The 57380-nt window shown below is 40.4% G+C and carries 47 protein-coding genes (1 of these 47 cut by a window edge); 18 read left to right on the forward strand and 29 right to left on the reverse strand.

Going from position 1 to position 57380, the window contains the following annotated elements; genetic code table 11:
• Positions 1 to 1832, forward strand: partial view of a S46 family peptidase gene (locus tag H5163_RS02090; protein WP_182734170.1) — the 3' portion only. The gene continues 328 nt to the left of window position 1, outside the view; 1832 of the gene's 2160 nt are visible here — the last part of the coding sequence; its start codon lies off the left edge, out of view; the stop codon is at positions 1830 to 1832.
• A 150-nt stretch (positions 1833 to 1982) separates the two neighbouring features.
• Here the strand turns inward: H5163_RS02090 and H5163_RS02095 are convergent, their stop codons facing one another.
• Complete coding sequence (locus H5163_RS02095; protein WP_182734172.1) at positions 1983 to 4400, reverse strand: PAS domain S-box protein; 2418 nt, start codon at positions 4398 to 4400, stop codon at positions 1983 to 1985.
• 506 nt (positions 4401 to 4906) lie between these two features.
• On the opposite strand from H5163_RS02095, the gene H5163_RS02100 reads away from it, so the two are divergent.
• Both H5163_RS02100 and H5163_RS02105 read left to right on the forward strand, forming a co-directional pair.
• Positions 4907 to 6178, forward strand: a complete 1272-nt coding sequence (locus H5163_RS02100) for an O-acetylhomoserine aminocarboxypropyltransferase/cysteine synthase family protein (protein ID WP_182731605.1) — start codon at positions 4907 to 4909, stop codon at positions 6176 to 6178.
• A 151-nt stretch (positions 6179 to 6329) separates the two neighbouring features.
• A complete protein-coding gene (locus tag H5163_RS02105; RefSeq protein WP_182731606.1) occupies positions 6330 to 6989 on the forward strand; it encodes an NADPH-dependent FMN reductase in 660 nt (219 codons plus the stop codon).
• A gap of 4 nt (positions 6990 to 6993) precedes the next feature.
• Here the strand turns inward: H5163_RS02105 and H5163_RS02110 are convergent, their stop codons facing one another.
• The 13 genes from H5163_RS02110 to hisG all read right to left on the reverse strand — a co-directional run bounded on the left by H5163_RS02110 (position 6994) and on the right by hisG (position 19508).
• Entirely contained in the window at positions 6994 to 7182 is a 189-nt protein-coding gene (locus H5163_RS02110; protein WP_149980198.1) for a DUF1289 domain-containing protein, read from the reverse strand.
• Between the two features lie 53 nt (positions 7183 to 7235).
• Entirely contained in the window at positions 7236 to 7748 is a 513-nt protein-coding gene (locus H5163_RS02115) for a hypothetical protein (protein ID WP_145235753.1), read from the reverse strand.
• A gap of 184 nt (positions 7749 to 7932) precedes the next feature.
• Positions 7933 to 8670, reverse strand: a complete 738-nt coding sequence (locus tag H5163_RS02120) for a hypothetical protein (RefSeq protein WP_182731608.1) — start codon at positions 8668 to 8670, stop codon at positions 7933 to 7935.
• 319 nt (positions 8671 to 8989) lie between these two features.
• The gene (locus H5163_RS02125) at positions 8990 to 10447 is read right to left on the reverse strand and encodes an aerolysin family beta-barrel pore-forming toxin (protein ID WP_182731609.1); all 1458 of its coding nucleotides are present in this window, start codon (positions 10445 to 10447) and stop codon (positions 8990 to 8992) included.
• 201 nt (positions 10448 to 10648) lie between these two features.
• Positions 10649 to 11530 (reverse strand): LysR family transcriptional regulator, encoded by an 882-nt coding sequence (locus tag H5163_RS02130; RefSeq protein WP_182734173.1) that lies wholly within the window; start codon positions 11528 to 11530, stop codon positions 10649 to 10651.
• Between the two features lie 913 nt (positions 11531 to 12443).
• Positions 12444 to 13058, reverse strand: a complete 615-nt coding sequence (gene hisIE / locus H5163_RS02135) for a bifunctional phosphoribosyl-AMP cyclohydrolase/phosphoribosyl-ATP diphosphatase HisIE (protein WP_182734175.1) — start codon at positions 13056 to 13058, stop codon at positions 12444 to 12446.
• Positions 13049 to 13828 carry an imidazole glycerol phosphate synthase subunit HisF gene (gene hisF / locus H5163_RS02140; protein WP_182732287.1) on the reverse strand — a complete coding sequence of 260 codons (780 nt, stop codon included), beginning with the start codon at positions 13826 to 13828 and terminating at the stop codon, positions 13049 to 13051. The genes hisIE and hisF overlap by 10 nt, the downstream gene beginning before the upstream one ends.
• A complete protein-coding gene (locus H5163_RS02145; protein WP_182734177.1) occupies positions 13810 to 14544 on the reverse strand; it encodes a 1-(5-phosphoribosyl)-5-[(5-phosphoribosylamino)methylideneamino] imidazole-4-carboxamide isomerase in 735 nt (244 codons plus the stop codon). The genes hisF and H5163_RS02145 overlap by 19 nt, the downstream gene beginning before the upstream one ends.
• Before the next feature lie 38 nt (positions 14545 to 14582).
• Positions 14583 to 15173: an imidazole glycerol phosphate synthase subunit HisH gene (hisH, locus tag H5163_RS02150; protein WP_149980203.1), complete on the reverse strand. Its 591-nt coding sequence runs from the start codon at positions 15171 to 15173 to the stop codon at positions 14583 to 14585.
• A complete protein-coding gene (hisB, locus tag H5163_RS02155) occupies positions 15170 to 16231 on the reverse strand; it encodes a bifunctional histidinol-phosphatase/imidazoleglycerol-phosphate dehydratase HisB (protein ID WP_145235732.1) in 1062 nt (353 codons plus the stop codon). The genes hisH and hisB overlap by 4 nt, the downstream gene beginning before the upstream one ends.
• Positions 16228 to 17313 carry a histidinol-phosphate transaminase gene (gene hisC / locus H5163_RS02160; protein WP_182734178.1) on the reverse strand — a complete coding sequence of 362 codons (1086 nt, stop codon included), beginning with the start codon at positions 17311 to 17313 and terminating at the stop codon, positions 16228 to 16230. Before hisC ends, hisB begins: the two co-directional genes overlap by 4 nt.
• Positions 17303 to 18604, reverse strand: a complete 1302-nt coding sequence (hisD, locus tag H5163_RS02165; protein WP_145235726.1) for a histidinol dehydrogenase — start codon at positions 18602 to 18604, stop codon at positions 17303 to 17305. Before hisD ends, hisC begins: the two co-directional genes overlap by 11 nt.
• A 4-nt stretch (positions 18605 to 18608) precedes the next feature.
• The gene (gene hisG, locus H5163_RS02170) at positions 18609 to 19508 is read right to left on the reverse strand and encodes an ATP phosphoribosyltransferase (protein WP_145235723.1); all 900 of its coding nucleotides are present in this window, start codon (positions 19506 to 19508) and stop codon (positions 18609 to 18611) included.
• 361 nt (positions 19509 to 19869) lie between these two features.
• Here hisG and H5163_RS02175 point away from each other — a divergent pair, with 361 nt between their 5' ends.
• A complete protein-coding gene (locus tag H5163_RS02175; protein ID WP_149980207.1) occupies positions 19870 to 20103 on the forward strand; it encodes a hypothetical protein in 234 nt (77 codons plus the stop codon).
• Between the two features lie 87 nt (positions 20104 to 20190).
• On the opposite strand, the gene H5163_RS02180 is transcribed toward H5163_RS02175, so the two are convergent.
• Positions 20191 to 21471: a sodium:proton antiporter gene (locus tag H5163_RS02180; RefSeq protein WP_145235717.1), complete on the reverse strand. Its 1281-nt coding sequence runs from the start codon at positions 21469 to 21471 to the stop codon at positions 20191 to 20193.
• A gap of 585 nt (positions 21472 to 22056) precedes the next feature.
• On the opposite strand from H5163_RS02180, the gene H5163_RS02185 reads away from it, so the two are divergent.
• The 5 genes from H5163_RS02185 (at position 22057) to H5163_RS02205 (ending at position 29346) form a co-directional block, all read left to right on the forward strand.
• Positions 22057 to 24243, forward strand: coding sequence for a pre-peptidase C-terminal domain-containing protein (locus tag H5163_RS02185; RefSeq protein ID WP_182734180.1), 2187 nt, complete (start codon positions 22057 to 22059; stop codon positions 24241 to 24243).
• 90 nt (positions 24244 to 24333) lie between these two features.
• Entirely contained in the window at positions 24334 to 26199 is a 1866-nt protein-coding gene (locus tag H5163_RS02190) for a M28 family metallopeptidase (RefSeq protein WP_182734182.1), read from the forward strand.
• Between the two features lie 191 nt (positions 26200 to 26390).
• Positions 26391 to 28217 carry an ATP-dependent DNA helicase gene (locus tag H5163_RS02195; protein WP_220491309.1) on the forward strand — a complete coding sequence of 609 codons (1827 nt, stop codon included), beginning with the start codon at positions 26391 to 26393 and terminating at the stop codon, positions 28215 to 28217.
• Positions 28218 to 28230: 13 nt separating this feature from the next.
• Positions 28231 to 28941, forward strand: coding sequence for a tRNA (adenosine(37)-N6)-threonylcarbamoyltransferase complex dimerization subunit type 1 TsaB (tsaB, locus tag H5163_RS02200; protein ID WP_182732282.1), 711 nt, complete (start codon positions 28231 to 28233; stop codon positions 28939 to 28941).
• A 75-nt stretch (positions 28942 to 29016) separates the two neighbouring features.
• Complete coding sequence (locus tag H5163_RS02205; protein WP_149980212.1) at positions 29017 to 29346, forward strand: hypothetical protein; 330 nt, start codon at positions 29017 to 29019, stop codon at positions 29344 to 29346.
• A 168-nt stretch (positions 29347 to 29514) separates the two neighbouring features.
• Here the strand turns inward: H5163_RS02205 and H5163_RS02210 are convergent, their stop codons facing one another.
• On the reverse strand, positions 29515 to 30804 hold the full coding sequence (locus H5163_RS02210) for an alkaline phosphatase (RefSeq protein ID WP_182734183.1): 1290 nt from the start codon (positions 30802 to 30804) through the stop codon (positions 29515 to 29517).
• Between the two features lie 100 nt (positions 30805 to 30904).
• Between H5163_RS02210 and H5163_RS02215 the strand changes: the two genes are divergently transcribed.
• The 3 genes from H5163_RS02215 to rnd all read left to right on the forward strand — a co-directional run bounded on the left by H5163_RS02215 (position 30905) and on the right by rnd (position 34709).
• Entirely contained in the window at positions 30905 to 31756 is an 852-nt protein-coding gene (locus tag H5163_RS02215) for an alpha/beta fold hydrolase (RefSeq protein ID WP_182732280.1), read from the forward strand.
• Positions 31757 to 31876: 120 nt separating this feature from the next.
• Positions 31877 to 33529 (forward strand): long-chain-fatty-acid--CoA ligase FadD, encoded by a 1653-nt coding sequence (gene fadD / locus H5163_RS02220; protein WP_145235691.1) that lies wholly within the window; start codon positions 31877 to 31879, stop codon positions 33527 to 33529.
• A 49-nt stretch (positions 33530 to 33578) separates the two neighbouring features.
• Positions 33579 to 34709 carry a ribonuclease D gene (rnd, locus tag H5163_RS02225; RefSeq protein WP_145235687.1) on the forward strand — a complete coding sequence of 377 codons (1131 nt, stop codon included), beginning with the start codon at positions 33579 to 33581 and terminating at the stop codon, positions 34707 to 34709.
• 269 nt (positions 34710 to 34978) lie between these two features.
• Here rnd and H5163_RS02230 read toward each other — a convergent pair whose 3' ends face one another.
• The 7 genes from H5163_RS02230 to H5163_RS02260 all read right to left on the reverse strand — a co-directional run bounded on the left by H5163_RS02230 (position 34979) and on the right by H5163_RS02260 (position 42549).
• On the reverse strand, positions 34979 to 35851 hold the full coding sequence (locus H5163_RS02230) for a sugar phosphate isomerase/epimerase (RefSeq protein ID WP_145235683.1): 873 nt from the start codon (positions 35849 to 35851) through the stop codon (positions 34979 to 34981).
• A 73-nt stretch (positions 35852 to 35924) separates the two neighbouring features.
• On the reverse strand, positions 35925 to 36686 hold the full coding sequence (locus H5163_RS02235) for a gluconate 2-dehydrogenase subunit 3 family protein (protein ID WP_145235681.1): 762 nt from the start codon (positions 36684 to 36686) through the stop codon (positions 35925 to 35927).
• A 1-nt stretch (position 36687) separates the two neighbouring features.
• Positions 36688 to 38367, reverse strand: a complete 1680-nt coding sequence (locus H5163_RS02240; protein ID WP_182734185.1) for a GMC family oxidoreductase — start codon at positions 38365 to 38367, stop codon at positions 36688 to 36690.
• 2 nt (positions 38368 to 38369) lie between these two features.
• The gene (locus H5163_RS02245; RefSeq protein ID WP_182734187.1) at positions 38370 to 39062 is read right to left on the reverse strand and encodes a DUF1080 domain-containing protein; all 693 of its coding nucleotides are present in this window, start codon (positions 39060 to 39062) and stop codon (positions 38370 to 38372) included.
• A gap of 37 nt (positions 39063 to 39099) precedes the next feature.
• On the reverse strand, positions 39100 to 40314 hold the full coding sequence (locus H5163_RS02250; RefSeq protein ID WP_182734189.1) for a sugar MFS transporter: 1215 nt from the start codon (positions 40312 to 40314) through the stop codon (positions 39100 to 39102).
• Between the two features lie 18 nt (positions 40315 to 40332).
• Entirely contained in the window at positions 40333 to 41385 is a 1053-nt protein-coding gene (locus H5163_RS02255) for a sugar phosphate isomerase/epimerase (RefSeq protein ID WP_182732278.1), read from the reverse strand.
• Between the two features lie 3 nt (positions 41386 to 41388).
• Positions 41389 to 42549 carry a Gfo/Idh/MocA family protein gene (locus tag H5163_RS02260; RefSeq protein WP_182732277.1) on the reverse strand — a complete coding sequence of 387 codons (1161 nt, stop codon included), beginning with the start codon at positions 42547 to 42549 and terminating at the stop codon, positions 41389 to 41391.
• 162 nt (positions 42550 to 42711) lie between these two features.
• Here H5163_RS02260 and H5163_RS02265 point away from each other — a divergent pair, with 162 nt between their 5' ends.
• Positions 42712 to 43437 (forward strand): AraC family transcriptional regulator, encoded by a 726-nt coding sequence (locus tag H5163_RS02265; RefSeq protein ID WP_145236298.1) that lies wholly within the window; start codon positions 42712 to 42714, stop codon positions 43435 to 43437.
• Here H5163_RS02265 and H5163_RS02270 read toward each other — a convergent pair.
• Positions 43434 to 44309, reverse strand: a complete 876-nt coding sequence (locus H5163_RS02270) for a BadF/BadG/BcrA/BcrD ATPase family protein (protein WP_182734191.1) — start codon at positions 44307 to 44309, stop codon at positions 43434 to 43436. The two genes, H5163_RS02265 and H5163_RS02270, sit on opposite strands and share 4 nt — an antisense overlap.
• On the reverse strand, positions 44302 to 45042 hold the full coding sequence (locus H5163_RS02275; protein WP_182734193.1) for a copper homeostasis protein CutC: 741 nt from the start codon (positions 45040 to 45042) through the stop codon (positions 44302 to 44304). Before H5163_RS02275 ends, H5163_RS02270 begins: the two co-directional genes overlap by 8 nt.
• 399 nt (positions 45043 to 45441) lie before the next feature.
• On the opposite strand from H5163_RS02275, the gene H5163_RS02280 reads away from it, so the two are divergent.
• The 3 genes from H5163_RS02280 (at position 45442) to H5163_RS02290 (ending at position 52549) form a co-directional block, all read left to right on the forward strand.
• Complete coding sequence (locus tag H5163_RS02280) at positions 45442 to 48426, forward strand: TonB-dependent receptor (protein WP_145235654.1); 2985 nt, start codon at positions 45442 to 45444, stop codon at positions 48424 to 48426.
• A 158-nt stretch (positions 48427 to 48584) separates the two neighbouring features.
• Positions 48585 to 51434 (forward strand): discoidin domain-containing protein, encoded by a 2850-nt coding sequence (locus tag H5163_RS02285; RefSeq protein ID WP_182734195.1) that lies wholly within the window; start codon positions 48585 to 48587, stop codon positions 51432 to 51434.
• A gap of 116 nt (positions 51435 to 51550) precedes the next feature.
• On the forward strand, positions 51551 to 52549 hold the full coding sequence (locus H5163_RS02290; protein ID WP_182734197.1) for an isoaspartyl peptidase/L-asparaginase family protein: 999 nt from the start codon (positions 51551 to 51553) through the stop codon (positions 52547 to 52549).
• 222 nt (positions 52550 to 52771) lie between these two features.
• Here the strand turns inward: H5163_RS02290 and minE are convergent, their stop codons facing one another.
• The 3 genes from minE to minC are packed head-to-tail and all read right to left on the reverse strand — an operon-like array spanning position 52772 to position 54562.
• A complete protein-coding gene (minE, locus tag H5163_RS02295) occupies positions 52772 to 53041 on the reverse strand; it encodes a cell division topological specificity factor MinE (protein WP_145235646.1) in 270 nt (89 codons plus the stop codon).
• Between the two features lies 1 nt (position 53042).
• Positions 53043 to 53852 (reverse strand): septum site-determining protein MinD, encoded by an 810-nt coding sequence (minD, locus tag H5163_RS02300; protein ID WP_145235643.1) that lies wholly within the window; start codon positions 53850 to 53852, stop codon positions 53043 to 53045.
• A 5-nt stretch (positions 53853 to 53857) separates the two neighbouring features.
• Complete coding sequence (gene minC / locus H5163_RS02305) at positions 53858 to 54562, reverse strand: septum site-determining protein MinC (protein ID WP_145235640.1); 705 nt, start codon at positions 54560 to 54562, stop codon at positions 53858 to 53860.
• A gap of 169 nt (positions 54563 to 54731) precedes the next feature.
• On the opposite strand from minC, the gene H5163_RS02310 reads away from it, so the two are divergent.
• Both H5163_RS02310 and H5163_RS02315 read left to right on the forward strand, forming a co-directional pair.
• Positions 54732 to 55013 (forward strand): YcgL domain-containing protein, encoded by a 282-nt coding sequence (locus H5163_RS02310; RefSeq protein ID WP_145235637.1) that lies wholly within the window; start codon positions 54732 to 54734, stop codon positions 55011 to 55013.
• Positions 55014 to 55017: 4 nt separating this feature from the next.
• Positions 55018 to 56034 (forward strand): lytic transglycosylase domain-containing protein, encoded by a 1017-nt coding sequence (locus tag H5163_RS02315; protein WP_149980391.1) that lies wholly within the window; start codon positions 55018 to 55020, stop codon positions 56032 to 56034.
• Positions 56035 to 56304: 270 nt separating this feature from the next.
• On the opposite strand, the gene H5163_RS02320 is transcribed toward H5163_RS02315, so the two are convergent.
• The gene (locus tag H5163_RS02320; protein WP_310736637.1) at positions 56305 to 56700 is read right to left on the reverse strand and encodes a hypothetical protein; all 396 of its coding nucleotides are present in this window, start codon (positions 56698 to 56700) and stop codon (positions 56305 to 56307) included.
• Between the last annotated feature and the right edge of the window lie 680 nt (positions 56701 to 57380).

The following is a 57380-nucleotide window of genomic DNA, read 5'->3' on the forward strand; positions in this document are numbered from 1 at the left end:
AAGACTTACCAGCGGCACCCGGCTCTAGAGTGTATGTAACTGAAACAGTTACCGATGTGACCAAAAAAGTAATAAAAGGCACTGAAAAACTCAGCGCAAAAGCGCGCTACGACGCGCTAGAAAAAAATGAAAAAGCGTTAGTGTCAGCATGTGAAGCTGACGACAATTATCGCTGTAATGTGTATTCATTCCACGGTGGTTTAGAGTTTTATTTGATCAAATCACTAGAAATTAAAGATGTACGCTTAGCATATGCGCCTGCTATGGGCGTAGGTAAGTATGGTGGCGATATCGATAACTGGATGTGGCCGCGCCATACCGGCGACTTTTCATTTTATCGTGCATATGTAGGTAAAGACGGCAAACCGGCTGAATTTAGCGAAGACAATGTACCTTATGTGCCTGACTCATATCTAAGTGTCAGCGCCAAAGGGGTCCAAGATGGCGACTTTGTTATGGTAGCAGGCTATCCTGGGCGCACTAACCGTTACCGCATTGCTGCTGAAGTTGATTATGTATTTAATACCAGCTATCCAAAATCACGCGAGCATAATTCAAAATATGTCGCTTTGATTGAAGAAAATTCAGAAGATGGCAGCAAAGCGCGCATCGCCTACGAAAGTACTATAGCGGGCTACAACAACTATATTAAAAACTACGGTTCAATGATCGAAAGCTTTAATAAAGGCACGATGTATGAACGTAAAAAGCAATTTGAACAAGATCTAACCGCGTGGATAAACAGTGACCGTAAGCGTAAAAAACAATACGGTAAAGTGTTAAATGAATTGTCGGCGTTAGTCGCTCAATCGCAACAGCACAATGAGCGTGATCGTATGCTTGGCTATGTGCACCGCTCACAAATGATCAGTACCGCACGTAGCTTATATCGCCTAGCTTATGAGCAACAAAAACCTGATAGCGAACGTGAATCTGGCTATCAAGAACGCGATTTACCACGCTTTGAAGCCGGTTTAAAGCGCATGAGTCGCCGTTTTGATGCAAACGTTGATAAAGCCATTTTATTACATTTTTTAGAGCTGTATGCCGCGTTACCTAAAGAAGAGCGTTTTGCAGAAGTAGATAAAGTTTTTGAATTAGAAAATGGCTTTGATAAAACCAAGCACAGTGCACTATTAGCAAAAATGTATGCTAATTCAACACTTAATAATGAAGAGGTGCGCATTGCATTATCTCAGCAATCATTTGCTGAACTTGAACAAAATCAAGACCCATTCATTCAATATGCGAAGGCCATCTTTGCCGTAATGAAAGCTGAAGAAGACAAAGATAAAGCACTTGCAGGTAAACTACAAGCGGCGCGTCCACAGCTAATGAGTGCCATCATAGCGTTTAATGAAGCACAAAATAAACCTGTGTATGCAGATGCGAATAGCACATTACGTGTAACGTATGGAACTGTTGGAGGCTATTCACCGCAAGACGGTTTGATAGCAACACCGTTTACATCACTTGAAGGGCTACTTGCAAAAAACACCGATGTTGATCCATTTAACGCGCCTGAAAAACTGCAACAGCAAATCAAGGCTAAAATATTTGGTGATTACACCGGTGGCATGAATACCGTACCAGTTAACTTTTTATCAAACGTAGACACGACTGGAGGTAACTCAGGTTCACCAACACTTAACGGTAAAGCCGAACTGGTAGGTTTACTGTTTGATGGTGTGTACGAAAGTATTATTGGCGATTGGGATTATAACCCAGCACTTAATCGTTCAATCCACGTTGATTCACGTTACATGCTGTGGGTGATGGATAAAGTAGATAACGCACAAAACCTATTAGACGAAATGAAAATCGTAAAATAAGTAATGAGTAAAATAGTAGGGCGCTTACCATAACGGTAAGCGCCTTTTTTAATAAGTATAATTTGTAATGACTTATGTCTACTTTTTGCTATGAGCGGAAGTTGATTTGCCGAAGCCGAACTGGCAATAAAGCACAAACAAAGCAAGTACTTACTTTATAAATGAGCTCAGAACACCGTATAGGGTAGCAATATCAATTGGTTTTGCTATATGTGCATCAAATCCTTGGCTTAAATAATCAGCAACGTCATCAATCATTACATTTGCGGTTAGTGCAATTATCGGTATATGCTTATTGAAATTAATGATATTTTTCATTGCTTCAACACCATCCATTTCAGGCATTTGTATATCCATAAGTATCAAATCAAAGTCCTTTTCTTTAGCTGCTTCTACTGCCTGTTTACCGTTATCTACAATAGTTAATGATGCATTAGTGCCTTCGAGCATTGACTGAATGACAATTTGATTGATTTCGTTATCCTCAGCAATTAGTATTTTCTTTCCCCTCAACGGCGGCGGAGTCATAGATTTTTGTACGAAAGAGCTGACACTCTTATTGGTTATAGTTAATGGTAATATGACTCTTATAGTGGTGCCTCTACCCACATTGCTTTTTACATCGATAGTGCCTCTCATCATAAGAATAAGACTGAGGGTAATCGACATACCCAGCCCAGTTCCACCAAATTTACGTGTTGTTGAGTTGTCTGCCTGTGAAAAACGATCAAATATACGAGCTTGAGCTTCCTCACTCATTCCAACTCCTGTATCAGCCACTTCAAGACTAATAGCCTGCTTTTCTTGGTAAAGAGTTTCGCTCAAGTGAATGTTTACGCTACCCTTTTCAGTAAACTTAACAGCATTCGACACAAGATTGAGTAATATTTGCTTAACACGGACAATGTCTCCTAACCAGTGATCATTAAAATTTTCATCAATATTACTGACAAGTTTAATACCCTTATTACTGACTATGCTGTCCACTTCAAATTTCACAGATTTAATTATATCGCTAATCGAGAAAGGCTCTTGCTCTAGGCTTAGTTTATTGCTCTCTATCTTTGAGTAATCCAAAATATCGTTGATAATGGTTAACAGCGATTTAGAAGACGATACTGCATTTTTAAGCATTACTTTGGACTTGGCATCGAGATACTCAGTATTGACCATCTGCAGTCCGCCTAAAATTGCATTCATGGGCGTACGTATCTCATGGCTCATATTTGACAAAAATTCACTTTTCGTTTGGGTTGCCTGCTCAGCTTTTTGCTTAGCTACTTCTAGCTCATTTATCGCATTTATTTTATCTGTAATGTCGTAATTTACACCGATGACTTTTAGAGCGTTGCCATCATTATCTCTAATAACTTCTGCGCTAGCTTTGATTGTTCTTACCTGCCCGTTTGGATGTACTACTCTAAACTCTGGATTAAAAGCACCTAAACCTGATACGGCATCCTCTAATTGTTTGTTAGACTCTTCCATATCATCAGGGTGAAGACTATGAGTCCAAGCTTCATAAGCACCAGAAAAACAATTCTCTGTAATGCCATACAGCTTGTACATCCATTCATCCCAGATTAATTCTCCCGAAATGACATCCCACTCCCACACACCAATTTGAGCTGATTCATTTGCCAATTTCATTCTCAGAGAACTGGTTTCAGCTTGGTTTTTTGCTATTTGTAATTCGGTTTCTATCTGTTTCTGATGGGAAGTATCTTGGATGACAGAGCAAATCAGCTCATCGCCATTTGCACTCTTAATTATAACGCCCGACAATTGTACGGGGTATTCATAACCCTTTTTATGAATATATTCTTTATAGTAAGGTCCGTAACGGCCTGTTTCTGAAAGGGATTTTAGTTGTTCTTTTTCTTGTTCTTCGTACTTTTTTGGTGTCAACTTCCAATAGTCCATTTGATTTAGTTCGTCTTTGTCATAACCACTAAAACGACTCAGTTCCTTGTTAACATACTCAAATAAACCATTATCTAACCTATTAATTGCAATGCCTACCGGCGCTAAGCTAAAAAACTGTTCAAATTTTTCTTTTTCCTCATTGAAAGCGTAGCTAATTCGTTCTATGTCTGTTGAAGCACTATGCAATTTGTTTTGCGTCTCAACTAATTCACTAATGTCTCTACCTATGGCTAAAATAAAAGCATCACCATCCACATTTAATACAGTCAGAGATACAAGGCATGGAAAAGATGAGCCGTCTAATCGAGAGTGAACCCACTGAAACAGCTGTGGCCCTTTAGTCAGAGTATTTTCAATGTGTTCTGCGGCTATTTCCTCTGAACGTCTGCCACATGGTTGATACTCAGGTGAGATATCAGAAGGCTTTAAATTAATAAAGTTGTCTTTACTTTCGACGCCGTGCATATTGATTGCAGCTTGGTTACATTCTGTGAATTTACCAGATTTCAGGTCGATTATTGATAGTGCGTCCCCAGATACTTCAAACAACTTCTTATACTTTATATTTTCAGCTCTAGCGTTTGCAAGCTGAACTTTAAGCTGGTCAATCTCCGCTTCGAGATCGTTTGTGGGATTACTCATAAGAACTCACTGTTAATTGTGTTTTTTCTTTTGCTATATATAACAATAGCTATAGTCCATTTTTTGTAAAAACAGAAGTTTTAAATAGAGAGTATTGAGTGGCTATTTCCTTATAGTACCGTTTGACGAGAATCAATATTTTTTCAAATAGCTACAAACTACGAGAAGATAATTATAGTTGGCTGTAATGATAAGTGAAAAATACAACAGATTATTGTTCTTTTTATTTTTTATAGTTAATGAGTCCAGAGGACGCTCTGGAGTTAAGATACGTTCAATCAGTCTACGCACGCTTCACAGCCTTAGCAGACTAAACCATAATAAACAGCTATGTCCACTTTCTTAAGAAAAACAGGTGTTCGTTTAAGATGGAACGAACTAACATAATTCGCTCTTAGCAGAATTTAACTTAAATCTAATTACTTCAACATCCTTTAATATATTTCATGTGCACTTTGTGAGCGATAAATGCTAGCTTAAGGGTAACCCTATTGAAGGAAATAATTATGAAACTTGAGTCTTTAGCGCTGCATCACGGTTATGAATCTGAACCTACAACTAAATCGGCGGCGGTGCCGATTTATAATACCTCATCGTATACGTTTGATAGTACTCAACATGGTGCTGATTTATTCGATTTAAAAGTACCTGGGAATATTTATACCCGCATTATGAATCCGACCAATGCGGTGCTTGAACAGCGTATTGCGGCCATGGAAGGGGGCATTGGTGCGCTTGCTGTGGCCTCTGGTATGGCGGCCATCACTTACGCAATTCAATGTTTGTGTGAAGTGGGCACTAATATTGTCAGTACCAGCCAAGTGTATGGTGGTACTTATAACTTATTTGCCCATAGTCTACCTCGCCAAGGTATTGAAGCGCGGATGATTAAAGCGGATGACTTTGCCGGTTTTGAAAACGCGATTGATGAGAATACCCGCGCGGTTTTTTGTGAGTCGATTGGTAACCCTGCAGGGAATATTGTTGATATCGCTCGATTAGCTAAAATAGCCCATAGCAAAGGCGTGCCGCTGATTGTAGATAACACAGTGGCAACGCCCTATTTATGCCGGCCATTTGAGTTGGGTGCCGATATTGTGGTGCATTCGCTTACTAAATATATTAACGGTCATGGTACTGCTATAGGCGGCATGATTGTTGATTCGGGTAAGTTTGACTGGAAAGCCAATGCCACTCGTTTTGCGATGATGAATGAGCCTGATCCGTCGTATCATAATGTGGTTTATACCGATGCTTTTGCTGAAGCGGCGTTTATTGGTCGCTGCCGCGTTGTTCCACTTAGAAATACCGGTGCGGCACTTGCGCCTAAAAACGCCTCTGACATTTTAATTGGTCTTGAAACTTTAGGGCTAAGAATGCAGCGCCACTGTGAAAACGCGCAACAGCTTGCTGAATACCTAGATAATCACCCTAAGGTGCTTTGGGTTAATTACGCGGGGTTAGCGTCAAGTCCCTATAACGCAATGAGTAAAACAACCACTAGTGGCAAAGCGTCTGGTATTTTAAGCTTTGGGATAGCGGGTGGTCTTGAAGCTGGCACTCGCTTTATTGATGCGCTGAATATGATTTTACGTTTAGTAAATATCGGTGATGCAAAGTCATTGGCTTGCCACCCAGCATCAACCACGCATCGACAATTAAATGATGAAGAATTGGCGAACGCAGGGGTTAGCCGCGATTTAATTCGTTTATCAGTGGGTATTGAAAACATCGACGATATCATTGCTGATGTAAGCCAAGCGCTCGATAAAGCTTAGTAATGTTAGCTACAGGGGTAAAGCGTGATCCACATTAATGTTTAAACATGCATTTTATGTTTTGCTTGTAAGGTAGGTTTTATTTATGACCTACCGCACAAATTTACGTTTATATTCGTATATTGATTTAAATAAAATGGAGTGCCAGTACATGAAACTATTAATTTTTTTAGGTTCAGTTCGAAAAAGTTCGCCACCTAAGCCGGCACGTCTCGGTGAAAGAGTTGCCAAGGCATGCCAACGCTGTTTGCTTGAGCAGTACAATGATCACGATATTGAACTGATAGATCCGCTAGACTATGAGCTGGACCCTATATTCAAACCGCACTTTGCTTATTCACAAGCCGAGGTGCCTAAAAAACTCGATGACCTAGCGGAAAAAATTAAAGCCTGTGATGGTTTTATTATGGTCAGCCCTGAGTACAATCATTCAATGAGTCCAGCATTGGCTAATCTATTAAACCATTTTGGTAGCTCTTTATTTGCTTACAAACCCAGCGTTATTGTTACGTATTCTGCGGGGCAGTGGGGTGGCGTTCGTGCCGCTGTTGGGATGCGCAGTTTTTTAAGTGAACTTGGGTGTTTGCCGGTGTCGGCTATGATCCATGTGCCAAAAGCACAGGATGTATTTATTGAAAGTGGTGAAACAAACAATGAGGCAGAGCAAGCATCATGGCGCGAATATTTTTCGCGGTCGTTTAATCAGTTACTGTGGTGGGCTGAGGCAGCAAGTAAGCAACGCGAGCAGGTTGACCCTAAGCAATTAATTAAAGACTTTAAACGCGACCCGTCGCAACGCAATGCACCTTAATAAGCTATGGGGTATTAGCATCCTCTCTAGGAGTATCTAAAATAGCTTGTTTCTCTTGGTCTGATAAAATGATCCAATCAAATATTTCGTCGCTAGTTCGGCCGCAGCCGCTGCAATAGCCTTTGAGGCGGTGGCATTTCCCAATGCAGTCGGTTTTTAATAGCGATGAACTTTTTTGGGGTGTTGAATTCATAAATCCTTAGCCAAGCAGGCCAACATTTGCTGACCTGTTTTATGGTTTTAATGCTATTTATTTGCTACCGATTTACCTACTTCAAATGAGGTAGACCAAGGCGTCGAGCGAGATAATGTTTTTCCGGTATGAATTGAAATAGCTGGGTTTTTTTCATCAAGTACAAAGGTAGTGCGTAATGAATCAGCAGATTCTTTTTGTTGTTCGTGCCAGTTATTTTGCGCTAAACAAGCTCGGGTGAAATCAACAGCCTTTTGATGAATGGCCACCGCTTGCGTTTGTTCTTGGTAATTATCTTGGCAACGATAAGTCACTGTATCGGCATCCAAAGCACTGATTTGGCATGCTTCACCAACGAGATTGTATTTAGCTGTCCAAGTTTCTGCGTACTTTGTATTCACGCGGGTGCGCTTTAACACTTCAAAACGTGAGTCGTAGGCGGCTAATAAACCATTGATTTTTTCACAAGGCGTGAGGTTATCAATACTTGCTTTTTGCTCTGTTGTTAAGCTGCTACAACCCGATAAAATAAGGCCTGTTAATAATACCGATAAATACTTTTTCATAGTGGACTATCCTTTTATGATAGCTAATCCTTCGTAGTTGCTTAAAGGATACCTAAGGGCTTGAAAAAATGCCATTAAAGACGTGAAAATAAAATTATTGCATGACTTATATCAAACGTTTTAGCGCAATTTTTTAAATTTTTTTGCCCCAAAACTAAGTATTTCTTTAAGCAAACGCAGCCACTTATAGATTTTGAATAGGCACATTTTTTATTGTAACGCTACCTGAACCATCAGCAAGTAAAGTAAAATCGCCTGCTTTGTTAACATAAATACCACCAGATCCATCGGTTACTGTTACTTTGCCGACAATGTTTTGCACATCGATATTACCCGACCCATCATGAATGATTACATCACCTTGAGTGTTTGCCAGTTCAATACTGCCAGAGCCGTCATGGATGTTTACACTGTCAGTAATATTGCTCGCAGTGATTGCGCCTGAGCCATCTTCAATGGTTAATTGACCCGAAATATTATTGATTATAATTGCGCCAGAACCATCATGAATGCTAGTAGCAGCTGCATTTTCAATCGAGATCTCGCCTGATCCATCGGTAATATCAAGTAAGAATGTTGCTGGTAGCGACACCGTTAGATCTATGCGCGTATGATCTTCACTGTGGTTATCACAATTATTCGCAGTTAATTTTGCTGTGTTGCCACTATTATCTAAAGTAAGGCAGTAGTTGTCATGCGCTTCATATTGATAAATTTCAGCCTTTACCGTCACAGTGTCGGTATTACTGCCTACGATATGTAAAAAACCCGAACCGGCTTCAACATTTAATGCTGATAGTGATTGAGCATCAAGGGTAAGCTTTTTTGTGTCTTGTAGCGTCATCTCGTTATTCCAAGCCAAAGCTTGAGCTGATAGCAGTGCAGCGCCAATCAGAGTCACTCGTGTGAATGCGTTAATCATTATTATTCCCTTTCATTTTTTTGCTGTTTTAAGTTTAGTCGCATAGAGCGACTAAAAAGGTTTAAAGAGGGGGAATTATTTTTAGTCGCTAAAAATAATAAGACAATAATAAATGTTTTTGTAAACCCAACCCACTGTTATTGTATGATTTTATGGTGATTCACTTTTCATGACGAGAGCAAAAAAATGCCTGGTTTGACTAGGTATTAACCTCTTACTATCACTTAAATGCTCAGTGCTTAGGGCTTGGTTTACTTTTTGAATTAAGTAATACATAGCTGGGATCTTACTTTACTAAGAGCCCAGCATTTTAGTTTATTTATAAATCAATCATTTCAATGTTAACAACGACATTTTTAAAACCAGCGTCTTCTAGTTCTTGTTTGAGCTTGTCAGCACTGGAGTAATCTACATGAGAAGTACTGGGCTTAACGCGTAGGTTACTTGGCAGCGGAGTTTCATCGCCAAAATATACATTACCAGCAAATTGGCTTTGTGCATAAAAGTGACCCGTTAACGTGGTTTTTTTAGGCCTCAAAATATGACTTAAATGATATTGCATTGTTGATAAGCTGGTTTGTTCTATCATCCATGGCCAATCCCATTTTTTATTTTCACCTGGTATGTATCTATGCTCCCATTGGTAAGGGATGCTTTTTTCTTGTCCAGCCCAGCGGCCAATAACAAAATTTGCATTTTCGGTCGGTCTGTTTTCAGGGTGACTTAACAAAGCATTGCCGCCCCAGCGCATAAAGCCATTTATTGATACGTTGTAGGTAATATCAGCATCAAACTCATAAGGGTAAGATATCGAGGATTTAAATAAATCAACTTTAGCGTTTACGCTAGTATTGGCAGGAATATTTGTTCTAGCTTGAACAGCAACACGCTGGCTTTCTGAGCCGCCATTACTTGTTCCCCATGCTTGACCTGCAGAAATAGTGACCGAAAGCGAGGTGTCTGAACCTCCTGTAACAGAAGGAGACTTCCATGTGTTTGCTAAGGTAACCGATTCAGAAATACTATAGTCATTTGTTTTTGACCAATTAGTTGATGCATCATATTCTATGGTAACTACTGACATTTGATCTACGGAGGTGTCGTTAATAGCAGGTACTGTGAGCGTTTTAACAAGCTCTTTATCAGCCGATACAATGTCGCCAGTTATTCTATATGATTCGGTATCCATGACATATTCGAAGTTAGATACAGTGATTGCCGTTTTTTCGCCGCACCGATATCCAGAACAACTCCCGCCGTTGTAACCTTGAATTGTCCAGCCTGAACCTGATTTAGTTACCTCCATATCTTCACCAACGTAATTAGATCGATTACCGCCTACCCATGCAAAGCCCATATAATGTGCAAGGTATGAAAGAGGTTTAATAAACGATTCTTTTTGGTTAACTAAATCCCATTCTATTTGGCTTTGGCTACCAGGTGCAATTTTAAGGGCGCTTAGTGATGGAATTTCATTGACTGGATTTTTAGGGTAACACCACGAATTAGAGGCAGAACCTCGTTTTATCTCCCCTGCATATCCAGAGCCCATAATTACCCAACCATCAGCCAATCCTGTTATTTGCCATTTGCCCATTTTATTAACAATGTCGCTTCTGTAAATCTGTGCTTCAGAGTGAGTTATTAAGCGATTGTTTGTGGAGCAAACACCCATCCCTAAATTTTCATATTCTAGTTGGTCTGGGTAAATTACTGTGGTGTTGGCACTTGCAGCACTGCTTAACCCAAATAGTAAGAGTGGTAATGTTTTTTTCATATAGTTATGTCCTTTAAAAGTTAGATATAGTCAAGGTCCATTTATTAATTTAAACGTATATAGCGTTGGACCAATTTTGATTTTAAATATCTACAAACTTATTAATAGGGGCATAAATGAAAGTTGATTTTTCAAAAATATTAGTTGCTTTAGCAGCCATAAATTAATTTTTTAGCGTTCAAATAACAAAAAATAATAGTGTTATATCTTTAATCCGTTCAGTGAGTGCTCTAAGAAATCAATTAAATAACGTGTGCTTTTTGGGATTAATTTATCAGGCCAAATTAAGTTAATATCGCGTTTTATTGGCTTTAAGTGTGCTAATACCTCAACTAAGCTACTGTCTTTAATATGAGGTAACAAACAATATTTAGGGCCATAATAAACACCTCTTCCTTCAATAGCTGCTAAGGCACACATTTCTATGTCGTTAGAGATAAAGTTGGGTTGAGGTTTAAAAATAATCTTTTCGTTATTATTCGATCTAAAAGACCAGTTTTCGAAAGGTGAGCAGGATATGTGGGGTAATTTAGCTAAATCGTTTAGGTTAGTAGGGCCGCCATAATTTTCGATTAAACTTGCAGAGCAGGCTAAAACAAAACTCATTTGATTGATTACTTTACCTATATTTTGCGAACTTTCTAACTGTCCTATTCTGATTGCGAGGTCAAATTCAGTTTTTTTTAAGTCCAAACGTTCGTCAGATAGCATCATATGAATTTTAATATTTGGATATAATGCAATGAATTGATTTATCACACCTGAAAAATACACACTTTTTATAAAATTTTGTGGCGCTACAAGCTTTATTGTACTTACTTTATGTTCACTAGTACTTTTAAAGTTACTTAGAATGCTTTGTAAACCTTCAACATGAATAAGGCATTGACTATAAAAGTTCTTTCCTGGTTCTGTTAATCGCAAACAGCCTTTTTCACGATAAAATAATGCTAAAGATAAATCTTCTTCTAATTTCTTTATTCTTCTTTGTAAGGTTGGTAAAGGAATATTTAACTTCACAGATGCTTCATGAAATGTTTTATATTGATTAGTCTTAATAAAAAGTGCGACGATATCAAGCAAGATAAATCTCCTGTAAAAATTGAATAGCAGTGATAAACTGATTGTTATATTACCAGTGTTAATTTTTACAAAATTAGATCATTTATTTAACATACGCAATAGTACTTTTTATAGCAACAACTATATTTAAGCCGAAATTAAACATGTTGGAATGCCATTAACATTAACGCTGTTTTAGCTAACAAAAATAAAATGGCATCCATCTTATAATTTGTATTGTATCAAATTACTTACTAATTGCTTTAGCGCAATAAATGAACCGATTTTGACATTGCTACAACAAGAAAGTCATATAAGTATGGCTAAGAAAAAGTCGAAAAATAAATGCTAAAGCAACAGTTATCCCCTTATATAGTTATATAAAGCTATAGATTCGTTAAAGAAGTGTTTTAATTAAATTGAGCTAAGTAACCTAAGCATTGGAGAATAAAGCTACCTGCGGTCGCAGAGTCAAGTGATTATTTGAATTTTCAACAAACACTGAGGTAAAGTAATACAGCGTGTTAATTTTATAATGTCTTGTTTTAAAGCTTAAAATGGGTGTGTTTTTAGTACTTTGCGAGACAAAAATACCAAACTATGCGATGACCATAACATTAGGACGTGTTGACCTTTCGTGTTTTATTTTGCAGCAGTATGTTTGATATTCAGGCAAGGCAGAGCCTATGTAGTGTGGTTGTTCCCCATAAATAGGAAATAACGCAGTATAAATGCCAAACATGCGCTGCCCGAAGGGTTCTATCTAGGGGCAATTAACCATTTGTTACTTACTTGAATGTAAGTAACGGGCGTGAGGCGGATGATCCTCTGCACTAAAACTGGACATGGCACTAAGCAATGTTTTTGAATTCATTCCTTAAGTATATTTAAAAAGCGCTAAGTATAACTCAGCGCTTAATTAGTATTTTAATAGTTACTTATGTCTTCCTTGCAAACACGCTACTACGTCTTGTAGCTCTAGACCTTGGCGCTGTAGCAATACGATTAAGTGATATATCAAATCAGCGGATTCATTGGTTAGCTCTTCGTTATCATGTTTCATTGCAGCTAAAGCGACCTCAACGCCTTCTTCACCCACTTTTTGACAACTGCGGCTTAAATCTTTAGCAAACAAAGAGGCGGTGTAGCTTTTTTCAGGGTCGTCGTTTTTACGCGATACAATCACTTGCTCAAGCTGCGCTAAGAAGCTTAGGCTTGGTTTTGCAGCATCACCAAAACAACTTTGTGTGCCTAAATGACAAGTTGGCCCAAGTGGGTTAGCCAGCACTAAAATAGAGTCATAGTCGCAATCAGTATGAACAGACACCACTTCTAAGTAATTCTCAGAGGTTTCGCCTTTGGTCCATAAACGGTTTTTTGAACGCGAGTAAAACGTCACTTTTTGCTTTTCAAAGGTGACTTCCAGCGATTCTTGATTCATAAAGCCTTGCATTAAAATAACCCCAGTACGGGCATCTTGCACGATGGCAGGGATCAATTCGCTTTTAGTAAAATCAACTTGGGTAAGGTTTTGTTTGGTTAGTTGCATAGTCGCGCCGCCACTTGGTTATCTATTAAATATTGTTTTAATTCGCCGATATTGATCACATTTTTGTGAAATACGCTGGCTGCCAGTGCGCCATCAACGTGGCTTTGTTTAAATACATCGACAAAATCTTGCATGGTGCCAGCACCGCCTGAGGCGATAAGTGGAATATCACACAAAGCACGCATTTTAGACAGCTGCTGGTTATCGTAGCCATTACGTACGCCATCTTGGTTCATGCAGTTGAGTACGATTTCGCCTGCGCCTAAGTCTTGCACGCGTTTTACCCACTCTTCGGTTTTATAACGGGTGCGACTTGACGCATTAGGATCGCCAGTAAGCTGATACACTAAATATTCGCCAGTTACTTCATCGTAAAAGCTATCAATGCCGACAACGACACATTGTTTGCCAAACTCATCATGTAGTTCTTTGATAAGCTCAGGACGGGCAATAGCAGGGCTGTTTATACTGATTTTATCAGCGCCGCGTTCTAATACGCGCGCTGCATCAGCCACTGATTTAATACCACCTGCAACACAAAATGGAATATCAATATGACGTGCTATGCTCTCTACCCAGTTTACATCGAGAAGGCGTTTTTCAACACTGGCGCTAATTTCATAAAATACCAGTTCGTCAGCACCGGCTTCGCTATACGCTTTAGCCATTGTTAATATGTCGCCAACCACTTCGTGGCCTTTAAATTTAACGCCTTTGACTACTTGGCCGTCTTTAACGTCTAAACACGGGATTATGCGCTTTGATAACATGCCAACGCCTCCTCTACATTAAATGCGCCATCAAGCAGTGACTTACCTAAAATAACACCGCCTACGCCAAGCTCTTTGAGCTTTTTAATGTCATCAAGCGAGCTTACACCCCCAGACGCTTGTACTTTAATATTGCTGTTGTGTTTTATTAAGTCTTCATACAATGCAAACGAAGGACCAGTCATGGTGCCGTCTTTACTGATGTCCGTGCATAGAAAGTCAATTACACCCAGTGCTACATAAAAATCTACTAATTCAAATAAGCCGAATTCTGATTCACTTAACCAACCGTGAGTGGCAGGGGCCCAGCCATTATCGGCTTTATTAACGTCGAGGGCGATAACAAAGTGCTTGGCACCGAATTTTTCAATCCAGTTTTTTACTTCATCGCGTTTTTCAACCGCCATAGAGCCAATTACTACTTGGTTAGCACCGGCTTTAAGCCAGTCGCTTACGTCTTGTTCTGTCCGAATACCGCCACCAACTTGATACGGTACGTTTAGTGCTTTGGTGGCTGCTTGAATGTGTTGCCATTGTTTTTTATTAGGATCGCGTGCGCCTTCTAAATCAACAAGGTGTAATTTACCTGCGCCGCTTTGTGCGTACTCTTGTAAGCGCGCACCAAGCTCAAACGGGTAAAACTGTGCGGTATCGTATTTACCTTGATATAAGCGCACAATTTGATTTTGTAATACATCTAATGCTGGAATAATCACTTGAATTCTCTTTATTAATTTGTGTTGATACGCTTTATTTATAGCTGCCAGTCTAAAAAGTTCTGCAATAACTGAGTGCCGACTTTAGCGCTACGTTCAGGGTGAAATTGCATACCCGCGTAGTTATCGTTGGCAACAATCGCTGAGAAGGTTTGCCCGTATTCGCCACTAACCAATGTTGCATCATTCACGGTATGAGCAAAACTATGCACAAAATATACTTGCTTGTTTGCATCAAGGCCTTTGGTTAAAGCATGTTCACGATTAACGGTGAGGTTATTCCAACCCATGTGCGGAGACGTTAAACTACCCACATCAAGTGCTTTAACGTGCCCAGGTATTTTGCCAAGGCATTGCACATTACCTTCTTCAGTGCTTTCGCACAGTAACTGCATGCCTAAACAAATTCCCATCAGAGGGCGTTGGTATTCATTGATTGCCTGTTGCCAACCGCCTTCTACCAAGCGCTTCATAGCAACAGATGCATGGCCAACACCTGGTAAAATGGCGCGTTCAAAGTTTTTAAGTTGCTCTGGCGAGGTGATCACTTCTGGCGTTTGCCCTAAGCGCTCAAAAGCAAAGCGTACAGAGTTTATGTTGGCACAACCGGTGTTAATTATGGCAATCATAAACACCCCTTAGAGCTTGCTGTTTGTTGGCTGGCGTCAGCGGCAATGGCCATACGTAAAGCGCGAGAAAACGCTTTAAATAAACCTTCAACTTGGTGATGACAGTTACCGTCGCTAACCGACAATATTAAGCTGATCGCTGCATTGTCGCTTAAGCTTTTGAAAAAGTGTTCAACCATTTGTACGTCTAAATCACCGGCTTTTTCACGGCTAAAGTTAGCGTTTAATACAAACGAAGCACGACCTGACAAGTCAATTTGTGCCTCTGCTTTGCATTCATCCATCGGTAGGGCAAAACCATAGCGAGCAATTTGTGATTTAGTACCAAGGGCTTGTTTAAGCGCTAAACCAAGGGCAATGCCGATATCTTCAACAAGGTGGTGCTCGTCAATGTGCAAGTCGCCGCTGGCTTGAATATCAAGGCCAATATTGGCATGGGTGCGAATTTGATCAAGCATGTGATCAAAAAAGCCTAGGCCAGTGCTGATCTCGCCATTTTTACTTTGATCTAAATTGAGTTTTACATCAATTTGCGTTTCTTTAGTGTTGCGAGTCACGCGGCCTTGTCGATCAGCGGTGGTAAGTTTAGTGACAATTGCATTCCAATCACCGTCATACAAAATACCTTCACAACACAAGTTTTGTGCAAGGCCAATATCTGTTTGGCGATCGCCAATCACAAATGAGCGTGCTAAATCGACTTTACCTGAGCGCATTAACTCGGTAAGCAACCCTGTTTTTGGCTTACGACAATCACAATTTTGCTCATTAAAGTGTGGGCAAATTAATACGTCGTCAAATTTAATGCCTTGGCTTGATAAAATAGCCATCATCTTATCTTGGGCAATATCAAAATCAGCCGTTGGAAAGCTGTCAGTGCCTAAGCCATCTTGGTTTGACACCATCACTAAACGATAGCCTGCGCCTTGTAATTGCAAAAGAGCAGGGATCACGTTTGGTAAAAACGCTAACTTTTCAAGACTGTCTACTTGCTTGTCGGTGATTGGCTCTTCAATAATAGTGCCATCACGGTCGATAAATAAATACGGGTTGCTCATGATACTTCCTGCTCTTTAAAAGTGGCTGATTGGCTTAGGCCATCTAACCATATTTTTACTTGTTCTAGTTCTTGCTCACTGCCGATTGAAATACGTAGCCAATCGTTTTCGCCGTATAAAGTAAAAGCACGCATAACTAAGCCTTGCTCAAGTGCGATATTAAAGCTGTTTTTATCGGCGAGCTTTAGAGTGACAAAGTTTCCTTCGCCACTGAGCACTTGTAATACGGCAGGGGAGGCTTCGAGCCACAGCTTTAGCTTTGCCCTTAGTGCATTTAAAATACTTACTTGGCGACGCATTGAAGTAATGGCATCTGGGCTGAGTGCATTTGCAGCAATGCTTGCCACTACCGTTGATACCGGATACGGTGCAATCACTTTACGGATTGGCGCTAGTACTGACGATTGGGCAAGAGTAAAGCCTGTACGCAGGCCTGCTAACGCAAATGCTTTAGAGAGCGTTCTCAGTACTACTATGTTGGCAAATTCGTTGATGAGTTTGCTTGCACTTTGCTCTGGGCAAAATTCAATATAAGCTTCATCCACAACGACCAGTGCTTTATCGGCAAGTGCTGTTGCAATAGCCTTTATTTTTTCAAGCGGTGTTAAGCTGCCTGTTGGGTTATTTGGATTACAAATAAACACTAATTTGCTATTACCAACAGCGTTGATTATTTGATCAACAGTACCATCGAATAATAATGCTTGGCTTAAGCCATTTATTGCTACGTTGTGAGTGTCGGCGGTGACTTTGTACATGCCGTACGTAGGTAAAAATAAAGCAACCGAATCTTGCTCTGGTTGGCAATAGGTGCGTACCAGTAGCTCAATACCTTCATCCGCACCACGGGTCATAAGTACTTGTTCAGCAGTGAGTCCTGCGTAATCAGCATAGCGGTTAATAACATTCATAGGCTGCGGATCAGGGTAGCGATTTAAATCATTAATGCTGATATCGATACTTTTAACATACGGGCTTTCATTTGCATTAAGCCACGTTGTGCCGGTTAGTTTCTCACTTTTTGCCGAGCTATATGCTGCTAATGCATCAATATTGGCCGGTAATAAAGGGTTATTGCTCATTGTTCATCGCCTCTAAACGCACCTTAACGGCATTTGCGTGGGCATCAAGTCCTTCTGCATCAGCCAATGGTAAAATTGCTTTTGATAAGTTTTTTAAACCATTTTGAGTAATGGTTTGTACGGTATAAGTGCGAAAAAAATCAAGTAAGTTTAAGCTTGAATAAGTGGCACTGTAGCCATAGGTTGGTAATACGTGATTAGTACCAGAGGCATAATCACCAGCAGATTCTGGCGTGTAGTCACCCACAAACACAGATCCTGCATTTTTAACTTTGTTTAAATATGGGTTGGCATCAGCCAGTTGCAGTATTAAGTGTTCAGGGCCGTATTGTGCTGATACAGCAAATGCTTGCTCGATTGAATCAACCAAAATAAGCGATGAATTAGCCAATGCTTTTGCGGCAATATCTTGACGCGATAGTTTGGCTAATTGGCGTTCAATAGCTTGCTCGGTGCGGGCAATCATACGTTCACTGTTACACAGTAAAATTACTTGCGAATCAGCGCCGTGCTCAGCTTGAGATAATAAATCAGCGGCAATAAATTCAGGGTTTGCGCGCTCATCGGCAATCACTAACACCTCAGACGGGCCCGCAGGCATATCGATCGCCATGCCTGGTATGGTCTGAGCTACTAGTTGTTTAGCCATAGTCACAAAGCTGTTACCCGGGCCAAAAATTTTATTCACCTTGGGCACTGAGTCTGTACCATAAGCCATTGCGGCGATTGCACCTGCGCCGCCACTTTCTACGATTGTTTTGATACCGCATAGTTTAGCCGCATATAAAATTGCTGGGTTTATCGGTAAATCACCTTGCACCGGTGTTGCTAACACTACGGTTGTCGCTCCACTTAGCTGCGCCAGTACACCTTGCATGATCACTGATGAAGGCAATGGCGCACTGCCACCTGGCACATATATTCCAACGGCTTCAATGGCTTGGTATTTTAGTTCACATAACACACCGGGCTGAGTCGACAATTTAATATCTTTGGGTAGCTGTGCTTGGTGAAAACGTTTTACATTAGCGTAGGCTGTGTCTATCGCGTATTTAAGCTCAGCGCTTAACTGCTGCTCAGCGACATTGATCTCACTTTGCGGCACTAATAAGCGCGGATTTTCGCGGTTATCATATTGCTTAGCCATGTCGAGTAAGGCTGTGTCGCCTTGCTCTTTTACGCTTGCCATAATAGCTTGGCAAATAGCTTCTACTTCCACACTTGCACTAACAGCAGGGCGCATTAGCGCCGCTGCTTGTGCATCTTTGGAAACCTCATTCCAGCGCAACATTGACTTACTCCATCATTTTTTCAATTGGCATAACGAGGATAGAGTTGGCGCCTAGCGCTTTTAATTGCTCCATTGTTTCCCAAAATAATGTTTCACTGCTCACCATGTGCAGGGCTACGTACTCATCAGAGCCAGCAAGAGCTAATACCGTTGGTTGGCCAGAGCCTGGTAAAATATCGCAAATTTCATCCAGTTTATCTTTTGGCGCGTGCAGCATGATGTATTTGCTTTCTTTGGCTTGTCTCACGCCGCGTAAGCGTGGCATAAGTTTGTTGATAAGTGCTAGTTTGTCAGCATCTTGTAAGTCTTTATTTTGGATAAGGCAGGCGTTTGATTCTAAAATAGTATCGCCTTGCATAAGGCCGTTGGCTTCAAGTGTGGCACCGGTAGATACTAAATCACAAATTGCATCAGCAAGTCCTGCACGTGGTGCGACTTCTACAGAGCCAGTCAGCATTACTGTGCTGGCGTTTATGCCTTCACGCTTTAAGTATTGAGTTAATATTTCAGGGTAGGTGGTAGCAATGCGTTTGCCTTCAAACCAGCTTTTATCTTGCTTGCCAAGTTCTGACGGCCATGCAAGTGCAAGGCGACAGTAGCCAAAATCAAGTTTAGACAATTTAGTTACTTCACTTGGTACGCCTTGGCGCTGGCGCTCAGCTTGTACTTCAACGAGTACGTTTTCGCCTACTATGCCTAAATCACACACGCCGTCCATTACCAGACCGGGTATATCGTCATCGCGCACACGTAGTACGTCAATCGGCATATTGGTTGAGTGGGCAATCAAACGTTGCTCACGCAAGTTAAGTTTAACACCTAGCTGTTTTAGTAAGTCTTGGCAATCTTTAGAAAGGCGGCCACCTTTTTGGATGGCGATACGTAGACGGTTGCTATTACTCATTATTCATTTTTCCTTTAATTTAAAAACTAAAAACCCCGAGGGAACCTCAGGGCGAAAAATGAATCATTGTATGTTGACTCGCCAGAGGTTCCTTTTAGGAATAACCTCTCAGCGAAAGACCTGACAGGTTATTCCGGTGAATGGTGGTGATGATGTACTGTTGTCAGGTTTAAGCGCATTATAATATATCCTAAATAACTTTCGTTTTATCATTGCTTCATGTAAACAAAAGTGTTTAATCTGTTTAAGTAAATTTCACATATAGAAAAACACATTTGTGGGGAAGCTGGCAAGTTTTTTTTGCATAAATTAAAGAATAAGCTATAACGGCCGATGATAAGAGTAACCAAAGGAGGAACGTATGGATATTATGATCCCTTATTTAGGGCAGATCACTCGTTTGCAACTTGAGTCGAAAGGCGCTTTTCATATTGCGGGGCTAAAAGATTCGAACGCGCAGCGAATTGAACGTGAAAAGCGGCAAAAACGTCAGTTGGAGCGCAAAGAACTACTGCCTAAAGAAAAGCTTGAAACAGCTAAGAAAGAGCGCAAAACAGACGAGGAAGACGAAACCCATTTAGACACATGGGCGTAATATTTATAGGATCTTATGCATAGGAAATGCATAACTAATTCTAGCACCGTAAGCATTAGCTCGCGGCGCCAGAAGTAAGTTTAAATGTTAGTTTTGTTGTTTGGCACTAATGCTACTGTGAATTAACGGCGAAATAGTGAGCCCTTGCACAATAATCGAAAATATCACCACAACGTAGGTAACAATAACAAGCAGGTTATGTAAATCAGAGCCGCCCACAAATACTTGATCACGAGGAATTGCCGCAGCCATTGCTAAAGCAAGGCCACCGCGCAGGCCGCCCCAGGTTAAAATTTTAACTGAGTGTTTGTCGTATTTTCTAAATTTCTTAAATACCACAAACGGTGCGCCAACACTGATAAAGCGAGCAAGTAATACTACAGGCACCATTAGTAGTCCTAAACCAATTTCAGCTAGGCTGATGGGCATAGTGACAATTAGCATACCGATAATCAAAAACAACAACGCATTTAAAAAGCTATCGGTGGCGTGCCAAAAGTCTTTTACGTAGCGAGTGTCTTCAGGCCCGGTGCGCTCTGTCGCTTTAGTACGGGTTATATTACCTAACAATATACCGCTAGTTACCATCGCCAGTGCGCCAGATATTTCCCATATATTGGCAGCGGCGAATCCTGCTGTCGGTATAGTTAAGGTTAGTAACAAGCGAATATTTACATCACGACTGTTGATGATCAGATAATGACCCACTAACGCAATCACTAAACCAAATGCAATCCCTCCCAGTGCGTCGACAAAGAATAGCTCTGCAATGCCTGCTGCACTGGCTTCAGTGTCGAGAAAAGCCACGGCAAAAATAGTGGTAAAAATAACTAAACCAATACCGTCATTAAATAATGATTCACCTTCAACTTGCACAGAAATGCCTTCAGGGGCACGCATTTGTTTAATAATTGCAAGCACTGCAATTGGATCGGTTGGACTTATTAATGCACCAAACAATAAACAATAGATAAAAGGCACCGCAAAGCCTAACGCGGCAAATAAGTAAAAGCTTAAAAAGCCAATGATAAAGGTGGAGGCTAAGGTCGAAAATAACACCAGTACGGTAATTTCAAAACGTTGTTTTTTGAGTGCCGCAAGGTTAATTTCCAGTGCGCCTGCAAACAGTAAAAAGCCGAGCATGCCTTTGAGTAATAATTGATTAAAATCGATACTTGAGACTATTTGTGTAATCTCCAGTGCGGTTGAATCGCCCAATAATTTTACCGCGAGTATTAATAACAATGAAATCACTACTGAGCCAGTTGTTATGGCAATAGTGGTTTGCATTTTGAGGATATACTGGTTAGCAAATGCGATAAAAATCGCTAATGCAGATAAAAAACAAATGAGGTACCAAGCATTCATTGTTTGACCTTAAATAATATATTGGAATGAGCAAAAGGGAATGTACTTTCGCGCGGGTATGTTACTCCTGAGACTTTGAAATGTCACCGCGACAATGCTGATAATTACACTTTTAAGAGGCGTTTTTGCTACTCACGTAGCAACAACGAAATTAATTGATGGTTTTGTTTGAGACTTTATCGACATTACTGCTTTTAAACCGCAATAGCTTCTTTGCTAATCGTCAATATTTGCAGTTTGCTATCTACATATATAGCTCTGTTGTCAATCAACATAATCACTGCAGTTATAGGTCTGAGCAGAAATGACATTTAATACATTACCAATAATAAAGACAAATGAAATGCAAGCAAATGTTAATTTTATGTATCCATATATTTACATTTACTGGGTTTCTTTTGTTTTTTAATTAACAATTTAAGGTTAAGCCATTGTTTTAGAGTGTTTCAGCTTTCGCATTTGTTAATTTTTTGTTTAATTTTCAATTTCAGTAAAAACAGTCTAGGCTGAATCTGAATCGGGAACGGGTAGTGCCGGTTTAATACAAAAATATTAAATAAATAACAATTTAAATGGAGCGTAAACGTGAATTTATCTAAAATCACATTAGCAACTCTTGCTGCTTTTGCGGTAACGCAAGTATCAAGTGCAGTAGCTGCAAATAAACAATATCTGAATGAGCAAGCAGCCCTAACTACAGCTTTGCAAAATAGTGCGTCATCGGTACTTATGGCAAGCCCAATCCAGTTAGTTGGTTTGGATGCAGGTAATGAGTTAGTCGTATTAAAAGAAGTAAAAAGTAATAATGGTGATACGACTCGGCGTTATCAACAACAGTATCAAGGATTACCAGTCATTGGTGATACTGTGAGTTTAACGTTTGATAATAATGGCCAATTAAAACGCGCTCATGGTGCTGCTGTATATGATATTAGTAGCGATATAAGCTCAGTGATGCCAAAAATCAGTAAAAAAATGGCTATTACACAGGGGTTAAAAAACTCCCCCGCAGCGGCTAAATCAGTAAGCCTTAAAAAACACAATGAACAATCGCGTTTAGCGATTTGGCTTGATGCGCAACATGTCGCACATTTAGTGTATGAAGTATCGTATGTTACTTATGGTGCTAATCCTTCTCGACCTTATCAGATCATTGATGCGAATTCTGGTGAGGTTTTGCATAGCTTTGATAACCTTCAACATGCCAATGCTACAGGCCCTGGTGGAAATTTAAAAACAGGAAAGTACATTTACGGAACTGATTTTAGTAGTTTAGATGTGTCGCAATCAGGCAACACTTGCACCATGAATAACGCAAATGTTAAAACCATTAATTTAAATGGTGGCACCAGTGGCTCTTCAGCGTATTCCTTTACTTGCCCCGAAAACACCTTTAAGGAAATAAATGGCGCTTATTCGCCATTAAATGACGCGCACTACTTTGGTAATGTCATTTTTAATATGTATAACGACTGGATTGGTTCTCCTCCGCTGTCTTTTCAATTGCAAATGCGTGTTCATTACGGCAGTAATTATGAAAATGCTTTTTGGGACGGATCAGCAATGACTTTTGGTGATGGTCAAAATACCTTTTATCCATTAGTTAGTTTAGATGTTTCTGCTCATGAAGTTAGCCATGGTTTTACTGAGCAAAATTCAGGGCTTGTATACAGTGGGAAATCGGGCGGCTTGAATGAAGCGTTTTCTGATATGGCTGGTGAAGCTGCCGAGTTTTATATGCTAGGCACTAATGATTGGTTAGTTGGCCAAGAAATTTTCAAAGGCAATGGTGCATTGCGTTACATGAATAACCCGACCCAAGATGGTAGTTCAATTGATAACCAATCGAGTTATTATTCTGGGATGGATGTACATTACAGCTCCGGTGTATTTAATAAAGCATTCTATAACTTAGCAACTAAAGCTGGTTGGGATACTAGAAAAGCTTTTGAGGTTATGGCGCGTGCAAACCAATTATATTGGACCGCTAGTACCAATTGGGACTTGGCAGGGAATGGCGTAATGGATGCGGCATGTGATTTAGATTACAGCCCAGGTGATGTACAAAGCGCACTTGCGGCAGTGGGTGTAACGTCAAATTTAAGCCCTGGCAGTAGTTGTGGAGGAGTAGAGCCACCAATTGACGAGCCACTTAGCAATGGCGTGCCACGCACTGGGATCAGTGGTACAGAAAAACAGCAACTGTTCTTTACCTTAGAAGTACCAGCTAATGCCACTAATTTGCAGTTTAATACGGTAGGTGGCAGTGGTGATGCGGACTTGTATGTAAAATTTGCGCAAAGACCAACACTAAATAGTTTTGACTGTAACAGCACGACTTCAACCAGCACTGAAAGCTGTGCTATCAGCAATGTTCAAGCAGGTACTTACTATGTAATGGTTGAAGCCTGGAACCAAATATCGGGCGTTTCACTCACGGGGAGTTTTGATGGCGGTGATACGGGTAGTACACCAATAAACCGTACTGAAACCAATGTAAGTGTTAGCTCAGGTGGTTGGACTCGTTTTAGTCAAGAACTAAGCGCAGGTTATTCAACATTGAATGTTGCTATAGCGGGTGGTTCTGGTGATGCAGACTTGTATGTTAATTTTGGTTCGCCATCATCAACATCGTCTTATCAATGTCGACCATATAAAAATGGTAACAACGAAAGTTGCGAAATTACTGCTCCACAAGCGGGCACTTGGTATATTGATTTACAAGGCTACAGCGCGGCAAGTGGCGTAACGTTAACAATAACGGCTAACTAATCCCTCACCTAAGGGAGCATTCGCTCCCTTTTTTCCCCTTATATTTTCAGAGTCTGAATTTGGGTAAACACAGAAAAAAAGGAAACTGTTATGAATATCTTTGCACCAAGCGTCCTGCTTGGCACTGTGTCATTATTGGTAAGTCAGCTGGTAATAGCACAAGAGCCTGACAGTATTTGGGTAAGTATTGACCCTGTAGCAGCTAAACATTACAAATTAAACCAAACAGCTCATAAACACAGTACAGAGCTCCTCGCTCCACAAGCATCCAGCTTATCTTCTGTTGATTTTATGCGTATTAAACAGGCTGAAGTGGCTAATTTAAGTGAATTTATGCACGACAATTACCATCGTTGCGGTGGCTTTGTAGCACATGAATCATTGCTTGAGGCGCAGCTTTATACTGAGCAATTAGCTAAAGTACAGAATCAGTCAATCAACAGTTTGGCTATTAACTACACAATAGATAATGCGCAAACGGTACAGACACTGATCAATAACATTAGTCCTAATGATCTAACCAATACCGTTAATTCGTTGAGTGCTTTTAATAATCGCTATTACTCAGTACAAAGTGGAGTTGATGCATCTCAATGGTTAAAAGATTATTGGCAACAGTTAGCGAGCAACCGCGCTGATATTAGTGTTGATTACTTTAGCCATAGTTGGTCGCAATCATCTGTAATTGTGACTATTCAAGGCAGCGAAAAAGCGGATGAAATAGTAATTGTTGGCGGTCATTTAGATTCAATTAATCAATCAAATCCTAGTAATGGTAGAGCGCCCGGTGCGGATGATAATGCCTCCGGTATTGCGGTCTTGTCAGAAGTGCTTCGGGCAATCGTAGATAATAACTATCAACCACAAAGAACAATCCAAATTATGGGTTTTGCAGCTGAAGAAGTAGGGCTGCGAGGTTCAAAAGCGATTGCAACGGCGTATAAATCACAGGGCAAAAATGTGGTAGGTATGGTGCAATTTGATATGACCGGTAATCATGGCAGTAGCGATGATATTGTGATGATGACAGATTATACTAACAGCGGCCAAAATCAGTTTTTGGGACAATTGATCGACACTTATTTACCCACCCTAAGTTATGGTTTTGATCAGTGTGGATATGGCTGTTCAGATCATGCTTCGTGGTATCAGCAGGGCTTTGCCGCCTCAATGCCATTTGAGTCGCGCATGGCTGATATTAACCCGCTAATCCATACTGCAAACGACAGTAATTTTGATGCTGATCATGCGAGTAAATTTGCCAAACTTGCGGTGAGCTACTTAGCTGAACTGGCTAAAAATGCCGGCTATGAAGTACCACCCACTGACAATGAACTGGAAAATGGTGTCACAGTGTCTGGAATTAATGCGCTTGCTAAAGAGCAAGTTTTTTATACCTTAGCAGTCCCTGCAGGAAGTAGTAATTTAAACTTTACTACAGCAGGTGGCAGTGGCGATGCTGATCTATACGTTAAGTTTGGCGCACCGCCTACTTTACAAGACTTTGACTGTAACAGCACTAATTCAAGCAGTAATGAAGCATGCGCTATTAGTAATATACAATCAGGTACATATCATGTCATGGTTGAAGCATGGAGCGCTATTACCGGTGTTTCCTTAACGGGTAGTTATGATGGTGACAATAATGTACCGACACCGATTAATCGTACCGAGACGAATGTCAGTGTGGCAACAGGAGGTTGGACTCGCTTTAGTCAAAATATCAGTGCGGGTTACGCGTCGTTAAATATTTCTATTTTAGGTGGTAGCGGGGATGCTGATCTGTATGTGAATTTCGGTTCGCCGTCATCAACGTCAACATATCAATGTCGACCTTATAAAAATGGTAATAATGAAAGCTGTACTATTAGCAATCCCCAAGCTGGTGCTTGGTATATTGATTTACAAGGTTATACTGCGGCAAGTGGTATTACTTTAACGATCAACGCACAATAATAACAATAGCAAAGGGGCATTGCTCCTTTGCTATTTGCTTTGCGTATTCACTTGCCCTTGGGGCTATGCTTACGTAAAATCCCGCTATTATTTTTAGCAAAGCGATCGTTATTATCAAACAGCTTTTTAGTGCAGCAGGTCCGTTAGCGCAATCTTTAGATGGTTATACGCCTCGCCAACCGCAGATCGATATGGCGGTTGCGGTGAGTGATGCATTAAAAAACCGCTCGCAATTAGTGGTTGAAGCGGGCACTGGTACAGGTAAAACCTACGCTTATTTAGCCCCCGCGCTAAAGTCTAAAGGTAAAACAATAATTTCAACCGGCACGAAAGCGCTGCAAGAACAATTATATCACCGTGATTTACCACAATTAGTCAAAGCGCTTAGTGCGAGTAAAAAAACCGCGCTGCTAAAAGGGCGCAGTAACTATCTATGTACTTATCGGCTTAATCAGCATGTTGCCCATGTACCGACCGATGATTCTGATGTGATGCATCAATTGGCCATGGTGGCTAAATTTGCCAGTGAAACGCACACCGGTGATCTGGCTGATTGTATTGGTATCGAAGAAGATGCCAAAGTATTACCTTATGTAAGCTCCACTGCGGATAACTGCTTAGGTAAAGAGTGTCCTGATTTTCAAGATTGCTATATTCGCAAAGCCCGCTTAAAAGCGATGGATGCCGATATAGTAGTGGTTAACCATCATTTGTTTTTTGCAGACATGGCGGTAAAAGATACCGGCTTTGCTGAACTCATTCCCACAGCTGATGCTTATATATTTGATGAAGCACACCAATTAAGTGAAATTGCCAGTGATTACTTTGGTGAGAGTATCAGCACTAAAAAGCTGGTGGACTTAATTAATGATTTACGAGCAATTTATCGCTCTGACATTCCGGATATGCTGCAACTTGGTAAAACCTTAAATAAGCTTGAAACCAGTGTTGCAGACTTGCGCTTACAATTTGGCTTAGATGGTAGCCGAGGTGATTGGCGACAAATGCTGGCAAGTAAAGAAATTTGCGCCGCGTTACATAGGGTGATCAGCGATTTAGACTTTTTGTATCAAGTACTCAAACATTGTTTAGACCGTAGCGATAAAATAGAACACCCATTTGAGCGTACCTTAGCTTTTAAAGGGCAATTAGAGCGGGTGTTTGATATAAGCCAAACAGGTAACAGTTATTGGTATGAAACAACACGCCGCTATTTAACCGTACATATAACTCCGCTTAACGTATCAGTTAAATTTGCGCAAATGATGGCAGACACGGGGGCTGGCTTTGTATTCACCTCAGCGACTCTATCTGTCGATAATGCACTTGATCATTTTAACGCAAGCCTAGGCCTTAAGCCTGCCAAAAGTATGATGGTTGATAGTCCGTTTGATTATTATCAGCAAGCCTTATTATGTTTACCGCGTTATTTGCCTGAAACACATGCAGCGAATATGCCTCATGCGATTGTTAAGCTTACCCTCGATTTAATTAAAGCAGCAAAAGGGCGCTGCTTTGTATTGTTTACCAGCTATCGGATGATGCATTTAGTCGCCGAAGGGCTAAGTACGCAGATTGATTATCCTATTTATATGCAAGGGCAAATGTCTAAACGTATTATTTTAGAAAAATTTACCCGCCATGGTAATGCCGTATTATTAGGTACTGCGTCGTTTTGGGAAGGAGTTGATGTCAGAGGTAGCACACTCAGTTGTGTTATTATTGATAAGTTACCCTTTGCAGCACCCGATGATCCACTGCTCCAAGCTAAAATGCAAGATGCGCAATTACAAGGACATGATCCCTTTGCTTATATTCAACTGCCACAAGCGGTGATTGCACTAAAACAAGGCGTTGGACGACTGATCCGCGATAGTAAGGATAAAGGGGTGTTGGTGATTTGCGATAACCGTTTAGTGACACGCCAATACGGCCAAGTCTTTTTAAAAAGCTTGCCGCCGATGCGCCGCACACGTAGCCTTCAAGTGGCCAGTGAATTTTTAGAACACATTAACTAGAGAAATAATTACCATGAATAACGCAATCAGTACTAGTGATATTAATCTATTAGCATTTGACGCTTCTACCGAAGCATTGTCTTTAGTGCTCAATTATAATGGTCAGTTATTTCACCATTTTGAAGTATGCCCGCAACAGCATAGTCAAAAAATCTTACCGTTGGTTGATCAGTTGTTAGCTAAGGCAAATTGCCGTTTAACTGATTTAGATGTTATTGGTTTTGGCCAAGGCCCAGGTAGTTTCACTGGCGTGCGTATTAGTGTCGCCATTGCGCAAGGCTTAGCTTATGCATGTAAACTGCCACTAGTTGGTGTGTCAACGCTGCAAATGATGGCGCAGCAAGCTTATCAACAAACCGGTGAAAAAAGTGTATTTAGTGCTATTGATGCGCGTATGGGAGAAATATATTTTGCCCATTACAGAATCAGTGATAATGGTGTGATGACCTTACAAGGTGACGAACAAGTATTAAAACCAGCATTATTATCTCTTGCAGACGAACCAGGGATTGCAGTGGGCACTGGCTGGCAAACATACCCTGAGGCACTGGCAGATAACCCACAAATTGCTATCAATAACGACATCATATTACCTGATGCCGGTTTTATGTTGGCTACAATTAGCGATGATTTCAGTGCGCAACGTACGGTCAGTGCTGCGCAAGCTCAACCTAAATATGTACGTGATACAGTAACCTGGAAAAAATTACCTGGACGCGAATAAACTGATTAATAAAGCAACTTGCAAGGTTATTAAATTTGGCACATAATTTAATAACCTAAGTAACGAGACGCAACTTTGAATCTACCTATTGGCTCAGGGTTTTACTCGGGAGACATACCCGGTAAAATTACCTCAAGACAGATCAACACTAATAAACCTCAGGGGTTATTGGAGCAATCTGCTGCTGATAATAAACAGTCTGCGGAGTTTGTTAAATCAAGCCAAGCAGGTATTGCGCTGGCTGATAAGTTACAAAGTGACACTGCCCAACCTAGTTACCGACAAACGATTTATGACCAGCCGACAGCCAAAGTAAGTCGTGCTATTTCAACCTACACCGAGTTTGCTAATTTAGAACGCCGAGCTGAAGTACAAAACTTAATTGGTGTGGACATCTACGCTTAACAATTAGACAGTAATTTAACTCTGTGTTGATGTGCCAGTATTTGGCAAAAGTTTACCTCCAGCTGTGATTAAAAAAGCCCAGATACATTATGACTGGGCTTTTTATAATTAACCTTTAATGTTGCAGTTAGCCTCTACCCTAAGGAAAAGCAACATGCCAGTTAAACGTTACTGCTGTTCAATAAAGCCGATCAGTTTATCTGCAATATCAGTATTGTTTTGTGAGCCGATAAATTTATCAGCACCTTTACCATAGGCAAATACTTGTACATCAATAGCAGTGTGACCGCCGGTAGTCCAACCGGTGAAGCTGGCTCTACTGATAATATCTTTAATGGCAAGATTAAGTGGTTTATCGCCTAGTTTTTTTGCTTGTTCAAGCTTGATCTGGTTTTCGGGAGTGTATTCTATATTCGTGTTAGCAGTCCAAATGGCTTTTAAATCATTAGACTCAGACATTAATTTAGTTAATTTAACGGCTGTGGCTTTCACGCCTTTTACTACCTCGGTTTCCCATTTATATTGCCCATGCGCACCTAATGTTAAACCACCTGTTGAGTGATCTGCGGTGATCACCAATAAGGTATCCGGGTTTTTATCAACGTACGCTTTTGCTTGCTCGATTGATTTAGCAAAATCATCCATTTCCGCCATTGCACAGGCAATATCATTGGCATGGCCACACCAATCAATTTGGCTACCTTCGATCATCACAAAAAAGCCATTTTTGTTATTTTCATCAAGTAACTCAAGCGCTTTATTGGTCATTTGTGCTAAGCGTGTTGGGTTATTATCTAACGCAAAGTCAAGCCCAACTGGAGCAAATAATCCCAGCGCAGGAATTTGCTTAATATCTTTTAACGCACTAAAGTCATCACTGTATTGATAGCCCGCTTGCTTAAATTCTGCAACTAAATTACGGTCTTCGCGGATGTAATATTTAGTACCGCCACCGAGCATTAAATCAACGGGAAGTTTTCCGGCAATTTTATTATCAATATAATCATTGGCAATTTCATCGTAATTACGACGAGATTCATTATGTGCAGCGAAGCTTGCAGGCGTGGCATGATTGATTTGTGAGGTTGCAACTAATGCGGTGATCATGCCTTTTTGTTTGGCAATTTCGAGCATTGTTTTTACCGGTTTTTTATCGGTATCAACTGCAATTGCACCATTATAGCTTTTATGGCCTGAGCTCAAAGCAGTTGCGCCAGCAGCACTGTCAGTTACATAAGTATGGTCGTCAGGGTAAGTATGTGCCATGCCTTTAAGGATTGTATCAAACACCGTGCCTTCTATTTCTTTGGTAGACGGATCATCTTTAAAGTAGCGATATGCTGTAGTATAAGCGGGGCCCATGCCATCACCAATCATATAAATTATGTTTTTTGGTGCTTGCTCTGCGTATGCACTTGCTGAGCATAATAATGCCAAGAGGCTTATTTGTTTCTTCATCTTTGTACCCTGTTTATTATGTAGTGCCATTGTATACGCAATGTAGTATAAATAAATGTCTTTTACGTTAAACAAACTAAAAACAAAGGGGAATTACGCAGTGCATCCATTTTCAGTTCAAAGTGGCGCATTAACACTTCATGGCCTAACATTTGGGCAAGGAAAAGAGGTTGTCATTGCATTACATGGTTGGCTTGATAATTGTCATAGTTTTTTACCCATGTTAGAACATAACACCTTAACTGCAACTTGGTATTGTGTGGACTTTCCTGGACATGGTTTATCAGATTGGCGTGGAAGCGATGCACACTATTATTTCATTGATTACATTGATGATATTTATAACTTAATCGAGCAACTTGGGGTTAATAAAGTACACTTGGTTGGTCATTCTATGGGCGCAATGGCCGCTGGTCTTTTTGCCAGCTGTTTTCCTGATAAAGTAAATACGGTCACTATGATAGAAGGACTGGGAGTTGTCACAACACCCAGTAAAAAAGTGGTCGAGCAGCTTAGAAATGCAATTTTGAATCGACGTCGTGTAAATAAAAAAGCACCCCGACAGTACGAGTCAAAACAAATAATACACCAAGCACGGGCGGTACAAAGTGACTTACCTTTGGATTTAATAGCACTTTTGATGGACAGAAATATACGAGAAACTGAACAAGGATGGCTGCTAAGAACTGATCCAAAGCTTAAAAATCATTCAGGTTTTAGATTTGATGAGCAACAATGCATAGCGGTAATAAGCGAAATAAATGTGCCGTGCCAATTAATTCTAGGCAGTGAAGGGTATCAATTTATTAGTGATAATTTAGATAAATATGCTAATTATTACAAAAGCTTAATAGTAAATGAAGTTGAAGGTGGCCACCACTGTCATATGCAAAGCCCTGAGCAGTGTTTACAGCAGATTCATGCCTTTATGCTGCAAACTGGTGCATGTTAATTGTATATTTGCACAAAATGTGGGAATATTTGCGAATTAGAGTGATTGCTCAATTGTGAAATTGCCTTACTTAGTTTAAGGTTTAATAAAAATAAATTATAAATAGAACAGGAGCTAAGAGTGGACAAAATTTGGCTGAAGCGCTACCCAGAGGGTATGCCTGAAACAATCGATCCTGAGCACTACAACTCGTTGTTAGAAGTGTTTGAAAAAAGCTTCACTGACTACAAAGACTTGCCTGCTTTTACCAATATGGGTAAAACATTGAGCTATGATGAAATAGACCAAGCAACAAAACGTGTTGCTGTGTATATTCAAAAAGAGCTGGGATTGAAAAAAGGCGATAAAGTGGCTGTAATGATGCCAAATTTATTACAAACACCTGTTTCAATACTCGGTATTTTACGTGCCGGTTGTGTCGTAGTTAACGTTAATCCGCTTTACACTGTGCGTGAGCTTGAACATCAATTAAATGATTCAGAAACATCAGCGATTTTTATACTGGCTAACTTTGCAGACACGCTTGAAAAAGCATTGCCGCACACTAAAGTAAAACACATCGTAGTTACCCAAGTGGGTGATATGGTGGGTGGCTTTAAAAAGCACTTGGTTAACTTTGTTGTTAAGCATATTAAAAAAATGGTGCCAAGCTATTCATTGCCTAACCCCATTAAGTTTGAAGCCTTACTTGCAGCGAACGAAAAAGATTACATTAAACCTGAAGTGTGTTTATCTGATATTGCTTTTTTACAATATACCGGTGGCACAACGGGTGTCTCTAAAGGTGCAATGCTGACCCATGGCAATATGGTAGGTAACTTAGAGCAGGTTTCTGGTTGCTTAGATCAAGTGTTAGAACGTGGCAAAGAAGTTGTTGTCACTGCTTTACCGCTTTATCATATCTTTGCACTAACAGCGAACTGCTTAACGTTTATGAAGTATGGCGGATTAAATTTATTGATCACTAATCCGCGTGATATGAAAGGCTTTGTGAAAGAATTAGGCCAACATAAATTCACCGCGATCACGGGTGTAAATACATTATTTAATGGTTTGTTGAACACACCGGGTTTTGCCGAGCTTGATTTTTCAAGTTTGAAAATGTCCCTTGGTGGTGGTATGGCTGTACAGCGACCTGTTGCTGAAAAATGGCAAAAGATCACCAGTAGCAAATTAATGGAAGGGTATGGTTTAACTGAGTGTTCGCCATTAGTTACTGTCAGTCCTTATGATCTAGATTCATACAATGGTTCGATTGGTTTACCTGCACCTAATACTGAGATCAAGTTGATGTTAGATAATGGTGAAGAAGCAGCCAAAGGTGAGCCGGGCGAATTATGGGTTAAAGGTCCACAAGTGATGGTTGGTTATTATAATCGTCCTGATGCAACGGCTGAGTGTTTGCAAGATGGTTGGTTTGCCACAGGGGATATAGCCACTTATGACGATGAAGGATTCTTTTATATTGTTGACCGTAAAAAAGATATGATCATCGTATCTGGCTTTAATGTGTTCCCAAATGAGATCGAAGAAGTGATTGCAATGCATGAAGGTGTTTTAGAAGCAGCAGCAATTGGTATCCCTCATGATGTTAGCGGCGAGCAAGTTAAAGTTTTTATTGTTAAAAAAGACCCATCTTTGACTGAAAAAGATATAATAAAACACTGTCGTGATAATTTAACTAATTACAAGGTCCCTAAACTGGTTGAGTTTAGGGATGAATTGCCAAAAACAAACGTTGGCAAAATACTCAGACGAGCCTTGAAAGATTAGCAAGCTAAAAAAGCCGACATATGTCGGCTTTTTTATTGTAGGAGATTAAGTGCAATATCAATTGATCCAAACCCAAAATCAATTAAATGAGTTTGTAGAGCAGATCCGTAACAAACCCATCTTAGCAATTGATACAGAATTTATGCGTCGTCGTACTTTGTATCCTGAAGTTGCCCTTATTCAAGTTTATGACGGCGAACATTTAGCATTAATCGATCCGCTAGCCGAGCTATCATTGTTTGATTTTTGGCAGATTCTACGTGACCCTGCGGTGTTAAAAGTCTTGCATTCACCGTCGGAAGATATTGAAGTATTTCAAAAATACGCCGGCTTCGTACCAGCTCCCTTATTTGATAGCCAATTTGCCTTGCAATTATTAGGCAATGGCAACTGCATGGGCTTTGCTCATATGGTAAAAAATTTACTCGATATTGAAATCGACAAAAGCGAATCACGGACCAATTGGTTACAGCGTCCGCTAACAATTAAACAACTCGATTACGCTGCAGCTGATGTATTTCATTTATTACCGTGCTTTAAAATTATTATTGAACAAATCAACGACGCTGGTTTCTTTGATATTGTGATCAATGAAAGTGAGTTGATTGCACAAAAACGGGCTTATCAAACACCGGATGAACATCTGTATCGAGACATTAAAAATGCTTGGCAATTAAAACCTGCGGATCTTGCTGTATTAAGAGAGCTTGCGGCTTGGCGTCGTAACAAAGCGATACGCAAAAATTTAGCGCTTAACTTTGTATTAAAAGAGCATTGCTTGGTTGAATTGGCAAAACGCAAACCAACGAGTTTAACTGCAATGCGTAATGTCCCAGAAGTCGATAGCATCGAAGTTAACCGCTCGGGCGTTGAAATCTTAAAGTGTATTGAAAAAGCTAAAGTGATCCCTGTTGCAGATTTTCCTGAGCCACTAAGACGACTTATTGACTTTCCAAGTTATAAAAAAGTAGCCAAAGAAATTAAACAAAAAATCACTGCAGTTGCTAAAAAACAGGGCATTCCAGAAGATGTATTTGCATCTAAAAAGCAAATCAACCAGTTGATCAGTTGGAATTGGAAGTTAACCAGCGCTGAGCGTGAACAGACTCCAAAGCCCGATTTACTTAACTCATGGCGTTATGAATACTTAAAAGACACACTGAAAGAGTGGGATGTATAATTATTAAGAGTTCATAGGGACTAAGATAGTTAATGTACTATTGTTAGTCCCTACTGTTTGTGTCAGAGGGTGTAATACCAATCGACTTAAATATTTAACCATTCTAGCGAGCTAAATAAAGCGCTAACTGCGTTATAATTTTTTCAATTAGAACAATTACATGTCAAAATTTATGCCTTGTTATTACTGTCTTTATCTGTTGCTATAAATGGTCAGTAACTTAACACGATTGGTATAATAAGTTATTTTATCAATGATGTAGGTTTACTTTATTCGCCCATTTTAGCGAGGATCTTATCTAAATTAACTTTAGATTTAGCCACGCTTTGCATTGGTGTTAACCCATTCGGGTATTCTTCTTGCTCTACGACTAGCCACTGAGTGGCGCCATCAACAATCAATGTTTCTATTATTTTTTGCCATGGATAATCATTTTCACCTAATATAGGACTTAAGCCATCGTTAGGATGGGTGCGAACTTTTAAGTGGGTTGCCAGGGTTCGTCCTGGGTATTTTTTAATGAAATATTCAGGATCTTTTCCTGCATAATGTACCCAACCTATATCAAGCTGCAGTGGCAGGGTATATGGCGTATTACTGGCAATAGCGTCCCAGTATGTCGCGTTTTGGAATTGATTAAACTCCTTATTATGGTTGTGAAAACCGATGTGCATAGCATAGCGCTGAGCGATTTCATTAACCTGAGTGAGTTGTTCGGTCAGAGAGGTGATTCCTTGTGGCTGCCAAGCTCTTTCATCCCAAGGTACAAATAAAATCGAAACACCAAGGGTTTTATAAAACAATAATGTGTCTGCTAAGGTGTCATCCGTTAAGGAATCAAAGCCGATATGTGCGCTACTAGCGACTAAATTTAGCTTCGCGAGTTTGTCCTTCAGTGCACTTGGATTGTTCTTATAAGGCCCAAAGTCACCTGCAAATTCCACACCTTGAAAGCCCATATCAGCAATAGATGAAAGGGTGCCATCAAAATCCGCTTTTAAGGCATCTTTAACAGACCAAAGCTGAACACTAACGGGGAGTAGTTGTTTGCTTGTTTTTGCATAGATAGACAGCGAGTTTAAAACACAAAAAATAAACAGAATTGAAATAACATAATTAAATAATGATTTGATTTTGAACATAAAAAACACCTAGGAGGAAAAGCAGGGAATTGCTCCCTGCTTAGGGCTGGGCTAGCTAAAAAATAACTTAGCGTTAACTGGCAACTGAATCTTGATAAGCATACTCGGTCAAACCCAGTTCAGCTAAAACGCTATCTAAATGGGCTTTTGCTTCGTCAGTAGGTCCTGGGTAATCGCCTGCAATAGGCACATTGCCTAAATAGCCAATATCTTTACAACCTTGCGGTGTACAAAAGTAGGCACCAAGTACAAGGTTTTTAAAGCGTAAAAAAGCATTACCAATGCGTTGAAACTGCGCAGGGGTTTCATCATCAAAATAAGCAATATCATTTAAGATGGCTGTTTGTTGCTCTTTTTTCAATGCGACAAATGGTGCTTTATAACGCAGCACAGCCTCATCATCGATCCATGCTAATCCGTGTAAAATAGTAACGCGGTCTTTTTGTTGACCGTTATAAGGTGAGCTTACCCACTCATCAATCACACTCGGTACATTTACCTCAGTTGCACTTGGGTTGTTACCTTCGCTAGGCACGATATAATCGGCTAACACCGCAACTAAATTTAATTGTGCTTGAGTTAATGTCAATGGCCAAGGTGATTGTGGTGGCATAACCATATTGGGATCAGTGCCATAACCTTTAGCTGTTATAGGTTGTAAATCTAAGTCAGGCCAATGTCCTTTATCACTAATTTTCTCTTCTAACGCTTTACTACACCCTGCTGAAAGTGATACGGCGGAACCTGCGGCTAATAAACCAAGCCACTTTAACGATTCACGACGTGTCATGCCGGAAATATATTTGTATGAGTCAACACGATCTTCATTATGCATGTTACAGCGCTCCTTGTTCTATTTGTTTGGCTATCCAGGTTGAATTACGCATTGCCAATGTCATGATGGTTAATGTGCAATTTTTATGTGGATTAGAGGCAAATACCCCTGCATCCATCACAAATAAGTTGTCGCAATCCCATGTTTGGCCCCATTGATTGGTCACTGAATCCTTTGCTGAGCTACCCATGCGAGTGGTGCCTACTTCATGAATGATCTCGCCACCTTTTGAAATTGCTTTTTCAGCAGCAGGTAATTTGCCCACAGTAGCTCCTAGATTTTCAAGGATCTGTTTCGCTGTTTTTAAGCCGTGCTCAATTTGTTTTAGCTCACGATCTGACCATTTGAAATGAAATTTCGAAACCGGAATGCCCCATTTATCTTTAACATTTTCATCAATTTCCATGTAGGTATCATCGTTGGGGAGCATTTCTCCGCGCAGCGCAAAGCCAACATAAGATCCATAGGCATCACGAACTTGTTGTTTTAGTTCAATACCATAACCACGTTTATCGCCAGAGACTCCAGAGCCAGGTTGATTAAAACCGCTACTGATCTCAAAGTGATAACCACGAGGAAAATCAAGCTCACCTTTGGCATGTGCTTTGTGTCCCCACCAAGGAATAAATAAATGGTTCCCAGTGTGGCCATCTTCGTTATAACGTGGGCGACCTTTTAATGCTGGAACTTGCGCACCAAGCCAAGCACCGGTTGAATCCATTAAGTTACGACCTACTTGGCCACTTGAGTTAGCTAAACCTTTGGGATGCTTGGCGTGTTTTGAATTTAGCAAAATACGTGCGGATTCGCAGGCACTAGCGGCAAGGATCACGATATCTGCTGTTAGTGTTTTTTCAGCTACGGTTTGCTTATCTATATAAGTAACACCCGTTACTTTACCGTCATCATTAACAGCCACTGATTTAACCATTGCATCAGTAATTATTTCTAAATTCCCAGTTGCTTTTGCCATAGGTAATAATGAGGTTGTAGTTTGAAACGCCGCGCCGATTGAGCAACCATGGCCACAAGGTGTTGCATAAAAGCATGCCATACGATCATCTTTTGGCCGAGTTAATACTGCTCTGTGCATAGGCACGGCTGCGATACCCAGTTTTTTCGCACTGGCAGCAATAAGTAACTCAGGAATTCGCGGCGTTGGTGGTGGCTGTAATACCCCAGGTGCAGATGGCGGCATATCATCAAGGCCGGTATTGGTGCCGCAAATACCCACTAGTTCTTCCGTGATGTCGTACCATGGTGCGATATCATCATAAGTGAAAGGCCAATCTGCGCCGTTGCCATCTTGGCTCTTACCTTTAAAATCATGTTCACTAAAGCGTAATGAGTAACGTCCCCAGTGATTAGTTCTTCCACCTAGCATGCGCGCACGCCACCAGTAAAAATCAGTGCCTTTGGCGTTAGTGTAAGGCTCATCAGGAACTTGCCAGCCACCATCGACGGTTGCATCGTAAAAGCCAAAGTTTTTGTCTTTATTTCCTGCGCCCATTAAAGGAGCTTCACTGTTACGGCGAAACATTGGGCTTTCTTTTTTTGGATCGTAATCACGCCCCGCTTCAAGTAATAATACTTTATGGCCTAGTTTAGTTAAGGTATAAGCGGCCATTGCGCCACCTGCGCCGGAGCCAATAACCAGTACTTTATGATCAAATGTAGACATGCTTATAGTTCCTTAATTTTTATATTTTTAAACCACACTTTGTCACCATGGTCTTGAAGACCTATATGTCCTTGCTCTGCCGCAGCAAAGTTACTCCAAGTAGCAAATTTGCTATTTGCGACAAGGGTATTCCATGTTGTGCTGCCGATTACTATGCTTAATGTACTTATGCCATTTTGCCAAACCTGCAAGTGTTTATCTTGCATACGAATACGAACACTATTCCAATTATTGGCTGGTTTATGCGCTGTTGTCGGGGCTGCAAACAGATCGTAAAGAGAGCCAGCCAAGTGTGAGTCTATTTTGTTATCTGGGTGCTCTTCGTTATCAATTATTTGAATTTCAGGGGCGTGAGAATAAATCATACTGCCAGTTTCATCTGCCAGCACAAAAATACCGCTATTCCCTTTAGTTGAAATTTTCCAATCTATTTGTAAATCAAAATTGCGATAGACTTTTTTCGTGAGTATGTCGCCGCCGCCTTTAGTGAGTGACATTGCGCCATTGTCTATGGTCCATTTTGGGCTGAGTGTCTCACTTTTAAAATTGCGCCAGTGCGACATATCTTTGCCATCGAACAGTAATTGCCAGCCAGCTGATTGTTCTTCTTTAGAAAGTTGGTTATCGGGTGTCTTAGCAAAAGCACTGCTACTAAAAGCCAGTGCAATTGACAACATCGAGATTGATTTAAGCATATAATACCCCTTATTTTTTGTGTGTTACTTGTTATGACTAAACGTATTTCTCAACGTTTTTATTTTTTGTTATAAACAGATGAAGACCAATAAATACAATGATCAGTACAATCGGAAAAACCAGTAGATTTTGTAATACAGCTTGTCCTGCGAGCACTTCAACTTGTTCTACACTGACACTAGTTGTTTGTGCTTGTGTTCGCGCATTATCAATCCAATGGCCTATGACGGGGTTCCAGATACTCATTGCAAACATGCCAGCTCCACCAATTAACGACATGCCAAGTGCACCTGTTTTTGGGGCATACTCAGCGACACAACCGATCATGGTTGGCCAAAAATAAGTAACGCCAACGGCAAATAGTGCTGCGGCAAGGTAGATGGTATTACCTTGCGCTTGGCTCATTAAAAATATCCCTAGTGTTGAAAAAATGGCTGAGCCCAGTAGGACACCCGATGGACTAAAGCGGTGCACAATCGGGCCCGCAAAAAACCGACCTAATGCCATCAATCCGGTGATCAAAGCTAAAATAACCATAGGCGAAGCGCCTGACGAGCCAAGGATTTGCTCAATCCATTGCTGTGTGCCAAATTCGGTGACTGCTGTCAGTGTCATGCAAATAATGAGAAACAAATACAGCGGCGAGAGTAAGTGTTTTAAGTTGCTGGTGGTTGAATTTTGCTGTGTATCAAACTGTGGAAATTTCGCTTTAAGCATCATCACACCATAAATAATGGTGGGCACAAGGATCAGCGAAACTTGCCATTGCCAGCTGAAGCCAGCGGATGTCATTGCATTTGAAGCTAATGCACCAATTACGATCCCGCCAGGAAACCAAACATGAAAGCGGTTTAACATAGTGGTGGTGTTTTTAGGATACATTTGGGCGATCAGTGGATTACAACCGGCTTCAACCGATCCATTGGCAAAGCCAATTAAAAAGGTAGAGATCAATAATCCCCAAAAACCATCTGCAGTGATAGTTAAAATAAGTCCGCCTAGGTGGCAAATAAACGCTAATGCAACCAACTTTTTAGCACCAATCGCGTTATAAATGATGCCCCCGAGCATGGTTGCAACCGGAAACCCTAAAAATGCCATGGCATTTACCCAGCCTAGCTGTGTACCAGTGAGGCCGAACTGCTCGCCTAGTTGTCCTAAAACGCCAGCCCTTATTGCGAAAGTCATTGATGTGACAATTAATGCAGTGCAGCAAAGCCGAAAAATAATACGATTATTGTTGTTATTCATTGTGTGTGACCCTGTTTATTAAATACCTAATATCCGCTTATTTCGCTGATCATTTGTGTCCATTGCGCTAAAGTCATCAAATGCTTTAGCCGTAGGGCGGATCAAATGCTCTTTTATAAATTGTGCGCCTTCTTTCGCCCCATCTTCAGGATGTTTAATGCAACACTCCCACTCTAGAACTGCCCAGCCATCAAAACCATATTGCGTTAATTTGCTGAAGATACTTTTGAAATCAATTTGGCCATCACCTAAGGAGCGAAACCGACCAGGGCGGTCTTGCCAATCTTGATAGCCACCATAAATACCGCTGCGACCATTTGGATTAAACTCTGCATCTTTGACGTGAAATGCTTTAATACGATGGTGATAAATATCAATAAATGATAAGTAATCAAGTTGTTGTAAGATGAAATGGCTGGGATCATAAAGAATATTTACCCGAGGATGATTATTTGTCGCAGCTAAAAAGCGCTCAAACGTTACGCCATCATGTAAATCTTCCCCTGGGTGAAGTTCATAGCAAACATCCACATCCATTTCATCAAAGTAGTTGAGGATTGGTAGCCAGCGTTTCGCAAGTTCTTGGAATCCTTGCTCTACCAGTCCTTTTGGACGCTGCGGCCAAGGATAAAAAGTATGCCAAAGTAGTGCTCCTGAAAAAGTCACATGGCTTTTCAAGCCCAAATTTTTACTGGCTTTAGCGGCCATCATTAACTGATTGATGGCCCATTTCGTTCTGGCTATAGGGTCACCGCGTAGTGCTTGAGGGGCAAAATTGTCAAACATTTCATCATAAGCCGGATGAACGGCTACGAGCTGCCCTTGTAAATGAGTTGATAACTCTGAAATTGTAAGCCCTGCCTGTGCAGCAATACTAGTCACTTCATCGCAATAATCTTGGCTTTGGGCTGCTTTTTCTAAATCGAAAATACGAGAATTTGCAGTCGGTAGCTGAATTGCTTTGTAGCCTAAATTTGCTGCCCACTGACAAATAGTGGCAAAGCTGTTGAAAGGAGCTTCATCGCTGATGAATTGTGCTAAGAAGATCGCTGGACCTTTAATTTGTTTCATTTTTTATCCAATTTTAAATGGTTGCCACTTAGTGTCTTTGCTCGACGCTGCTACAGCATTTTCTATAAATGCCATTCCGCGAATTGCTTCTTTAATACCAGGCACGTCGAAGTCACTGTTAGATGCTGAGTATCCGGCTTTTTTTGCGTGAATTTGTTTTGCAAAATTGACATAGATATTGGCAAATGCTTCAAGGTATCCTTCTGGATGGCCTGCAGGTGTTCGCAGTGAATTTTGTGCCGCAGTACTTTTTAGGCCAACACCTGCACGTAATAGGGTGGTTGGCGCGTTATGACTTTTGAGCCACAAACTATTTGGTTCCATTTGTGACCACTCAAGACTTGCTTGATCGCCATAAATACGCAAATTAAGATTGTTTTCTTCTCCTAATGCAACTTGGCTAGCAAGAAGAACTCCCTTAGAGTCGTTGTTAAAGCGCAGTAAAACGGTGCCATCATCATCGAGTGTTCTGCCTGCAACAACATGATTTAAGTCAGCGCATAGTGCGGTGATTTCTAGGCCGCTCACGTATTCAGCTAGATTTGCAGCATGCACTCCTATATCAGCTATACAACAACTAATACCGGCCTTATCAGCATCTAAACGCCATTTGGCTTGTTTGGCATTTTCATCTTCGCTGGTGGCAAGCCAACCTTGGCTGTACTCAACAATAATTTTACGAATAGCGCCCAGCTCGCCATCAGTAATACGTTGGCGCGCTTCTTTAATCATCGGGTAACCAGTGTAGGTATGAGTTAATCCATATAAACAATCACTGGCTTGCAGAGTTTTTTCTAATAACAGCGCTTGTTCTAAATTTAGGGTGGCTGGCTTATCTGATAAAACGTGAAAACCTGCTTCAATTGCACACTTTGCAATTGGGAAATGCAAATGATTTGGCGTCACTATTGCCACAAAATCAATTCGTTGATCGGCAGGTAACTTAGCTTCTTCGCTAAACATTTGTTGGTAGCTGTCATAGCAACGATCTGGATTTATTCCTAGCATTGCAGCTGTAGCTTGGCTGCGTGATGGATCTGAACTAAAGGAGCCTGCGACTAACTCAATTAAGCCATCTAAGCGTGCAGCAATGCGATGGATTGCACCGATAAATGCACCTTGTGCACCACCGACCATCCCCATGCGGATTTTGGCATTATTCATGAAAAAGCTCCATGTCAGTAATCGTCTACTGAGTTTAGTTAATAGCATGTTATTGATAATAAGGAATGAACAGCGTAAGGGATAATAAAAATTCGGTTGACAATGCAACAAAATCGGCGTTTTATATATTATTGCGAATTGATATTTATAGAATATATTATTATGGAAGTACAAGGGATTATAAATAAAGCGGGCGTAAATCAACTGATCGCGGCATTTGATTTATTACCTGATATTTTGTTTTGGGTTAAGGATTCTGATAGCCGAATTTTATACGCAAATCAACACTTTATTGAGCATCAAGGGTATAAGTCATTAGAGCAGATTTTACTTAAAACTGATTTTGACTTTTCATCCAAGCACTTAGCATTTCAATATGTCAATGACGATAAACGCGTAATGAATGGCTATGTGGTTATTGATCGTTTGGAGCTAAACCAAACCTCAAATGGTGAATTGGCCTGGTTTTCAACGTCCAAAAAAGCGATTTTAACTGACGATGGTCAGATACTGGGCACCTATGGCGTTACACGGCATTTACAAAAAACATCAAAGGCTTTGTCGCATGTAAGAGCGATTGAAGGGCCAGTAAATTATATACGTGAACACTATCATCGTAATATCTGTATTGAAGAACTTGCCGAGCTTGCTCATTTATCGGTAAGTGCGTTAGAGCGGCGTTTTAAAAAACATTTAGCAAAAACACCTAATCAATTTATTAATGAAATACGTTTAGAAAACGCACGTAAGCTACTTGTTGAAACTCGTTTACCTATTTCACAAATAGCCTATCAATGCGGTTTTTCTGAGCCTAGCTATTTCAGTAAACAATTCAGACGCTTATTTGGTGAGATCCCTTCGCAAATGCGCGACCAAATTGAGCCCTAAGCCAGCCGTTTAGCTAATTGAATAGCGCCTTGCTCGGGCAGGTAATGCGCATCACATAGATAACCTTGTGCTTTGGTAGATAACCAAGGAGTAATTTTCTCGGCTGTGCCTCCCATTAATGTAATGTTGTAATAGCCGTGGCTAACTAAATGATCGATATAACGGGTAATATAGCGCGCTGCTTGCTCTAAAATAATAATGGCCCAAGGATCATCTTGCATTGCGAAAACTAAAGGCGCAAAACCGGCAAAAAAAGCGGGTTTGGCATTGAGTGCTAATTCTGTCAGCTGGTTACTTGTATCACAACTAAGCTGTGCCAATAAGGTATTTATTAATGGGCTTGAGGGGGATAAGCCATCTAAAACCTCTAATGCATAACGAAATAAAGTTAAACCAATCCAGCCTCCGCTTGCGCCATCACTTAATAATAATCCATGGCCTCCTAATTCAATAACGTTACCGTTTTTTATTGCTCCAGCACAAAAGCCAGTGCCTAAAATAATAATCGCACCACTGTTATCACCATGGGCACCTTGACAGGCTATGTGTAAGTCAGTTGAAAAGTTAAATTGTGCAAATGGATGCTGCCACTGTGCCATCTTTTTATTTGCACCGGCAATGCCAGCGCCAGCGAGTCCTGCATAGGCATAAATTGCCCCGAGTGTTGATAGCCCTAAACCAGCCTGTTGTAATGCGTGTTTTGTTGCATCAATAATGGATTGCTGCGCCACTTCAACGGAGGTTGCAATATTTGCTGCACCGCTTACTGCCTCAGCAAGTAGGGTGCCTTGTGCGTTTTCAAGCCTGACTCGGCATTTTGTACCGCCGCCATCAATACCTAAATACAGGGGAGGTTGAGAGTGGTTAGTCATTTTTAGCCTGCTCGTTAGTTCGTTGATTTAAAATTGCGTTAATTAATAACGGATCCACCCAGCCATCCTTGTTGTGTACACCAGAGTAGGCATGTAGTGACACTAAATTATTGTTGGCAAGTTGCCAAAGTGTACTTGCATTATCAGTGGTTACGCCACCACCAATAACAATTTCTATATGATCATTGGCGTGGCTAATGATTGTTTGTATATGATTAAGACCTTGCATAACACCTTTATCATCAGTCCATTTAGTGCCATTTGTGAGGATACGATCAATGCCCAGTTCAGTTAATAGGCCAATTGCCTTTTCGCTGTCTTCTATACAATCAAAAGCGCGATGAAATGTCGTTGCTAAATTATATTTATGTGCGCAGGCAATAAGCGCTGTGGTAGCTGCGATATCAACGTCATTGGCGTTTAGCGCACCAAAAACAACACCGGTAGCACCTGCGTGCGCCGTGTGTGCTATTTGTGTAAGCATTAGCTTCAGTATTGTTGCATCAACAATAAATTGATTCGCAACAGGTCGTATCATGATAAGCAACTCGCCTTCTGAGGGCATTGCATGAGCTGCAATAGTCATTGCTGTTTCACTAGGAGTGAGACCTTCAAGTTGCATTGTGCTGCAAAGTTCAATTCTAGAGGCGCCAGCTGTAAATGCGGTTTTTACATTATCAGCTAACTGAATATGACTATCTGCGTTTAAACAGACTTCTAAATTTTTACGCATTGTTTCGTTCCAAAATACCAGCGATGTTGTTAACAATAAAATATTTAATTATATTAGATTATAATGGAATAAATAAAATTCATTTTTAAATCATGTTCTTATTTTTGTTTTTTTACTTTTCATGAATATGGGAAGTGTTTTTATATGCCATTAATTTAAGTTGACGACTATAAACTAGCTCAGCACTAATTGGATCTTTTTTTAACCTTAACGCCGATTTTGTTCTAGAGGCAACCGAATTTCTATTATCACTTTCTTCGACAGAACCCTATTCTTGAAAAGCAGTTTAACAAGCTATTAACTCAGATATGAAACGCCTTAAAGTTTATTGGCACGGATTATCGTGGGTTTTAAGTTACTAAATACAATCAATAGCACACAATCATACTGGAGATAAACATGACCAATAATAATAACAGTCGTGAATCGGCGGGTCTTGCTCGGCGATTTAAGAAATCTGCATTGCTTCTAGCGGTGATGGCAAGCTGTAATGGCGCATACGCACAAGATCAACAAAATGAACAAGAAAGCGATCTAGAAGTAATAGAAGTCAGGGGGATTCGCGCCTCGATGGCAGAAAATTTAGCGATTAAGCGACTGTCCAATTCGATTGTTGATGCAATCACCGCAGAAGATATAGGTAAATTTCCAGATAAGAATGTGGCCGATTCTTTACAACGAGTACCTGGTGTTGTGATATCTCGCAGTGGTGGTGAAGGCGAGAATGTTAGTATTCGTGGGTTGTCATCTGATTTAACCCTCACTCAACTTAACGGTAATTTTATTGCTTCATCACCGGGTTCTCCATCTCGTTCTTTTAGCTATTCTTTACTGCCTTCGACTATGGTGCAATCGGTTGAAGTTTTTAAATCATCAGAAGCTCGCTTAGATGAAGGCGGTGTAGGTGGTACGGTTATTCTAAATAGTCGTACGCCATTGGATATGGATGCAAACTCTGGTGCATTTAATGTTGAATACACTTATGCTGATGTAACAAAAGAGTATGAGCCTAATTTTAGCGGTGTGTATTCTTGGAAAAATGAAGATGAAAACGTTGGCTTTTTACTCGGTTATACTAAGCAAGATCGTACTAACCGCTCTCTGACTGGAGATATGTCAGGCGGAGGTGGTTGGCGATGGGCAACGGGGAGCGAGCAGCCAGCAACTGATGTAAATGGCAATGAAATTACTGACAGTACTCGGCGTTTTGGGGCGTTAGAAGATGCGTATGGTAATTCCTATGATGGTGTATGGGCACCGCAAGTTGCCGGTGTGGGCATTACTGAGGAAAAGCGCGAACGTGTTGGTGTGCAAGCGACAATGCAATGGCGACCAACAGATAATTTAGAGCTGACATTTAATCACTTTCACTTTGAATTAGGTCAAGATAGAACTACTTCACAACTGATGATCCCTGAATGGAAATATAACCCTGACTATTTAACCGGTGTAATACTTGATGAAACGGGCTCTATTGTTACTGGAATGGATTTCACCAGTGGTGCAGGCGGTAGTGAAGGCAATTTAGAGTTTCCTTGGATCATAGGTAGTTATACAAAAGAAAAAGATACTTCAGATACGTATGACTTTGCATTTGAATATGCAGGTGATGTCTTTGACCTTAAAGGCAAATTTGGTCGTACGAAGGCAAGCGGTGGGCCATCGGAGTCATTTAATGCAGCGTATAAAAGCGGTCAGCCTGGCAGTCGTAGTGATTCAGGAAAAAATGAAAATGCGGCATCGTTTGCAGGTTGGCGCTTAGGTGAACGTGTTTCTTTATATGCAGATCCAGCATTACTTGCGAATTTACAAGCAGGTATTGCAGGTGATCCTGATCCAGGTTCAACAGGCTCAAGTTTCATTGTCAGTGACTTAAAAGAAGACTATGGTCAACTTGATTTAGATTACCATGTTGCTTATGGCATAGTTGATACATTGCGTGTGGGAGTTAAGCATCGAAAAGCAAGTCTGCATCGGGAAACCAATAATACATTTTTTATTACTCAAGATGGTGCCGATCGCATTGCTAGTGGGGAACTTGATCCATTCAGTCAAGGTGCAATAGATGAAGTTGCCTATCAGTGGATTGGTGGCATGCCAAACCTTGAGGATGTATTAAATAAAGAATCGGAACAAAATATTGCGGGTGGGTTTGAAGTTAATACTATGCCGAGTATTAATTGGCAGCAATATCGGGATATTGTTACTAATGAATATGTTAAATATACACGCCGTGAACCCGATTTTGTTTTTGATATTGAAGAAAAAATAACAGCTGCTTATCTTCAAGCTGATTTTTCGTTTGGTGATTTTCGCGGCAATGTCGGCGTTCGTTATGTAGAAACGCAAACACAAATTATGTCTTCAGACAAAATAAACTACTTTTTAGATGATATAAATGATGCGACCGGTGAAGATATTCTTGGTGATGAGCGTTTGGTTGATGTTGAAACTACCACATTACGCACTGTCAAAGATGACAGATTCCTACCTAGCTTAAATTTAGTCTGGGAAGCGAGTGATTCTCTGGTTATCAGAGCCGCAGCTGCCAAAACTATGTCACGCGCACCTTTTAATGATTTAGGTGCACCGGAACAATTAACCTTCATATCACAAGAGTGGGCTGACGACCGACTCGAATTTAGAGGTAACCCAGTTGATCAAGGTTGGAGTGGATCGGGTGGTAATAAAGCATTACAGCCATTTGAATCTGTGCAACTCGATTTATCAGCTGAATATTATTATGGAACTGGTTCAGCGGTTGGCATCGCATTATTTAATAAGGACGTTGATAATTTCATAGTGCCTTTGATCATTACTTCAGAACGTCCATTCGATGGTTTTACAAATCCTTTTACTGGCGTTGAAATTGTTCCAGCTGGAGACATCACAGTAACACCATTTACCACCACTGCAAATGGTACTAATGCCACTTCTCGCGGAATCGAATTATTTGCTCAACATGCTTTTGATAATGGTTTTGGTATCAATGCTAACTATACCCTCAATGATACTAATCAAGCTGATGTCAGTGTTGATGGTGAAAAAGTAGGTGAATCAGCCTTAGTGGGCAGTGCCGATGATCAATTCAACTTTTCAGCTTACTTTGAAGACGATAACTACAGTGTTCGGGCATCTTATAACCGCCGTGGGAAAATGGCCTTAGGATTAGCTGATGGCTTAACTGTATCCCAAGAACCTTATCAACAAGTTGATTTAAATGCGTCATACAGCGTGATGGAAAATTTAGTGCTCTCGGCATCGGTTATTAATTTAACAAAAGAAGAGTCACGAACATTCTATGGTGATGATAGTAAAGCGCGACTTCGCAGTAGCAGCTATAGCGGTCGCCGGTATTATGCTGGACTAACCTATCGGTTTTAATTGTTAAGGTTTGGCTAAAACGTTTTATCAACAGGCTAACTAAGCACTTGTTAAAAAGAGTTTTTACGTACTCAGTGACAAGTTATAACCGTTTAATAAAACAAAATGAATACGGTTAGTTAGCGTGTTATCAACAGCTGATTTTAAAAGGCAAAATTATGAATACACTAAATATATTTAAACTTGTAGGGACCTCACTTTTAACTGTAAGTTTACTTAGCGCATGTGGTGGATCAAGTAATGACCCAAAAGTAGATAATGTACCAGTAACACCTGATGTTACACATGCTGAAATTGCAGGGACAATAATCAAAGGTGTTTTATCAAATGCAGATATCGCCGTTACTGCGCTCAATGGTAGTAATTTAACAATAAACAGTGCCAGCAATACCGATCAAGAGGGCCGCTTTTTTATTGAATTAAGCAGTGAGGCAGGTTTTGGGATCAATTCCACCGTAAAACTTAATATTTCAACCACGGATAGTTCTACAATGCAATGTGATGCGCTGCGCTGTGGTGATGCTGAATTTACACAATTAACCAGTGGTGCAGCAATTGCTGGGAGTGTATTTTCAACGTTAGGGCAATTAACGGTACCTTATGGCAATGATGCCGATGGTGTTGCAGACACAACTTTGCAAGCCAACGCATTAACAACTTTGGCGACTCAACTTGTAGAGCAACAAATTGCTGATGGTCGAAATGTATCAACTGCAGAGTTAATGACATTAGCACAGGCGCAAATGTCTGCGTTGTTGTTGCGAACTATGGGTTGGCAAACGGGCAATACTAATGTTTTTAACATGGCAGTGATAAGTGCTGACAAGCTCGACAACTTCATACTAGGTGAAAGTTGTGAAGAAAATGATAGCGCAGAACAAGTATGCTCAACGCAATATGCAGATGAGGCAATAATTAAACTATCGTTGTTAAATGCTTCTTTTGCACAGTTTAGTGAATCTGATAATTTAAAATCAGTGATGGATAATGCGCAGCAGAATATTAGGGCTGCACTAAACGATGACGCAGATGCGCTAGCTGCCTTTCGTCAGCGTATTTATGATGCCATTAGCAGTCATCCTCTAACCACTGAACTAGGCTTAACTGCAGATTCGATAGTTGATCTGTCATTACCGCTTTTTGATGAAGCATTATCAACAGGCCCACTTCAAGAAATCACCACACAAGAGAACTTAACTGGTGCAGTATTTACAGCTAGAAACGCAATTAGTGATGCTGAAAGTGCAGCTAAAGCCTTTGATAATAACCTAGATACTAAATGGCTTGATCATAATGATTGGTTGGGGGCACCAAGTGAAGCATCACCTTCATGGATACAAGTTGATTTTGCAAAGCCACAGGCTGTAAATAGTGTATTCATTACCAGTGCTAACGATGCGCCAGAGCGAGACCCAGAGAATTTTACCATATTGGGGTCTAATGATGGTGGAAAAAGTTGGTTTGAGCTTGCAAATATTATTGGTGCATCATTCGAGGATCGGCTTTCTCGCCAAGAATTTAGCTTCGTTAATGGACAAAAGTACCTTAGTTATCGAGTTAATATTACAAAAAATAAAAACAATGATGGGTTAGTGCAAGTTTCGGACATTCAGATGGTAGGCCCTGTTTTTACAAGTGTTGATCATACTGATATTACCAGCGGTACTACCAGTGCTAGTAATAGTATTGGGGATGCAGAAAATGCAGATAAAGCATTTGATAATGACCCTACAACAAAGTGGTTAGATCACAATGATTGGCAGGGGGCTCCAACTGAAGACAAGCCATCATGGATACAGATGGACTTTGTAAGTCCTGTAGCCGTGGATCAGTTAGTAATTGTCAGTGCTAATGATGCGCCTGAACGTGACCCAGAAAACTTTGCTTTACTAGCTTCTAACGATGATGGCACCACGTGGCAAAAACTTGCAACTTGGGTAGGAGAATCATTCGACTCTAGAGCACAGCGCAGAGCGTTTTCTTTTTCTAATCAACTAGCATTTAGTAGTTATCGTTTAGAAGTGACCAAAAATAAGAATAATGATGGTTTATTACAAATAGCTGATATCGATTTAATTGGCCCTGAATTGCCAGGAGAAGATCATAGTAAAGTTGCAGGAGCAAGCTACAGCGCACGTAATAGTATCAGTGATAGTGAAGGTGCAGCGCAAGCATTTGATAATAATGTAAATACCAAATGGCTTGATCATAACGATTGGCAGGGACCACCAACTAATGCTGATCCAGCTTGGTTGCAAGTTATTTTACCGCAAGCAAAAGCAGTTAATACACTGACACTCACAAGTGCAAGCGATGCCCCTGAGCGCGATCCTGAATCATTTACTTTAATGGCATCGATGGATGATGAAAACTGGTTGGATATCGGTGCATGGGTCGGCGAAAGTTTTGATCAGCGCCTAGAAAAAAGAACGTTTCCTGTGGCAAATACACTCGCGTATAGCCACTACCGACTTGCTGTAACTAAAAATGCCAATAATGATGGTTTAGTTCAAATTGCCGAAGTTGGTTTAATTGGTCCTGACTATGCTTTTAAAGATCTAACTTCACTTACCGGTAGTGTATTTAGTGCCCGCTTTAGTATTGGTGATGCAGAAAGTGCAGATAAAGCATTTGATGGTGATATACAGACCAAATGGCTGGATCATAATGATTGGCAAGGAGCGCCAACAGAAGAAAATCCAGCATGGATTCAAGTTGATTTTAGTGATCCGCAAACGGTCAGCGGTCTTGCAATAACTAGCGCCAATGATGCACCTGAACGAGACCCTGAGAACTTTAGTTTATTAGGTTCAAATGATGGAGGCCAAACCTGGACTGTTGTTTCATCATGGTTAGGCGAAAGCTGGGATGAGCGTTTGCAACGTCGTTCATTTGAATTCAATAATGGTTTTGCTTTTTTAAGCTATCGTCTTAGCATTAGCAAAAATGCAAATAATGACGGATTACTACAAATTGCTGAAATCGAGTTACTCGGATTAGAAAAATAATTTTAATTACTTACAGGTCAGAGGGCTATCCCTCTGGCCTTATTTTTAATGATTCTGAGTGGGACTTTAAATAAAGCTGCAACGATATTACTAAAATGAATAACTAGGATTTAGTCATGAGTAGTAAAAGACAATTTTTAAGACAATCGATAACCGCTGTACTAGCCGTAGGAGCGAGTACACTGACGGCAAAAGTATTGGCTCAAACACAGGTCGTTAATAAATCAATTAAAAGCTTAAATTCGCAACTTAAACCCATAGTGGTCTCAACGTGGCAACATGGTATAGCGGCTAATAAAGCCGCGTGGCAGGTACTTGCTGAGCATGGTAAAGCCATTGATGCTGTGGAAGCCGGTGTGCGAATTCCTGAAGCAGACCCGAATGTGATGACAGTAGGATATGGTGGTTACCCTGACAGAGAAGGCAACGTTACTCTCGATGCCTGCATTATGGATGAAAATCAAAACTGTGGCGCAGTTGCATTTTTACAACATATTAAGCATCCAATCTCGGTTGCCCGGTTAGTGATGGATAACACCCCGCATGTGATGTTAGTAGGTGAGGGGGCGCTGCAATTTGCTAAATCACAAGGGTTTATAGAAGAAAACTTATTAACTCCGCAAGCCAAAAAGGCCTGGCAAGATTGGCTGGTGGAATCAAAATATGCGCCCGTGATCAATATTGAAAATCACGACACAATCGGCATGTTAGCGCTAGATAGTAGTGGTGATTTATCTGGGGCGTGTACCACTAGTGGCGCGGCCTTTAAAATGTCAGGCAGAGTAGGTGATTCGCCCATTATAGGAGCCGGTTTGTACGTTGATAATGAAGTCGGTGCTGCAACGGCAACGGGCATGGGCGAGTTAATGATAAAAACGGTAGGCTGCCATTTAGTAGTTGAAATGATGCGCCAAGGTATGACACCTACTCAAGCGTGTAAGGCCGCAGTTGAGCGAATTGCCCATAAGCTGGGTGATTATAAACAGTTTCAAGTCGGTTTTTTAGCCTTGAGTAAATCTGGTGAATATGGCTCTTATTGTATTCAACCTGGTTTTAATTATGCAGTTACCTCAAAGGCAGGAAGTAAATTACTTGATTCGGCGAGTATTCTTTAAGTGCCGAATTAAAGAGTTTAAATAATGCGTGGTATTTTTTTAAATATGTGCAGCAAACTATAGAACTTTATTTATCATAATGTCCTTTGATTGATACCTATAGCTAGACTAACAATCAACGACTGAGCTTTTTGTAACAGGCAATGATGTTGAACAGGAGTAATTTGAACATTAAATAAAGTAATAAAATGTGAAAAGGGCGCTGTAATAGCGCCCTTTTAGTTATTTCTTTTCTTTCTCTTCGTCAGGTAAAGTGACGTTGAGCTCTAATACCGCTAAGTCATCTTCGTTTTGATCGAATTGGACTTGAACCGCGTCATTACTGATGTTGACGTATTTACGGATAACATCAAGAATATCCTGTTTTAATTGTGGTAAGTAATCAGGTGTACCACGCTGTGAGCGCTCATGCGCAACAATGATCTGCAATCGCTCTTTTGCTAGTGACGCTGTATTTTTCTTTTCTGAGCGGAAGTAGTCAAGTAGTGACACGTTAACCTCCAAATATCCGTTTGAACAAACCTTTCTTTTCTACATCTAAGAAGCGAAATTCGACTGTTTCACCTAATAAGCGATTAATTGCATCGGCATAAGCTTGCCCAGCATCAGACTCTGTATCTAATATAACTGGCTGGCCTGAGTTTGATGCACTTAATACCGCTTGTGATTCAGGTATTACACCTAACAATTCGATAGAAAGAATATCTTGCACATCTTCAACTGACAGCATTTCACCTTTAGCTACTCGCTCTGGGTTATAACGAGTCAGTAATAAATGTTCTTTTATGTTTTCAAGCCCTTCTTCAGCACGTTTAGATTTGCTATGCAAAATACCTAAAATACGGTCTGAATCGCGAACTGATGATACTTCAGGGTTCGTTGTTACAATTGCTTCATCAGCAAAGTACATTGCCATCATAGCGCCGGCTTCAATCCCTGCTGGCGAATCACAGACGATATAATCAAAGTCTTTTTTCAGCTCGTTTAATACGCGTTCAACACCTTCGCGAGTTAAAGCATCTTTATCACGGGTTTGTGAAGCAGGTAATAAAAATAATTTATCTACCCGTTTATCTTTGATAAGTGCTTGATTTAAATTTGCTTCACCGTTTATAACGTTAACAAAATCATAGACAACGCGACGTTCACAGCCCATGATCAAATCAAGGTTACGTAAACCGATATCAAAATCTATAATGACTGTTTTATAGCCCTTAAGTGCTAAACCTGTGCCAATTGCAGCACTTGATGTAGTTTTACCTACACCACCTTTACCTGACGTAACGACAATGACTTTTGCCATAAGATTTATCCTTTAACCAAAGCTGAAATTTCTAATGATTCATTTTTTTGTTGGATTTGTGCAGCGTTGCCCCAGAACTCACCTTGCAGAGAATCGCTGATCCAGTAGTTGCCATTGATAGAAACAAGTTCTGCTTCTAATTTTTGGCAAAAAATACGTGCTTCGTTGTAACCTTGTGCGCCTGCTATTGCGCGACCACGTAATGTGCCATAAATATGTACATTGCCATCAGCAATCACTTCTGCACCATGGCTTACCGCACCAATAACGATTAGGTCACGGTCTTTAGCATACACTTGTTGACCAGAGCGCACTGTGCCATTGATAACTTGGGCAGGTAAGTAAACTGTTTTCTCAACAATTGAAGTATTACTCTGCTTTGTAACAGGTTCACTCTTAACGTCTTGTGAATAATTTAAAACTGAGAGCCCAGCGGCTTTGGCTTGCGTATGTTGCTCATCAGAGCCATTACAGACTCCAACAGCATTAAAGTTCATTCGTTCTAATAAAGACTTTAGATGAACAAAATCAACAAGATTATTTTTTATCTCAATTAAATTAACAACAATAGGAGCACCCTCAAAAAAACGAGGGGCTTGGGCAATTTTTATATACAGTTGCTCAGCTAACAGGTTTATATCAGTACTATAAAGATGTAAAACTGATAACGTAAAAAGATTCCCTTTTAGCTCAAAAGTTTGGTCCGACATACACGCTCAATTGAATAGTGTGATCAGAAATCAATTTTAGATAAACGCAGGCTGAATAAGGCCTGTGTTTATATGGATAAGGTGAAATTTCTAATCTAATTTTTCTAACTTATTATGACTCTCATGTTATAGTGTGCAGCACTGTTAAGCAAGATTTTATAGGGTCATAATGCTGACTGCGGTATATAAAAGTAAGAAAAAAGCGGATACCTTCCTTTTTGTAGAAAAAAGAGATGATTTTAGCAAGGTACCGGAACCTTTAATGGCTATGTTCGGTCAACCTCATTACGTAATGTTAATTAATTTAGCAAAACGAACGCATTTAGGCGGGGCTGATTTAAGTTTGGTTGAGAAATCATTAACTGATGTCGGGTTTTATCTCCAGTTACCGCCACCTGAAGCTAACTTACTAGCTGAGCATAGAAAACAAAATGGAGTTGATAGTGACTAAACATATAATGACTAAATTGGCTGCAATTTTATGTAGTGCCTGTATCAGTACATCGGCACTGGCCAAGACCCAAGCACAATTTGATGAATATGTTGCAGGTTTAAAACAAGAAGCAGCACAAAAAGGCTACGATAGTCAATTAATTGAAGATGCCTTCGCTACAGCACACTTTAAAGAAAAGGTAATTTCTGCTGATAAAAATCAGCCTGAAGTTAAAGAAACCTTAGAGACTTACTTACCAAAGCGTGTGCCACAATGGAAAATTGACCGCGCACGAAAGCTATACGCTGAAAATAAAGATATTTTAGAACAAATTGCAGCCGAGTACGGCGTGCAGGCACGCTTTATTGTTGCGTTATGGGGCCTTGAAAGTAATTTTGGTAAAATCCAAGGTGGTCACAACGTTATTTCATCGGTAGTCACGCTGGCTTTTGATGGCCGTCGCGAAACTATGTATAAAAACCAACTATGGGCCGCGCTTGATATTTTAAAGGAAGGGCACATTACTTTAGATAAATTCAATGGTTCATGGGCAGGTGCAATGGGGCAAACGCAATTTATGCCAACCTCATTTAATGCCTACGCGGTAGATTATGATAAAGATGGTCGAAAAGATATTTGGACCACCCAAGTTGATGCCTTTGCATCAATAGCTAACTATTTAAAGCAAGCTGGCTGGAATAGTGATCTTACTTGGGGTCGTCAAATTAAGTTACCACAGAGCTTCGAACCTAGCTATGTATTGCAACGTGGAACTAAAACACGTACTCAATGGTTAGAGTTTTGGGCTGATTCAGAGCGTTCACTAGCTGATTGGCAAGCTTTAGGTGTACGTAAAATGGATGGTACTGATTTACCAGCCGTAGATGTAACGGCGGCATTGGTTATGCCTGATGATATGAATGGCCGTATGTATTTAGCTTATGATAATTACAAAGCGTTAATGCATTGGAATCGCTCATATTACTTTGCCACCAGTGTTGGTTACTTGTCTGATCGCATTGGTTACCCAGCGATTTAATAAGTAATTAGGTGCTAGGCTCTAGGTAATTAGGTACTAGGGCGTTTACAGAAAGCGCGAGTTTATCTCGCGCTTTGCTTTGTAAAAAATGTATAAACTTGCAAGGGTCGGTAGGCTTTAAGTTGTATGTCCGGAGTTAAACTTGACTGCGTAGGTTGGGTAGAGTGCAGCGAAACCCAACGAAAAATCCTCTGTAAACCTGAACTAAAAAACTGCATTAATTAATAAGCGTTATATTTATTCTGTGTTGTGTTTAAAAGCTTGTTATAACTACTTTTTCACCAGTTTCAAATTATAAAAATTATCTCTGATAAACTTATAAAGCCTTAAATTTGGCCCATGTTCTATTAAATCTTTAATAGGTAAAGTCCATTCATCAAAACCTTTCATTTTAATAACCAATATGTGCATCTCAGCTTCCTCTGCATTACTACCTGCGACAGCACGCTTATGGCCAATTTCATAACGCATGGATTCTAGTCGGTCTTTATAAATAACATCAGTACCGAACACACCATCTCGAATATGTAGTTTCCCTTTGCTAATCCACGCAGCTGGTTTAGTTCCGTTCTTAAACCAAAATATGAATGAAGCTAAGTAGCAAATAGTAATAATTGATAATGAATACACCCATTCCAACCCAAGCTCTGCAAGTAAAAGTACCACGAAAATCATTGGTGATAGAGAGGCTAAAAATATCTGAAAATAATCTCGATTTCGAGGTAACACCATAATTGAATTTAACACCATTCCTTAGATAGCATAGCGACTCAGCCTTCCTATTTGAGTAATTGATAATACACTAAAACGGCAATTATTATAAATCGTGATAATTCCAGTAATAACTGCTTTTGTAAACAGTTAATTAAACTAACTGGAATTATGGCTTGTAATTTTGCAACAAAACAACGGTGAATAAAGCTATCGGAAAAATCGCAATCTGTATTTACTTGTTACCTAACAGGTACAAGTTATCTTTTTTATTTACCACAAAGGCGCTTAGCGCTGCACCGAGTAAAAATTTTTGGACTTTTATTTACTTCTCGGTGAACTCGGTGAACTCGGTGTGCTCTGTGGTTAATTTCTTTAGTAACTAGCAACCTAACAAACCGCGTTTCAATAATGTAGTCAGGATTGTCAAAATGATGCCAACATGAGATTAAATTAGGTATTTGTCTGGCTCTAACTAGCACAACTTATCTTTTTATTCACCACAGAGAACACAGAGGCGCTTTGCGCTGCACAGAGTAAAAATTTTTGTACTCTTATTCACTTCTCGGTGAACTCTGTGGTTAAACTTTTTTAGAACCTAGAACCTAGAACCTAGAACCTAGAACCTTGAACCT

This window comes from Pseudoalteromonas sp. SG44-8, from assembly GCF_014164125.1.
Taxonomy (GTDB): Bacteria; Pseudomonadota; Gammaproteobacteria; order Enterobacterales; family Alteromonadaceae; genus Pseudoalteromonas; species Pseudoalteromonas rhizosphaerae.

Coding starts and splice junctions, on each gene's coding strand:
- H5163_RS02095 (WP_182734172.1), bottom strand. CDS start 4,400: ATGAGTAATCCCACAAACGATCTCGAAGCGGAGATTGACCAGCTTAAA.
- H5163_RS02100 (WP_182731605.1), top strand. CDS start 4,907: ATGAAACTTGAGTCTTTAGCGCTGCATCACGGTTATGAATCTGAACCT.
- H5163_RS02105 (WP_182731606.1), top strand. CDS start 6,330: ATGAAACTATTAATTTTTTTAGGTTCAGTTCGAAAAAGTTCGCCACCT.
- H5163_RS02110 (WP_149980198.1), bottom strand. CDS start 7,182: ATGAATTCAACACCCCAAAAAAGTTCATCGCTATTAAAAACCGACTGC.
- H5163_RS02115 (WP_145235753.1), bottom strand. CDS start 7,748: ATGAAAAAGTATTTATCGGTATTATTAACAGGCCTTATTTTATCGGGT.
- H5163_RS02120 (WP_182731608.1), bottom strand. CDS start 8,670: ATGATTAACGCATTCACACGAGTGACTCTGATTGGCGCTGCACTGCTA.
- H5163_RS02125 (WP_182731609.1), bottom strand. CDS start 10,447: ATGAAAAAAACATTACCACTCTTACTATTTGGGTTAAGCAGTGCTGCA.
- hisIE (WP_182734175.1), bottom strand. CDS start 13,058: ATGCAACTAACCAAACAAAACCTTACCCAAGTTGATTTTACTAAAAGC.
- hisF (WP_182732287.1), bottom strand. CDS start 13,828: ATGTTATCAAAGCGCATAATCCCGTGTTTAGACGTTAAAGACGGCCAA.
- hisH (WP_149980203.1), bottom strand. CDS start 15,173: ATGATTGCCATAATTAACACCGGTTGTGCCAACATAAACTCTGTACGC.
- hisB (WP_145235732.1), bottom strand. CDS start 16,231: ATGAGCAACCCGTATTTATTTATCGACCGTGATGGCACTATTATTGAA.
- hisC (WP_182734178.1), bottom strand. CDS start 17,313: ATGAGCAATAACCCTTTATTACCGGCCAATATTGATGCATTAGCAGCA.
- hisD (WP_145235726.1), bottom strand. CDS start 18,604: ATGTTGCGCTGGAATGAGGTTTCCAAAGATGCACAAGCAGCGGCGCTA.
- hisG (WP_145235723.1), bottom strand. CDS start 19,508: ATGAGTAATAGCAACCGTCTACGTATCGCCATCCAAAAAGGTGGCCGC.
- H5163_RS02175 (WP_149980207.1), top strand. CDS start 19,870: ATGGATATTATGATCCCTTATTTAGGGCAGATCACTCGTTTGCAACTT.
- H5163_RS02180 (WP_145235717.1), bottom strand. CDS start 21,471: ATGAATGCTTGGTACCTCATTTGTTTTTTATCTGCATTAGCGATTTTT.
- H5163_RS02190 (WP_182734182.1), top strand. CDS start 24,334: ATGAATATCTTTGCACCAAGCGTCCTGCTTGGCACTGTGTCATTATTG.
- H5163_RS02195 (WP_220491309.1), top strand. CDS start 26,391: ATGGCGGTTGCGGTGAGTGATGCATTAAAAAACCGCTCGCAATTAGTG.
- tsaB (WP_182732282.1), top strand. CDS start 28,231: ATGAATAACGCAATCAGTACTAGTGATATTAATCTATTAGCATTTGAC.
- H5163_RS02210 (WP_182734183.1), bottom strand. CDS start 30,804: ATGAAGAAACAAATAAGCCTCTTGGCATTATTATGCTCAGCAAGTGCA.
- H5163_RS02230 (WP_145235683.1), bottom strand. CDS start 35,851: ATGTTCAAAATCAAATCATTATTTAATTATGTTATTTCAATTCTGTTT.
- H5163_RS02235 (WP_145235681.1), bottom strand. CDS start 36,686: ATGCATAATGAAGATCGTGTTGACTCATACAAATATATTTCCGGCATG.
- H5163_RS02240 (WP_182734185.1), bottom strand. CDS start 38,367: ATGTCTACATTTGATCATAAAGTACTGGTTATTGGCTCCGGCGCAGGT.
- H5163_RS02245 (WP_182734187.1), bottom strand. CDS start 39,062: ATGCTTAAATCAATCTCGATGTTGTCAATTGCACTGGCTTTTAGTAGC.
- H5163_RS02250 (WP_182734189.1), bottom strand. CDS start 40,314: ATGAATAACAACAATAATCGTATTATTTTTCGGCTTTGCTGCACTGCA.
- H5163_RS02255 (WP_182732278.1), bottom strand. CDS start 41,385: ATGAAACAAATTAAAGGTCCAGCGATCTTCTTAGCACAATTCATCAGC.
- H5163_RS02260 (WP_182732277.1), bottom strand. CDS start 42,549: ATGAATAATGCCAAAATCCGCATGGGGATGGTCGGTGGTGCACAAGGT.
- H5163_RS02265 (WP_145236298.1), top strand. CDS start 42,712: ATGGAAGTACAAGGGATTATAAATAAAGCGGGCGTAAATCAACTGATC.
- H5163_RS02270 (WP_182734191.1), bottom strand. CDS start 44,309: ATGACTAACCACTCTCAACCTCCCCTGTATTTAGGTATTGATGGCGGC.
- H5163_RS02275 (WP_182734193.1), bottom strand. CDS start 45,042: ATGCGTAAAAATTTAGAAGTCTGTTTAAACGCAGATAGTCATATTCAG.
- H5163_RS02280 (WP_145235654.1), top strand. CDS start 45,442: ATGACCAATAATAATAACAGTCGTGAATCGGCGGGTCTTGCTCGGCGA.
- H5163_RS02285 (WP_182734195.1), top strand. CDS start 48,585: ATGAATACACTAAATATATTTAAACTTGTAGGGACCTCACTTTTAACT.
- H5163_RS02290 (WP_182734197.1), top strand. CDS start 51,551: ATGAGTAGTAAAAGACAATTTTTAAGACAATCGATAACCGCTGTACTA.
- minD (WP_145235643.1), bottom strand. CDS start 53,852: ATGGCAAAAGTCATTGTCGTTACGTCAGGTAAAGGTGGTGTAGGTAAA.
- minC (WP_145235640.1), bottom strand. CDS start 54,562: ATGTCGGACCAAACTTTTGAGCTAAAAGGGAATCTTTTTACGTTATCA.
- H5163_RS02310 (WP_145235637.1), top strand. CDS start 54,732: ATGCTGACTGCGGTATATAAAAGTAAGAAAAAAGCGGATACCTTCCTT.